We start from the raw sequence: 57671 nt of genomic DNA, 5'->3' as shown, positions 1-57671 counted from the left end.
GGATTCTACACTAGGCCTGGTTACCAAACTGGCAGAATATCCGACTGCTAAACAAACAATTAACGCTAATATAATTTTGACTGTCTTATTCATTTTATAAATTTTGTATTCAAAAATAAGCAAAAGAAAATTTTAAACCATATAAGTCATATAAGTTCATTAATTAATTCTGCTTATAAATTTCTTATGTGACTTATATGGCGAAAAAGTTATCTTTGCCAAAATTTTAAATTCATGTTAACAGCAGCCGATTTTATTCCTCAAAAATATACTTCAACAATCGAAAACGGAAACTTTGAGTGGAGCGCTCCAAGTAATATCGCATTAGTAAAATATTGGGGTAAAAAAGACAATCAGATTCCGGCAAATCCTTCGGTAAGTTTTACATTAAATAATTGCAAAACGATTACAAAATTGGGTTTTGAAAAGAGAGAAAACCAAAATGCTTTTTCTTTTGATTTACTTTTTGAAGGAAAACCCAAAGAAGATTTTAAGCCTAAAATTCAGAAATTTTTGGAACGAATTGAGGTTTATCTGCCGTTTTTGAAAGAATATCATTTTACTATTGATACTCAAAATACTTTTCCGCACAGTTCAGGAATTGCTTCTTCGGCATCAGGAATGGCAGCTTTGGCTATGAACTTTATGAGTTTAGAGAAAAAGCTAAATCCAGAAATGACGGATGAATACTTCTTTCAAAAAGCTTCATTTCTGGCTCGTTTAGGTTCCGGAAGTGCCTGCAGAAGTGTAAAAGGAAATGTTGTTGTGTGGGGAAATCAGGCAAATATTGAAGGAAGTTCTGATTTATTTGGAGTTGAATTTCCACATAAAATTCACGAAAATTTCAAGAATTATCAGGATACCATTTTGTTGGTTGATAAAGGCGAAAAACAAGTTTCGAGCACAGTTGGTCATGATTTAATGCACAATCATCCGTATGCTGAAAGACGCTTTGCTCAGGCACACGAAAACCTGGATTTATTAATTTCGATTTTTGAAAACGGAAATATAGAAGAATTTATCAAAGTGGTAGAAAGTGAAGCATTGACTTTGCATGCTATGATGATGACTTCAATGCCTTATTATATTTTGATGAAGCCAAATACGCTTCAGATCATCAATTCTATCTGGAAATTCAGAACCGAAACCCAGATTCCTGTTTGTTTTACACTTGATGCCGGCGCCAATGTACATGTCCTTTATCCTGAAAATGTTAAGGAAAAAGTGCTTGAATTTATTCAGGCGGATTTAGTTGCATTTTGTCAGAATAGTCAATACATTTGCGACGAAATTGGAAACGGTGCAATTGCATTGTAATTTTGCGTATCTTTAGGTAAAATTTTCAGACTATGGATATTCAGTTGAAAAAACTCGAGTTGATTAAAAAAATAGCGGAAACAGAAGATCCAGCTATCATTCAATCAATACAGAACATTTTTTCTGTAAAGAAAAAAGATTGGTGGGATGATTTAACTGAGCAACAGAAAGCTGATATAGCTCAAAGTGAATTGGAATTTGAAAGAGGTGAATTTATCAGTTACGAAGATTTGATGAAAAAATACAGATAGTGAATCTAAAAGTAAATTTCTCAAAGACAGCTGAGAAAAATTTAAATGATGTTCTGGATTTTATTGAAGCAAGATGGTCTGAAAAATCCAAAAAAATGTTTATCATGAAATTTGAAAAAGCAATTTCAATAATAATTATGAACCCTGAGATTTTTCCAAAATCATCCATCAATAAAAAATATCGCAAATGCGTAATAACAAAACAATCAAGCTTGTTGTACACTTTTAGTTCAAATGAGATTAGAATTCATACCATTTTCGACACGAGGCAAGACCCTAATAAAATAAAAAAAGACATAAAATAAAAAATGAAAGGACCATTATTTTACTCAAAAATATTACTCTTTGGAGAATACGGAATCATTCGCGACTCTAAAGGACTTTCTATTCCTTATAATTTTTACAACGGTGCATTAAAGAAATCCGAAGAACCTTCGGCAGAAGCGATTGCATCAAATTCAAGTTTAAGACGTTATGTAATTTACCTTGAAAATCTACAAACAGAACAACCGGAATTGGTTACGTTTGATATTACTTCTCTAAAAAATGATGTAGAAACCGGAATGTATTTTGATTCCAGTATTCCGCAAGGATATGGAGTTGGAAGCAGCGGTGCACTTGTTGCTGCTATTTATGATAAATATGCAACACATAAAATCACTGTTTTAGAGAATCTTACCCGTGAAAAACTGTTACAGCTTAAAAATATATTTTCTCAAATGGAGAGCTTTTTCCACGGAAAAAGTTCTGGTTTAGACCCATTAAATAGTTATTTGAGCATTCCGATTTTAATTAATTCTAAAGATAATATAGAAGCAACAGGCATTCCGACACAGAGTTTTGACGGGAAAGGCGCTGTCTTTTTATTAGATTCGGGAATTGTTGGCGAAACGGCTCCAATGGTTAATATCTTTATGGAAAATCTCAAAGACAAAGGTTTCCGCGCGATGCTTAAAAACCATTTTGTAAAATATACCGATGCCTGTGTAGAAAACTTTCTTCAGGGAGATATGAAAGCTTTGTTTACCAACACAAAAAAACTTTCTAAAATTGTTCTCAACAACTTTAAACCTATGATTCCAGAGCAATTTCACGGAATCTGGCAAAACGGAATTGACACCAATGATTATTACCTAAAACTTTGCGGTTCTGGCGGTGGTGGTTATATTCTTGGTTTTACCGAAGATTTAGAACGTGCAAAAGCTTCTTTAAAAGATTATAAACTGGAAGTAGTTTATCAGTTTTAAGCAGTTTAGATATTGACTCTGCTCTTTCTAATTTTCGAAGTTAGATTGCGGCTGATCTAATGCAGGAATTCCCCCTTACGCCGTATAAAAATTTCTGTAAACTTTTGTTTATTCTGAAATCATTTCCTGAATCATTTGACTTGTCGTTATTTGTGGATTGCCAATTGGGCAAGACGGCTTAATCACATTCTATTGTTGACAAAAGCAGGTTGATTCTAAAGAATTGTTAAAAAACGGAGTTTGAATTCTGGAATAGAAAAATAACATTTAACTTCCCTATAATTTAAATCCAACCACAATTTATGTTAAGCAGACAGCAAAAACTTTTAATAATGAAAATTGTTAGTCTGTTCTCTGTGGTTCGGGGTTACAATATTCCGATTATTGTATTGGCGCAATATCTGTCTGCCATTTTTATTCTGGCTCCAGAAATTAGAGCGCTGGATATTCTACTGGATTTTTACTTATTCCTCATTGTATTTGCTTCGGCCATTACCATAGCTTCCGGTTATATTATCAATAATTTCTACGACAGTCAGAAAGACTTAATAAACCGTCCCAATAAATCAATGCTGGATCGTTTGGTGAGTCAGAAAACAAAATTAACGGTTTATTTCAGCTTGAATTTTCTGGCTGTTTTAATGGCTTCCATCGTGTCCTGGAGAGCTTTTCTGTTCTTCTCAGTCTACATCTTTATGATATGGTTTTATTCACATAAAATAAAAAAATATGCAATAATTGGTAATCTCATGTCGGCTTTGCTGGCTGTAACCCCGTTTTTTGCCATCTTACTTTATTTTTATAATAAAATTTCTTTCGAAGAAATTGAAAATCACATGAGTCATTTCGTTGTGATATCTGCACATGCCGTTTTCTTATTTTTACTTTTGCTGATTCGTGAGATGATTAAAGATCTTGAAAATCTAAAAGGTGATTTGGTTAACGACTACAGAACAATTCCGGTACTTTATGGCGAAAAAGTCTCTAAACAAGCTATTACTGCACTCACGATTTTGACGATCTTACCTGTCTATGTTCTGGTTAACATTTACGATGTAGGGTATATGGACATTTACTTTTATATCTGTTTTGGCGTTATGCTTTTCTTTCTTCTTTACTTATGGAAATCAGATTCTAAGGAGCAATATCTCAAGCTTCATAATGTTCTTAAATTCCTTATTGTTTCAGGGGTTTGCTGTATAGTTTTGATCAATCCGAGTGTTTTGTGGCACGGCAAAGCTTTGCTATCGAACTTTTAAATTAATCAACGCAGACTTTTATTGATTTTAGACAAAATGTTTAAAAAATGCCCATTGTCTGAACCTAGCCCCAATGGCCCAGAAGTTTCCGGAGGAAAATCCTTTTGTTTTTTTTTCATAAATAAAAGATTGGAATGAGAGCGGGCACCATGTTTAAATAAATGCCTTTTGTGATGCTCCTGACCATCAAAATGTTAACCGTATTAATCTAAGAACAATGAACTTAAGATTATTAGCAGGAAAAAACTATCTTTGCACAAATTAATGATTTTATGAACAACAAGGAAGGCAATAATAAAAGAGGCGGTTCAAGACCAAATAGTTCGCGACCAAGCTCTAACAAGCCAAAACCTCCTATGGCGAAGCGCGCCCAGGGCCCCAAGAAAGTAAACCCTGCAGTGAAGGCGGCGGAAGAAGAAAAAGCGGCAAAATTAAAAAAACAGAAGCAGGCTCCGAAGAGACAAAAAGCTTCAGATGAGATTCGTCTGAACAAATACATCTCCAATTCTGGTGTGTGCTCCCGTCGTGATGCTGACATTTATATTCAGTCTGGAAACGTTAAGGTTAACGGTGTTCCGGTTACTGAAATGGGTTATCTGGTTAAATTAAATGATGTAGTAAACTTTGACGGCGTAACTTTAACTCCTGAAAAGAAAGAATATATTTTATTGAATAAACCTAAAAACTTTACGACTGCACTTGATGAAGGTCAGGAGTTTCGTAACGTTCTGGAACTTGTTCGCGGTTCTACAACAGCTAAAATTGCGGCTATTGGAAGAATGGACAAAAATACTACCGGATTATTGCTGTTTACAAACGACACAGATATGATTCGTAAGTTTACTTTGCCTAACCAGAAATCATCTAAAATTTATCAGGTTTCTTTGGATAAGAATTTGAAATTTGAAGATTTGGAAAAAATCAGCAAAGGTTTGGTTCTGGACGGACACCGTGTTTCTGTAGAAGAAGTAAGTTATATTGATAATGAGCCAAAAAGTGAAGTTGGACTTAAATTACGTACTTCAAATGTAAAAGTAGTACGTTCTATTTTCGAATCTTTAGAGTATAATGTATTGCGTATTGACCGCGTATCCTTTGCCGGTTTAACCAAGAAAAATCTTCCGCGAGGAAATTGGCGTCATTTGACAGATCAAGAGGTTATCAACCTGAAAAATGTTTAAACATTTTCAGGTTTTATTTATATCAAATCCCGTTTTCTCGTAAAATGGGATTTTTTTTTATTTAAAAACTGAAAAAATTATGTCCGAAAAGAGTAAATATGGACCTTCCGATAGATTGGTTTTTATCTTCTACCGTTTCATGACATGAAAAACCAAGAATGATTTTAATTCCGGGAGGAATGCTGTTTAAGATATCTCTTTTTTGGTCTTCTAAGAGAAGTTTAAGACCTTCTATTAATTGTACATTATATCGTAAATATGAAACAACTAAGAGAGCTGAAAAGTTAAGTATTTCTCTGGCGGTTTCACTTTTTATACCGACTTCGTTTGAAATCATCTCTGAAATCCTGCCTTTTTTGTTGGAGAAAAGTTCTTTAAGTAAATCGTTTCCTTCTAAGCGGTAACAGTCATCTACTGCTAAAATTCGTCCGGCATTAAAATCAATTTCCTGAAAAAAAGTGGAATCCTCCCGAACCATTGATACTATTTCGGAGTAAAAATCCGATTCTTCTGCCTGGTTGTAGAGTCCTATCAAAATTGTACCGATCGAGACATCAATTCCCTTTATTAAAAGTGCATCATTTTCAAAATAAAACTTGTTTAACTTGGAGACAACATTAGAAGAAATAAAACGTCTAAGTTCAATTTGTAGGTTTGGGGTCATACGCTTAACTTATTTAAGAAACATTATTTAAACTTGTTCAAAATAACCGACAAAATGAGGCTTTTCATCGTTTATTGTGATAAAAATATAAAAAATTTTAACATTTCCAAAAATTAAGTTAAAAATCAAACTGTAAATTAAACACTTATAAAATATAAAAAAGCTCTCATGTCAGTAAAGACAACACTTTCATTCTCAAATTAGAAGAAAATTAATTTCATAAAATTTTTGTAATTTTATGAAAAGCGAAGAAAAAGCTTAAAAAAATGTTACATAATTAAAATAAAATGTTTCGATATTCCCATACGAGATGCAAAAAGATGCCCAAATAGACAACCGAAAACATAAAGTTGATAAAACTTGATGCTAAGAATCCGAGTAATGATCCGGTAGCTGCTTTTAAGGCTCTTTTATGATTTTTTGAATCAAATAATAATTCTCCAATTAATGCCCCCACAAAAGGACCAATAATTACACCAAAAGGTATCGGAGCCAGAATGCCAATTATTAATCCAATGTTTGTTCCCCAGACTCCGAACGAGCTGCCACCAAACTTTTTTGTGCCTTTTGACGGAATGATGTAATCTAGTATAGTAATAATGAGCATTACAATGAAAGTAATCCCTAATACCCAGTAATTATTCTCTACCGCTTTGGTTAAATAAAGGAGCAATAAGCCGACCCAGCATGCCGACAAACCGGGCAGAATAGGCAGAAAACTACCAAAGACACCAACAATTACGCAGATAAAACCCAGAATAAGAAGTAGTAAATCCATTTTATTTTTGATAAATTTGTTCTTACAAATTACTCTTTTATTTTTTGATGTACAAGTCTTAAAAATTGCGTTGAAAACCGTAAGATCCCAAGGCTTCTCCAAAAAATAATCGTATTTTTATACCATAATATGTTTATTTCAATTCAAAACTAAAACTTTGAGGCAGTTTTTCCCATTCTTTATTTGTATACTTTTCAGTTCTTGTCAATATTTTGAGAAGCAGGTTCCGTCTGAAAAAGAACTACTGCAGAAAGAATTAAAATCCATCAACTGGAAAGAGGTAGACGAATATCCGTCTGTATCGAACTGCGATAAAATTGCCGATAAGAAACTTCGCCAACAATGTTTTTTTGAAGTAATGTCAAATTTAATTCAGGAAAAATTAAATGTTGACACTTTATCCATTATGTATCCTGAACTGGACACAATCGAAGTAAAAGTGACGGTTTTTCCAAACGCAACAATGAAATTTGAACCGCAATTTCCTAAAGATTCTGTAGCGTACGATACTATAAAAATTGACAGCATTCTCCATGCCCGACTTGTAGATTTTCCTAAAATTAATCCGGCTATAAAACGCGGCGTTCCTGTAAAAACACAATTTATTCTTCCGGTAATTCTAAAAGAAAAAAACGAAAAATAATTCACTCAATTATTTTTATAAGTTCATTTTCAATTATTTATTAAATCGTCGCTCTTTCCATTCATAAGAGCCGAACAAACTGTACAAAGCCACACCGGAACTAAAAAACGGGTAAAGTAAACTACTCAATAAAAGACTTTTAATTTTAGATTTCGCTAAAAATTTATTGGTTACCGAAAGTAGAACGTAGTCAGTAAAAAATTTAGAAAAAGCTAAGAAGACAAAAATAGAATAAGATAAAATTCCAAAGAGGACAAATAAAAATCCGATTACAAAACTCATATTTCCAAAGAAAACAATTAGTCCTAAAACCTTTCCATAATTACTTTTATAGGAACTGGTTTTTGCTGCCCAACGGACTCTCTGATAAAACAAAGCTCGCCAGTTTTCAGTTGGCTTTGTGATAACAATTGCTTCCTCTGCTTTTAGATAATGTACTTCATGAGGAAATTTTTCTACCGCTTTCTGCAGCAAAAAAACATCATCGCCGCTTGCAATTTTATCATTTCCTTCAAAACCATTCAGACTTTCAAATAAAGATTTTTTGTAAGCAAAATTAGCCCCGTTGCACATAAAGCCGCGATTAAGACCAAAACTCCCGATCGTTGCACCTTGCAAACTAGTAAAATCTAATTGCTGAAAATGATGCAAAAATGAATTATTGCATTTATAAGTCACAGGACCAGCCAGCATAGCAACTTCATTTTCCTGAATATAATGATCAAATGTCAAAAGCCAATTTTCAGGAACAAGGCAATCTGCATCGGTTGTAATAACCCAGTCGGTTTTTACGTGTTTTATGGCAGTTGTGATGGCGTCTTTTTTTGGAGAATCCGAAAGACGTATGCTGTCTATTATTGAAACCTCAAAATCAAAACCTGAAACCTGAAACTTTTCTGCTGAATTATCATCGACCAAAATTACTCTGAACAGCTCTTTCGGATAATTTAAATTTGAAAATTCCTCTAAAAGTATTGGAAGATTTTCTTTTTCGTTACGGAACGGAACTACAATTGTAAAACTTGTTTTGGACTGAAAATTTTTATTCTGAAAAGTTTTTATTTTGAAAAAACCATAAATCAGCAAAGTAATGCTAATAATGTAAATGGCGAGTATGAGAAAAAATCCAAAAATCATTCTCTTGTTTTTGCTTTAAAATTTAGCACAAAATAGCTTCCCAAGACTACTGGCAGGACCACATTCAAAAACCACATTAATGTCGAAATAAACACGACAATCCATTCGTTTACGCCTAAAATTCCGAAGAAATAAATAGCCACACTTCCTTTTACTGCAAAATCTAAAAACTGAAAAGTTGGCAGGGAAGAAGCCAGAAAATATACTGAAGTGATAGCTGCCATTAAAGTTAAATAAGGCAAATCCACATCAAAACCGAGGAATAAAAAGTAATACTGATGTGAAAAAACGATGTAACGGCAAATTCCTAAAAAGATGTTTTTTTTATGAGTAGATTTGGGAATCTGATTAATCTTATGAATCAGTTTTTCAATCGAATACCCTTTAATTTTTATTTTTTTTACGGAGAAAAGAAGAACTAAAATCAGAAGAAATCCGCCAAATAAAATCATTACCGTCTGAGTTGTGATAACGTTGAATTTGGCATTGAAATATAAAAGTCCGAAAATACCAAAAATGATTGTTAGAATCATTTGGATTCCATTGCAGATTAAGTTGAGAAATACCACTCTTTTGGCTTCCGATTTTGGATAATACAATGCTTTTCCGGCATACTCTCCTACTCCGTTTGGTGTGAAAATTCCGGCCGTTAAAGCTGCTAAAACCTGTTTTGTAGCTTCGAAAACGGAGATTTTCTGAATCACACCAGCCAGGTTCTGCCATTTTAAAATCTCAAAACATCGATTTAAAACGCTTAGAAGCAGAATAAACCCAACTCCTAAAACCGACTGGTTTTTTTGGAACAAAACAAGAAACTTCTGCCAGTCCAATTTATCATTGTTTGCCAGCTGATTGTAAATAAAATAAAATGCACCGCCAACAATTAAAAGTTTGAGCAGAAGAACAAGGAATTGCTTAGCTTTGTGAGGAATTGAAATCATGCCGCAAAAGTAGTCAATTTGAGAATGAGACAATGAGATAATGTGGCAATTAGAAAATGATTATTTGAGGTTCAGAATAACCTGAAACTTGAAACAAAAAAACCTGAAACAAAAAAACCTCTTGACAAAAGAAAGCATCATATTAGGCATTGACCCAGGAACCACAATTATGGGTTTTGGATTGATTAAAGTTACCAATAAAAAAATGGAATTCCTGCAATTGAATGAATTGCAGCTTTCCAAATACGATAATCATTACCAGAAACTAAAAATAATCTTTGAGAGAACGATAGAGTTAATCGAGACACATTGTCCTGATGAAATCGCAATTGAAGCGCCTTTCTTTGGCAAAAACGTTCAGTCGATGTTAAAATTGGGTCGTGCACAGGGCGTCGCCATGGCAGCGGGACTTTCAAGAGGAATTCCGATTACAGAATACGAACCTAAAAAAATCAAAATGGCGATAACCGGAAACGGAAACGCCAGCAAAGAACAGGTTGCAAAAATGCTGCAGCAGCTTTTAGGCTTAAAAGAATTACCCAAAAATCTCGATTCAACAGATGGTCTGGCGGCTGCCGTTTGTCACCACTTTAATTCCGGAAAAGTAGTCGCCGGAAAAAGTTATTCAGGCTGGGATGCTTTTGTGAAACAAAATGAGGAACGAGTAAAGAAATGAGTCAATGTGTCAATTTGATAATTAGATAATTCTATTGACACCAAAATAAATTATCTAATTGACCAATTATCTAATTATCTAATTTAAAATGTCGGGCATCTACATTCACATACCTTTTTGCAAGCAGGCTTGTCATTACTGCGATTTTCATTTTTCAACTTCGATGAAGAAAAAGGATGAAATGGTTTTAGCTTTGGCAAAAGAAATTGTCATGCGCAAAAATGAGTGTGACGATGAAGTTGAAACCATCTATTTTGGTGGCGGAACTCCTTCCGTTTTGTCTTCTTCTGAAATCAATTTTCTAATTGAAGAAGTTTACAAAAATTATAAGGTTGCCAAAAATCCTGAAATAACATTGGAAGCAAATCCCGATGACTTGTCTTCTGAAAGAATTTTAGAATTATCAAAAAGTCCAATAAATCGTCTCAGCATCGGAATTCAGTCTTTTTATGAAGAGGATTTAAAGATGATGAACCGCGCCCATAATTCGGCGGAAGCCAGGAAATCTTTAGCGAAAGCGACAAAATATTTCGACAATATTTCTATTGATCTTATTTATGGAATTCCGGGTTTGAGCGATGAAATGTGGAAACAGAATATTCAGACTGCTTTAGATTTCGGTATTCCGCATATTTCGAGTTATGCTTTGACGGTTGAACCGAAAACAGCTTTAAGTAAATTAATTCAAACAGGGAAAATCGCTGAACCTCAGGATGAAGCGGCTTCAAACCATTTTATGATTTTGGTTGAAATGCTTCAGAACAATGGCTTTATACATTACGAATTATCGAATTTCGGAAAAGAAAATTATTTCTCTAAAAACAATTCGGCGTATTGGCTGGGAAAAAAATATATTGGAATCGGACCGTCCGCACATAGTTATGATGGGAAAAAACGTGGTTGGAATATTGCTAACAATTCGCTTTACTTAAAAGCAATTCAAAATAATGAACTTCCGATAGAAAAAGAAATCTTAACCATTTCCGATCGTTATAACGAATACATTATGACGGGATTACGAACAATTTGGGGCGTTTCTTTACTAAGAATTGAAAACGAATTTGGATTGGAATATCTTAATTATCTTCAAAAGCAAAGTCAGAAATTTTTAAATGATGATTTGCTTTCGATTGAAAATAATATTCTGAAACCTACTTTAAAAGGAAAATTTTTGACGGATGGAATTGCGAGTGATTTGTTTTTTCTAAATTTGGAAGAATAAAGAATTAGTCGCAAAGACGCTAAGTCACAAAGTTTAAATTGTGTCTTTGAGCCTTTGTGGCGTAAAAATCAAAACTTTGCTAGCTAAAATCAATAACTTCGAAATAGACTTATCAAAACCCATTGACATCTCAATTCCTTTAACCAATACAGATGAAAATCCGATTGCGTGGTACATTGAAAAACCGGTAATTGAGCCAGTAGTTTTTGGCGATTGGATTGGAAAAGTTTCTGAAGGAAAATCATCAACCAATTTCAACAATATTTTCTTTAATCCGCATGGGCATGGAACACACACCGAATGTCTGGGACATATTACACGGGAATTTTACAGCATAAATCAATCTTTGAAACAGTTTTTCTTTATTGCAAAACTAATTACAGTTGAACCTGAAAAACAAGATGATGATTTTGTCATCACAAAAGAGTTGATTGAAAATGCGTTGCGTAATTCTCCCGACACTTCGGGATCGCTCTGTGTGACAAACGAGGCTTTAATTATTAGAACACTTCCAAATCAGCAAGACAAAAAATCAAGAAAATATTCAAACACAAATCCGCCTTATTTGTCTGAAGATGCTGCGATTTTCATCCGCGAAAGCGAAATACAGCATTTACTGATCGATTTACCAAGTGTAGACAAAGAACATGATGAAGGAAAATTATTGGCGCATAAAGCTTTTTGGAATGTAAAAAACACAGATGTTTTAAATGAAGATGCGCGGTTAAACGCCACAATCACCGAAATGATTTACGTTCCGGACGAAATTCCAGATGGAGATTATATTCTCAATCTTCAAATCGCTTCGTTTGAAAATGATGCGAGTCCCTCAAAACCTATACTGTACAGAATTTAAAGTTAACCACAAATTACACAAATTTCTTTTCTATTTTGCTACTCCGATAACTATCGGGATAAAATATTTTTCAGATTTAATCATTTTCAAATTTTAATCTCTAAAAAATAATTTGTGTAATTTGTGCCAAAATATAAACGCTGATGATAACCGTTTCAACCGATAAAACAAAACTCGACGTTCCGTTCATTCAAAATTTCTTAAAAGATATTTATTGGGCTGCAGGAAGAACTATGGAAGAAGTTCAACGCACTATTGATGCTTCGTTTTGTTTTGGAATTTACCTTGACGGAAAGCAAATTGGCTTTGCAAGAGTTGTAACCGATTATGTCGTTTTCGCTTATTTAATGGATGTTTTTATAACAGAAGAACATCGGGGAAAGGGCTATTCTTCAATTTTAATTGAAACTATGATGAAGGAACCACAGCTTCAGGAAATAAAAATCTGGAGACTGGCAACAACTGATGCCCATTTTTTATACGAGAAATTCGGATTTAAGAAACTGGCGCATCCCGAAAAAATGATGGAAAAAGTAATCCAATGAAAACAATCCTGAAACTCGAAGAAGCCGCTTTATTTATTCTCGGAATATTTCTTTTTAACCGTTTAAATTATGAATGGTGGTGGTTTTTGGCCTTAATTTTAGCCCCCGATTTATCGATGATTGGCTATGCATTTGGAAACCAAACCGGAGCATTACTTTATAATTTCTTTCATCATAAAGGAATTGCACTTTTAATTTTTGCTTTGGGAAATTATTTGAGTATAGAAGTTGCGCAGTTAGCCGGAATTATTTTATTTTCACATTCTGCAATGGATCGTATTTTTGGTTATGGCCTTAAATATGAAAAAGGTTTTAAATACACACATTTAGGTGAAATTGGTAAATAGATAATCATGAATTTAGAAACGTTTTATGAATATTGTCTTTCAAAAAAAGGCTGCAGTGAGCATTTTCCTTTTGATGAAGATACGCTTGTATTTAAGGTTGGCGGCAAAATGTTTGCGCTGTCTTCGCTTTCTCAATGGGAAAAAAATGAGCAGTCAGTTAATTTAAAATGTGACCCCGATCGCGCAGAAGAACTCAGAGCAGAATATGACGAAATACAACCCGGATTTCACATGAGCAAAGTACACTGGAACACTATTGCTTTAAATGGTAACCTGCCTGTAAAATTCGTTAAAGAACTAATTGATCATTCGTATGAATTGGTTTTCAAAAGCTTAACAAAGAAAATCCAGAACGAAATTATTGACGCGAGGTAAATTTTTACCAAACAGGCGGAGCAATTAGAAAATTAGGCATTACATTTGTAACGTCAGTAAAAAAACTTAGCCGCTCAGCAGCCTAGAAACTTAGCAACTTATAAGAAATGAAAGAACAATTTAAAAAGTTTTTAAACGAAGAACAAGATCCTAAAGCGATTGAAAAAATCACTTCAAAACTTACCGATTTATTGATGAAAGGCGAAGAAGTTGGATATATCGCAGTACAAAAAAAACCTGCAATAACCGTTTTTCCTGATAGTATTGTATTAACAAACAAACGAATCATTATCTGTAAGCCTAAAAATTTAGGGCTTTCTATGGATTTTACAGATTACACCTGGGATGATATTGCAAGTACTTTTGTAAAAGAAAATATATTAGGTTCTGAATTTTCTTTTGGAACAAAAACAGATTTAGCCGTTTCTATCGATTATATTCCGAAAATTCAGGCGAGAAAAATTTACACTTACGCTAAAGAGCAATTGGATATTTTAAAAAATCCTGTTCAGACTGCAACTCCTATAATTGAGGACACTCAGGAAGAAGTTGAAGAAGTAGAACAATATGAAGACGAAATTGAAGAAGTGGAAACGGAAGAAGTAACCAGTTTTGCTGAGATTTTACCGGCAGCTCCTGTTTACGAAACTTATGAGCAAATTCCACCTCAACAGCCAGCTCCAACCGGAGACCGTAAATTAAGTGACTTGTCTAAAGAAGAGCTGTTTGACAAACTTCAGAATTATAAAAAACTTCTGGACAACGGTTTAATCATGCAGGGAGAATATGACGCTTATAAGAAAGAGATTTTGAGCTACATGTAATGTTAGTCATAAAGTCGAAAGTCAAAAGTCTGTAAGTTTTTGAATTTGTCTAAAATAAAAAAGCCAGAAATAGATTTATTTCTGGCTTTATCTTTTTATGTCTCTATTGGACTTTCAAACTTGGACTTAACGTCATAAAATCAAAAGTCTGAAAGTTTTTGACTTTGTCTACATAAAAAAGCCAGGAATAGATTTATTTCTGGCTTTATCTTTTTATGTCTCTATTGGACTTTCAAACTTTGGACTTTATGACTTTTGACTAAAGTGTAGCTTTCTGCTTTTCTACAAAACTGTGCGATTGCAGTTCCAATAATTCTTTTGCATTTTTACGTTGCAGATCGTAGAGACTTTTATCTTCTGCGATGTCAGCGTACACTCTGTCGTGCATTTCTGCGCTTGTCTTTTTCAGTAATTCGCGTTGGTATTTATTTTGTTCCAAAGTCGCTTTCATGGCGGTTTCGGCTTCTTCCTGTTTAAAATCGAACTCCCCTTTTGGTGCCAATAATTTAGCGATAATCGGTGAAGTTTCAATAGCCAGGAATAACAACATTATAAAAAATGAAGGTAACCAAGGCAATTTATTTAATGCATTGATACGCGCCATTAATCCGTCGAAGCCTTCTATGATAGGTTGAGTTTGTGATACTTTTTTATCTAAATCGGCTTGGAGTTGTACTCCTGCTTTTTCTTTTTCGGCAATTTTAGCTTCGTTTGTTGTTTTTAAGGTTTCAAACTCTTTTAAAGAAGCATCGTGTTTTTCACGTTTTTCTTTATAAACCGGACCTTTACCAAGCTTCTTTGTCCCAGTCGTTCCCTCAGCTTCTGTAATATAAGTAGAGTACAAAGCGTTTACTTCTTTTTCCTTTTTGACAATATCTGATTTTAACGCTGCGATTTCTGCTTTGTTCTTATCTAAATCCGTTTTGAAATAAGTGCCAATTTGTTTTTTATTGGCCAATTCCATCTCGTTTTTTTCTTTTAATAATACGGTATTGATTTCTTTTTCGAAAATTTTAATTTCTAAGGGCTTTGAGATTACAATCGCAATAATAATAGCCAAAGCAATACGCGGAGTTGCCTGCAGGAATTCATCCATAAAGCGATCTCTCTTTTTAATAGTAGAAACTATAAACCGGTCCAGATTAAAAATTAGTAAACTCCATACAAAACCGAAAATTAGAGCGGGATAAATAGAATCGAAAACTGTAAAAAGCGCGTATGCGCTAGCCAGAAAAGCCATAACTGCGGTAAAAAAAACAGTGGCGCCAATACCAACGTATTTGGTTTGTTCGCCTTCTGAGCATCCTTCTAGGAGATCTCTGTCTGCACCTGAACACAGGATAAAAAATTGTTTTAACATGATTGATGATTTTGATTTTGATTGATAAGGCAAATTTAACGCCAAATTTTCAAATACGATCAAAATTAAGTTTCTTTTTAATTGTGAATCAATCATTTGATGGTTTGATGTTATTTAAAGATTAATAAATCTAACTGTTCAACGCCCAATCATAACACTATGTTAATTTTTTTTCAAGGGTTTAGTAATACTTGGGTTTTAGCTTCGCAACCGAAATCAAACTAAACACACACAATGAAAAAATTTTATTTCCTAACCGCATTCTTTCTATTAGCCTTTACAGGTTTTGCTCAGAAAGCTATTATATCCGGAAAGATATTAGATGCCGATGACAAATTGCCACTTCCTGGAGCTATGGTTCAAATTGTTGGCGAGAAAAAATATACTGTTTCAGATTATAATGGTCGTTTTGAATTATTAAACATCAATGAAGGAACTTATAAGGTTGAAGTAAAATATATTGGGTACACTGCTTTAACTCAGGAAATAAAAGTAGAACAAGGAAAAAATAACGTTATCGACTTCTCTCTTAAAACTTCTGGAACTGAATTAAACGAAGTTGTGGTTGGGGACATTTTAAAAGGTCAGGCGAAAGCTTTAAATCAACAAAAAAACAACAAAAATATAGGAAACGTAATTTCTTCAGATCAAATGGGACGTTTCCCGGATGCCAATGTTGGAGACGCTTTAAAACGTGTTCCGGGTATCACCATGCAGAATGATCAGGGCGAGGCGCGTAACATTATCATCAGAGGTCTGGCTCCGTCATTGAACTCTGTAACTTTAAACGGAGACAGGATTCCATCTGCAGAAGGAGATAACAGAAATGTACAAATGGATTTGATCCCGTCTGATATGATTTCTACAATCGAAGTTAATAAAACACTAACTTCAGATATGGATGCAGATGCGATTGGAGGATCTGTAAACCTAATTACCAGAGCAACTCCAAACGGCGAAAGAATTTCTGCTACTCTTGCAGGAGGTTATTTGCCAATTCGCGATCATGCTTCTTACACAGCCGGTTTTGTTTATGGTAATCGTTTTATTGATAATAAATTGGGAGTTGTGGTCAGCGGTTCTTATAATAATGTGGATTACGGTTCTGATAATATCGAAAACGAATGGGTAAAAGATGATTTTGGAAATGAATATTTGCAGGCTTCTGAAATTAGAAAATATGATGTTCAGCGTATTCGCCGCAGCGGATCTGTTGCTTTAGATTATAAATTCGACGAGAACAATACCATTTTTGCCAATGCCATTTACAACTGGAGAGATGACAGAGAAAACCGTTTCAGAACTACTATTGATGATATTGAACCTATTTATAATGGTGAAGAAATCATCGGTTTTGAAGGTCGTGTAAAACGCCAGACAAAAGGCGGCGTGGATAATAACAGAAACAAAAACAGAAGATTAGAAGATCAGAGAGTTCAGAACTATTCACTTCGCGGAGAGCACCTGATTAACTCAACTCTGGATTTGGACTGGTCGGCAAACTATGCAAAAGCAAGAGAATATCGTCCGGGCGAACGTTATATCGAATACCGTCAAAAAGGTCTTGATGTTTTTGAAAACCTAACAGATCAAAGATTTCCATTAGTTACAACTGCCGGAGAAGCTTTAGATCAATTTGAATTTGATTCGGTAACTGAAAATACAGATGAAACAAGCGAAAGCGAATTTGGCGCAAAAGTAAACATCCGTTTTCCGTTCTCTGTAATTGCAGGTGAAAAAGGAAGATTGAGAACGGGATTAAGACTTCGTTTAAAAGAAAAAGAAAGAAATAATATGTTCTATTCCTATTCTCCCCTTACTGACGGAATGGAATTATTATCTGAAGTTCCTGTAAGCTATTATGACGGGAAAGATTTTAATCCGGGAAGTAAATATGTGCCGGGAACTTTTGCTTCTGCCAATTTCCTTGGAAGTTTAGATTTAAACAATTCGGCTTTATTTGAAAAAGAATCAGATCCGGCAGAATATCTGGCGGTAAACTATAATGCAAAAGAAAGAATTTCTGCTGCTTATGTAAGATGGGATCAGGATTTTAACGATAAACTTTCTATGGTTTTAGGTTTCCGTGTTGAGAATACGCACATCGATTATACAGGAAACAGAGTTTTGGATGAAGAAGAATTAGAAAGCAAAATCAATACGACCAATTCATACACGAATTTATTGCCAAGTATCTCTTTTCAATACAACGCCACAAAGGATTTGATTTTAAGAGCTGCTGCAACAACAGCGCTGGCGAGACCAAACTATTACGCATTGGCACCTTATGTAAATAATATTGCCGCTGATAAAGAAATTACAGCCGGTAATCCAGATCTTGATGCTACTTATTCATACAATTATGATTTTATGGCAGAGAACTATTTCAAATCTGTTGGTTTGATTTCCGGAGGTGTTTTTTACAAGAGATTAAATGATTTTATTTACAATTACAGCGACAATCAATATACAGACGCGAAATTTGCTGCAGATTTTCCTAATCAGATTAATCCAATTCCAGCGGGCGAAAACTGGTCATTTTTACAATCAAGAAATGGTAATACGGTTGATGTATACGGGTTTGAAGTTGCTTTTCAGCGTCAGTTGGATTTCCTTCCGGGTAAATTCTTAAAAGGTTTTGGTATTTACTTAAACTATACTTATACGCAATCTAAAGCAAAAGGAATTGCTGATGAAGACGGAAACGAAAGAAACGACATTAGTCTTCCGGGAACTACACCGCATATGTTTAACGGATCTCTTTCCTGGGAAAACAAACGTTTTTCTGCCAGAGTTTCTACAAACTTCACCTCCGATTATTTGGATGAGTTAGGTTCTGAATCTTATAAAGACAGTTATTACGACAAGCAATTTTTCTTAGATGCTAATGCTTCTTATAAAATCACCAAACAACTTCGCGTTTTTGCAGAAGCGAATAACTTAACCAATCAACCGTTACGTTATTATCAGGGTGTCGAAGCTCACACGAAACAAGCAGAATATTATCAGGCCAAATTCAATCTTGGATTGAAACTGGATTTATAATCTTCAATTTTTAAAATTCTTACATTAGACAGCGTTTTACCACTCTGTCTAATGGCATTAAAATATACAAACCGAATGAAAAATAATTCTATAGTTGCTCTTTTACTATCATCTGCTTTATTTACAGCCTGTAAAGACGATAAGTTATCACCTCTACAGCCCAATGCGGTAAAACCAACAGCAGTTACAGAAGCATTGCCTCACGATACAGACGATCCTGCGATATGGATTCACCCGACAAATCCCTCAGAAAGTATAATTGTTGGAACAGATAAAGATACAGACGGCGGCTTATATGCTTTTGATCTGAATGGAAAAATACTAAAAAAATCAGTTTCGTTAAAAAGGCCAAATAATGTGGATATCGCTTACGGATTGCTTATTGACGGAAAAAAAGTAGACGTTGCCGTTACAACAGAACGAGAAGAAAATAAAATCAGAATTTTTAGTTTACCTGATTTAAAACCAATTGATAATGGCGGAATTCCGGTTTTTGAAGGCGAAGCACTACGCGATCCTATGGGAATCTCCTTGTATACGCGTCCGGCTGATGGAAAGATTTTTGCTATTGTAGGAAGAAAAACTGGTCCGTCAGGAAGTTATTTATGGCAATATGAACTTTCCGGAAAAGGAAAATTCGCTGTTGCAAAAGTAGTCCGCAAATTCGGGTCTTACAGCGGTAAAAAAGAAATAGAAGCCATTGCGGTTGACAATGAATTGGGAACCATTTTTTATTGCGATGAACAATTCGGAATCAGAAAATACAAAGCAGATCCCGCTTTAAATGACAATAAAGAATTAGCTCTTTTTGGTCAGAAAGATTTCAAAGCAGATCATGAAGGAATCGCGATTTACAAAAAAACAGATTCTACAGGATATATTTTAGTTTCTAACCAACAGGCAAATTCATTTATGGTATATCCAAGAGAAGGTGCCAAAGGAAATCCCGACAATTATCCTTTATTGGCAGAAATTCCAACTTCTACAATTGAATGTGATGGTGCCGATGTTACCAGCATTAATTTAGGGCCAAAATACAAAAACGGACTTTTTGTAGCGATGAGCAACGGAATGACTTTTCACTATTACACTTGGGATTTAATACAAAAACGTATAGACGAAACAAAGAAATAATGATTCAGTGTTGATTTGAAATCGCAGTTCTTTGGCTCCTTTCCTTTAAACTGTAGTTGAAAGCTGCGATTCAATAACCCTTTTAAAGATTTTATCGCAAAGAAACACAAAGTAAAAAATACAGAGGTTCGCAAAGTTTAATAATAAAGCTTTGCGAACCTTTGTTTTTAAAATCTTATTTAATTTGCATTAGGCTGAAGGAAGATTGTCAGGCTGAACAAGTTTTGTCAGGCTGAGCGAAGGTTGTCAGGTTGAGCGAAGTCGAAACCCCCGTCCCAATTAGAGTGCCCTTCTCCCGAAGTTTCGGGACGCTCAGGGTGACATACGAACCAAACCAGACACAATAAAAACAAAAAAAGCTGTTCAAAACGAACAGCTTTTTTATTTTGAATCAATAATTCCTTTTATTCTGTAACCGGTGCGCCCGCCAAAATTTCGGCATTGGCAAACTCTTCAAATTTGGCAAAATTAGCTTTGAATTTCTGAGCTAATTCTAACGCTTTTCTATCGTATAAATCTCTGTCTTCCCAAGTGTTTCTCGGATTTAGAATTTCTTCCGGAACGTTTGGACAAGATTGTGGTTTTGCAATTCCGAACACAGAGTGATTTTCAAATTCTACATGATCTAACTCTCCTTTTAACGCCGCAGTAATCATAGCACGGGTATATTTTAGCTTCATACGGCTTCCTGTTCCGTAAGGTCCGCCAGTCCATCCTGTATTGATTAACCAAACTTTTACGCCGGCATCCTTCATTTTTTTGCTCAGCATTTCAGCATAGCGTGTTGGATGTAAAGGCATAAATGGCGCTCCAAAACAAGCTGAGAAATTAGGCTGCGGTTCTGTGATACCTGCTTCTGTTCCTGCTACTTTTGCTGTATAACCCGAAATAAAGTGATATGCAGCCTGACCCGGAGTTAATTTTGAGATTGGAGGCAGGATCCCGAAAGAATCTGCCGTAAGGAAAAATATATTTTTAGGATTATGTCCCACCAAACCTGGCTGCACATTATCAATATGTGTAATCGGGTAACTCACACGGGTGTTTTGTGTGATCGAAATATCATCGTAATCTACCTCATTTGTTCCGGCTTTGAAAACTACATTTTCTAATAGTGCCCCTTTTTTGATGGCTCTGAAAATGTCCGGTTCATTCTCTTCTGTTAAGTTGATTACTTTAGCATAACAACCGCCTTCGAAGTTAAAAACAGTATTTTCGTTTGTCCAGCCATGCTCATCGTCTCCGATTAATTTACGTTCCGGATCTGCCGATAAAGTTGTTTTTCCAGTTCCTGACAATCCGAAGAAAATCGCTGTATCATTATCTTCCCCTACATTGGCGCTGCAATGCATTGGAAGTGTATTTTTGAAAACTGGCAGGATAAAATTCAGAGCAGAAAAAATTCCTTTTTTCATTTCACCTGTATAACCTGTTCCGCCGATGAGGGCGATTTTTCTGGTAAAATCCAAAATAGCAAAATTCGACTGTCGTGTTCCGTCCACAGCAGGATCTGCCATAAAACTTGGAGCGCAGACTACCGTCCATTCTGGTGTAAAATTGGCCAATTCAGATTCTTCAGGACGAAGAAACATATTGTAACAGAATAAATTGGACCATGCCGTCTCTGTCACCACACGCACATTTAATCTGTAATTAGGATCTGAACAAACGTAGGAATCACGAACAAAAACTTCTTTGTTAGATAAAAACGCTGTTACTTTATTATAAAGCTTTTCAAAAGCCTGAGGTTCAAACGGAATATTAACATTTCCCCACCAAACCTGATCTTTGGTAATATCGTCTTTTACGATAAAACGATCTTGTGGAGAACGGCCTGTAAATTCACCTGTATTAATTGCCAATGCACCAGTAGAATTCTCAACACCTTGTCCTGACTCCAAAGTAATCGCATGTAATTCGTCTGCAGATAGTTGATAATGAACCTTTGCATTTTCAATTCCTAATTCTTTCAGCGAAATCGATTGCGAGAAAACTGTGTTAGTGTCCATAAATTTTAAGTTGTGTGTGATATTTATTTCAGAAGCAAAATTACAGATTAATTCTTATTTGTTTTAAATTACTTAAATTTCACTTTGATTAATATCAAAAAAGAGAAATCTCACTTTAAAATTAATAAAAAGAAAAAATAACAGCTTCTAATTTACTTTATTACAACCTTATAAATGAATTTGTTATATAATTTTTGATTTTCAATCTAAATTACAAAAAATTCACATAAATAAAGTTATATGTTATTTATGAGACAAAATTAAAGATTAATTTTTACACAGAATTTTTTTTTCGGGATTTTATGATTTTCTCTTCAAAATCGTAAAGAATAATAGCGCCCAACCAATAATTAATAGAAAACCACCGATAGGAGTTGCGAATACGATAATTTTAGAATAAAACAATGTGTAGTCTTTTGTTGCCACTAAATAAATCGAACCGCTAAAAAGTACAACACCGGCAACAACAAAATTATAAATAGTTTTTAGGGTTTTTTCTGCGATATCTTTTTGTGTCGATAAAAAGAAAAGAAACAATGCATGATACATTTGATAACGAACTCCAACTTCAAAAGTATTTAATTGATCAACCGAAAGATATTTTTTCAATAAATGAGCGCCAAAAGCTCCCAGAATAATGGCAAGCATTCCTATAAAAGCACCAGTTAAAACGATTCTTCTTTTCATAATCTATATCTTTTCAAATTGGATACAAAAATACTTCAAACGATTCGAAAAAACACTTTTATTTAAAACAAATTCCGATCGCTTTTGTTCTTGAAACCCAAAAATAAATTTAACTTTATGCAATTAAAATTGTTATATTTGTAACAATTAAATATATTTGTGTTAAATATTTAAAACATGAGAAACGTTTTAATAATTGGAGCAGGAAGATCTGCATCTTCTTTAATTCGATATTTATTAGCAAAAGCTAATGAAGAAAACCTGCATATTACTGTGGCCGATCTTTCTTTGGAACTGGCACAGAAAAAAACACAAAACAACCCAAATGCAACTCCAATTGCTTTAGATATTTTTAATACTGTAGAAAGAAAAACAGCTATTCTACAAGCTTCCATTGTTATATCGATGCTTCCGGCACATTTGCACCTCGAAATCGCAAAAGACTGCCTCGAATTTAAGAAACATCTCGTTACAGCATCTTATATAAGTGATGCCATGCAGGCACTAGACGAAGAAGCCAAAAATAACAATCTTATTTTTATGAATGAGGTCGGCCTTGATCCGGGTATCGACCACATGAGTGCGATGAAGGTAATTGATGAAATTAGAGATAAAGGCGGGAACATGCTTTTATTCGAATCTTTTTGCGGCGGGCTTGTAGCACCGGAATCTGATAACAATTTGTGGAATTATAAATTTACCTGGGCGCCCAGAAACGTGGTTTTGGCCGGTCAGGGCGGTGCAGCAAAATTTATCCAGGAAGGAACTTATAAATATATTCCGTACAGCGCATTATTTAGAAGAACCGAATTTCTGGAAGTCGAAGGCTACGGAAAATTTGAAGCGTATTCTAACCGTGATTCTTTAAAATACAGATCGGTTTACGGTTTAGACGATGTGCTGACATTGTACCGCGGAACCATTAGAAGAGTCGGATTTTCCAGAGCTTGGAATATGTTTGTACAACTGGGCATGACCGATGACAGTTATATTATGGAAGATTCTGAAAACATGAGTTATCGCCAGTTTGTAAATTCGTTTCTGCCGTACCACCCAACCGATTCTGTTGAGATTAAAACACGCCTGCTTTTAAAAATCGATCAGGACGATATTATGTGGGACAAACTTCTGGAGCTCGATTTATTTAATCCTAATAAAAAAGTCAATCTACCAAATGCAACTCCCGCACAGATTCTGCAAAAGATTTTGTCTGACAGCTGGAGTCTGGAACCAGATGACAAAGACATGATTGTAATGTACCATAAATTTGGTTACGAAATAAACGGCATCAAACAACAAATTGATTCTAAAATGGTCTGCATTGGCGATGACCAAACCTATACGGCAATGGCCAAAACAGTTGGATTGCCCGTTGCAATCGCTACATTGTTGATTTTAAATAAAAAAATCACAACTCCGGGTGTCCAGCTTCCTATAAAGAGAGAAGTTTACGAACCCATTTTAAAAGAATTAGAAGATTACGGAGTGGTTTTTAACGAACAAACGGTTCCGTATTTTGGTTATAATCCCGACTTATTTTAGTAAGGATCACATTTTTTTTTAGAATTTTTTTTTTAAATTAGTTTTTTATTTTTAATCCGCTTTCAAAAATTTTGGAAGCGGATTTTTTTATATACACACAACTTTTTAGTAGCACAAAATTATTTCTCAGGCTCCACCTTGATTGGTAAACTATACAGCACACGAACAGCTTTTCCATCTTTTGTAGCTGCAATCCATTTTGGAGAAAGTTTCAGGACCCGCGTCGCCTCATCTCCTATTCCATAGCCTACATCGGTCAATACCATTATATTAGACAAACTTCCGTCTTTTTCAATTACAAACTTCATATAAGTTTTACCTTCTATTTTATTTTTCCCGACCTCGGCGGGAATTTTAAAATTCATGCCTACAAATTTATAAAACTCTTCAATTCCTCCAGGAAATTCTGGTAATTTGTCTACTGACTCTATCCTGTAAAGGTTTCCAGTTTTATTATCAGAATTTACATTTACTTCCTGGGCAACTGCTTCGCTGCTAAAAATAAAAAGAGATACGACAAAAACTATTCCTACGCCAAATACTTTTAGTGATACTGTAATCGGAGATTCTTTTTTAGTCATCATAACAAAACGTTTTTTAGTGATTAGATAATTAATAGTACTCGCCAAAGCGACTGTAGTTTTATCTAAAGCGATATCAAGCAACATTTTCTGATAATTGGAAATTTCTTCAAATTGCCTATTTACCGCTTCATCTGCCAGAAATTCATGATTCAGTTTTATCGCTTTTTCAAATAAAAAAAGGAGCGGATTAAACCAAAATACAATCTTTAAAACGGCAACAAAAAGAATATCCAGGGAATGCTTCTGTATTAAATGCGCTTTTTCATGTGCGATTAATTCGGTTGAAATTTTACCATTTTCAAAATCCAATTTATTGATAAAAATGGTATTCCAAAAAGAATGTGGCAAAATGGTTTCTTGTAGCAAAACGATTTTTTGATTTTCAATGATATGATATTCATTATTTAGCGAAGTTTTATAAAGCGCATATAAATTCTTAAAAAACCGAACTCCCAAAATGAAAATTACCATACTATAGACAAACCATAAAGCTAACCCAAAAAGCTGACTGTAATTTATTGAAGCTGAAACTCTTTTACTGGCCTGGATCACGATTCCATCAAGCTGAATTGTAGAAACCACATCTGAAAATAACGGTTGAACAGAAAATAACTGCAGCGGAATTATAAAACTAAAAATCAAACTTCCCAGAAGATACACACGATTAAAACGAAACATTTTTTCATTTTGAAGCAATAACTTATATACTGCATAAAAAACCAAAAGCAGCATTCCTGATTTTAAAAGATAGTTTATCATTTTTTCTTTTTTTGAATTTGCGAATCAATAATCTTTTTGAGTTCTTCCAATTCCGATTCCGACAAATTGGTTTCGGTGGTAAAAAAAGAAGCAAATTGCGAAGCCGAATTATTAAAGAAATTACTAATAAGGCCTTTTACATGTTTCGAGAAATAATCTGTTTTTTTGACTAACGGATAATATTCTCTCGAATTTCCGAATTCGTTGTAAGCAACAAACTTTTTGTCAATCATTCGTTTTAGCAAAGTCGCGACTGTTGTTGTTGCAGGTTTTGGTTCCGGAAATGCTTCCAGTAAATCTTTCATAAAAGCTTTTTCCAGCTTCCATAAATGTTCCATCAATTGTTCTTCGGCGTTTGTTAATTGCATTTTTTTTAAGGTGTTAATCCCGAAGTCTCGGGACTGAGGCGCTAAGATCCTAAGGTTTCTATACTTTGTTATTCCTGAGTCTTAACCTCTTTATTCTTTATTCTTTATTCTTTATTCTTTATTCTTTATTCTTTATTCTCTATTCTAGTTTATTTTTTGTTCGGAAACGAATTCACCTTTATTATATGTTTTAATCGAAATCAGTTTTCCTTTATCGGAATAAAATTTCCAGTCGCCGAAATAAAACCAATGTGTCTGAACAGAATCGCTTTCCAGTTTTGTTTTACCAACAGATTCTAATTTTCCGTTTTCGTAATAGGTTTTAGAAATACAGATGCCGTATTTGTATTTTTCTGTTTTGTAAATTTTTCCGCCAATGTAGGTTTTCCATTTTTTTACCGGAATATCATTTTTATAATATTCAACAGATTTATACTGAATGTTATCCTGAGTATAATCATCTACCCATTTTCCTTCTTTTTTTCTGTCAATTTTCTGATTGACCTCAGCAGTTTTACAGCCCAGAAAAGAAAAAAGTATTAAAATTAAAAGTCCGTTTTTAATCATGTGCTCTACATTTATAGATTCTGTTCTACAAATGTAGAATTAAATTTTAAATACACAAATTTTCCGACAAAATATTTTTAAATATATTGATATAAAGTTATTTAACTTCTGAAAATTAAATTTCTCGCTAGCACGGATGCGTTAGGGATAGCAGTTGCATCCTTTTTGTTTTTTCTTTAAAAACAAAAAGATATAGCGTATAGCCCGTAGGCAACGCCCAAATTATAATTGAAATTCCCGAAAATCTTGAACGTCTGAATCTCTTATGCAGGGAGTAAATCGAGCGTTCTTTCGACTTCTTCAAAATCTATGATGAAATTTTCGCCTTTCGGGGTTCCAACTACAAAGCTGTAATTGATGTTTTGCATATCTGTCGTAATTTTGAGAACACCGCAAAAACGATTTGGTGGCTGCAAAGTTAAAATGGAAGTTCCGGGTTCTAAAACCACTAGACCATGCATAAGATGACTTCCTTCTATACCGATAAGAATTTTGGCTCCAACACAGGCTTCCAAAATTTCTGATACAGTGTTTTGTGTCACATCTACAATTTTGAAACCGTATTTTTCTCGCAGTTGCTCTGCGATTTCAATTTCGTTTAATAAAATGCGCGTTTTTCCGGATCCTCTTCGTAAAATAAATACTCCCGGATGTGAAATCCCGTTAAAATGGGAGAGCAACTTTCTTTTATTTGCAGTAAACAATTCTTTTTTCCTGTCGTTGTTGCCCCAATCATCATCAAAAAATACTGCATTTTTTAAGTACGCAGCATTTGTGCGAAACGGATTCATCTCAAGAAGGGATTCATACTCCAACATGTGCGGACTTGCAAAAACATTTGTACTTACAGGAGTTCCCTCTTCTTCTGCCAATCTGTAATTGGTGCAGTCATCTGTTAACCAAAGACCAAAAAATTCATTTCCGTCGTAAGAACTGTAGATTGAAGCATTTTCTATTTCACTATTGATTTTTACCGGCGGAAAATAATTCATCTTCTTCGTTAGTTTTGAACGATGATGAAATAAAAAATTATTAAGTCCTTTATAAACAGACCCATTAATCATCCAGAGATTTCGGAGTTTATACGCGTAAGTGGGTTCGTGTGTAATTACAGTGCCGCCCTGCATTATTGCTTTAGGATCGTCTGTGTATGCAGTGCCTGTAATTCGATCAAGCTGTCCTTCGAGAAAGTAAGCTTTTGATGAAATAGTGGTATTTCCAGGTGATATCAGCCATGTTTTTTCGGCAAGATTTTGCAATACTGCACCCTGACGAAACATCGGATTCATTTTTTTTATTCCCTTAAGATATTGTGTATAAGCTATTAGCGTAAATCTAGTCTTTGCATTTGAGCTCATTTAGAATATTAAAATTAGATTAAAACAACATTAGAAAATACAACAAAACTAAATTATCAATAATAAAAATATGGTAATATTAATAAAAAATATAAAAATAAGTTAATTCATTTAATAAATATGAAGTGATACATTAAAATTTAATAATTAATTGAATATACATTAAGCAAAAAAAATCCGCTCATTTCTGAACGGATTTGTATTTAAAATCAAGTTTGACAAAGTGAGAAACTAAAAATCTTTGCGCCTTAGCGTCTTAGTGGCAAAACCTTACTTAGAAAGTTCTACAAAATACTTGTAAAACAACGGAATCGTCTCAATACCTTTCAGGTAATTAAAGATTCCGAAATGCTCATTTGGAGAGTGAATTGCATCGCTGTCTAAACCGAATCCCATTAAGATGGTTTTGCTTTTCAGTTCCTTTTCAAACAAAGCCACAATTGGAATACTTCCTCCGGAACGAACCGGAATTGCAGGAACTCCAAACGTTTCTGTATACGCTTTATTTGCTGCCTGATATCCAATGCTGTCAATTGGCGTAACGTATCCTTGTCCGCCGTGGTGAGGCGTTACTTTTACCGTAACTCCCGCCGGAGCAATGCTGGTGAAATGTTTCGTGAACAATTCTGTAATCTCTTCCCATTCCTGATTGGGAACCAAACGCATCGAGATTTTAGCAAACGCTTTACTCGCAATAACCGTTTTGGCACCTTCTCCGGTGTAACCGCCCCAGATTCCGTTTACGTCCAATGTCGGACGAATGGAGTTTCTTTCGTTGGTTACATATCCTTTTTCGCCGTAAACATCAGCAATGTTTAAGGCATTTTTATATTTTTCTAAACTGAAAGGCGCTTTTGCCATTTCGGCTCTTTCGTCTGCAGATAATTCCTGTACTTTATCGTAGAATCCAGGAATTGTAATATGATTGTTTTCGTCGTGAAGTGAAGCAATCATTTTTGCCAGAACATTAATTGGGTTCGCTACTGCACCGCCGTATAAACCAGAATGTAAATCACGGTTCGGACCTGTAACTTCTACCTCAACATAACTTAAACCACGTAAACCTGTCGTAATAGAAGGTTGTTGGTTGGAGATCATTCCGGTATCTGAAATCAGGATGACATCGTTTTTTAGTTTTTCCTGATTACGCTCAACGAACCAGGCCAAACTTGCAGAACCTACTTCTTCTTCTCCCTCGATCATGAATTTTACGTTGCACGGAAGTTCATTATTCTGCACCATATATTCCAGTGCTTTTACATGCATGTACATCTGACCTTTGTCGTCACATGCGCCACGTGCGAAGATGGCACCATCAGGGTGAATGTCTGTTTTTTTGATAACCGGTTCAAATGGTGGTGAAGTCCATAATTCTAAAGGATCCGGCGGTTGAACATCGTAGTGTCCGTAAACTAAAACGGTTGGAAGATTCGGGTCTATTATTTTCTCTCCGTAGATAATTGGATAACCCGGAGTATCACAAATTTCTACTAAATCGCAGCCTGCTTTTGATAAACTTTCTTTTACAGCTTCTGCGGTGTCAATAACATCTTGAGAGTATGCGGTGTCGGCACTTACCGAAGGAATTTTTAATAATTCGATCAACTCATTGATAAAGCGATCTTTATGTTGTTGAACGTACGACTTAATGTTTTCCATTTAAATTATTTTTATAGAAAACCAAAAGTACAAAAAAGAGAATTAAAAAAAATTTTCAAAAAATGCTTTGATAATTCAAAAGTATGCCTATCTTTGCACCCACAATTCCGCGGATATGGTGAAATTGGTAGACATGCCAGACTTAGGATCTGGTGCCGCAAGGCGTGTAGGTTCGAGTCCTATTATCCGCACCAAAAAAAGCTTCTGAATATTTTTTCAGAAGCTTTTTTGTTTTTACATATATTTGATTTACACATCCTAATCACATACTCACAATGAAAATCAAATACTTAAAATAGATTATTATTCAGGTTTTTTAAGTGAGCCGGAAATCAGATTTTACGCTAATCCTAAAAACATCCCTTTTTGAAGAGACATTCAAAAAAAAAAAAATCCGGATGGAACTTCACGTGAATATCAACAAAAGCAAGGCGAAAATGGGATTTATTTTTCCAGTTTATGGGATGGATATTTTTATTTTTAGGAGATCAATTAAATAAACATATAAATTCCAACTACCCAACGTCCATTAAAGAGTATAATGAATGCAATGGCTGGAGATGGGACAATGTTCCAACAATAATCGATTTAAACATAAACAAAGAAGAAATTACAAAAGAAAAAATTGGTTGTTGGAGTGCATTTCTGATTTAATTGTTTTTTTTAAAATTTATAGAAGAAAAACAAATTGGAACTTAGAATTTCTTATGAGTGAGCTTAGCCTCATTAAAATCACACAATATTTAGCCGCAATCTTGTCATTTCGAGGAACGAGAAATCTTCGCAAGTAGCTCTACAACGAGAATCCAATCTTTGCCGAGTTTCTCGCGAAGATTTCTCGTTCCTCGAAATGACAAACTTTGAGTTGACTTTATCTATTTTAAACAACTATTTCTCAAACATAGCCCGTGGTTTCAACCACGTGAACACATACAAAATCCATAATCAATGCATTCCAATGGTTAAAACCATTGGCTATATTTTTTTAAACTGAAAATCAATATTCTCTTTTTCATTCACCTTGACAAAGCGAAGAAACCGCATTCCAACAAGTTTGTACACATGAAAAAAATTGCGGAAATCACTCTTAATTTTTGTCGGTTTGCTTTTGGTTTCTCCTTTCGTCGAAATGACTAATATTGAGAGAAATCTATTCTTTCTCAATCCCATTCCTTACAATCTCCAAAACCTCCTCTTTCGTCATAAACGAATTCATGAAATCTTCAAGGTTTCCTTCGTTGGTTACTTCTCTGAAAAAGACTTCGTGATCGGTGCCAAATAAAGTTGGGTTTTCAGGATTTGGATCAGATAAGGCGATGTAGAAATTATCCGGGAAACCGTAGCTTGTTGCTAGCAAAATTAAATCCGGCGTTGTATCGTTTGTTACTTTTATGATTTCGCTTAAATCTGTTTCTTCTTCGTCTGTAAAATCAGAATTCCATTCTTTGTAATCTTCCGTGCCTTCTTTGAAAGGTGTAAATGGAGTAACTTCCCAAAACATTTGTCCAAATCCTTCGGTGGTTTTGCGGAAATATTTCTGAATCAGTTTGTCGTAAAAAGCTTCTTTGTGAGCTCTAAAAAGCGCTTCATTTTCGTCTACGAAACCGCCAATTCCGTAAATAGGTTCTTGCTGTTCGGCAGAAGCCCACGGCGTATCTTCGCGTCTTGGGTACAAAACGGTATCAAAAGTTATAGACTGTAAATCTTCCTGCATAGAATTGCCTTTTACATTGTCGATATTTCCGCCGAGTCTTTTTATCTGCTCCAGAATTTCCTTTTTCATCATGTTTTGCTTTAAAGTGATTTAAAAATAGGAATTTTCGGTTTATTAGAAAAGTGTTGAAGCGAATTTAACCGCAAACTGCGTAAGTTGTTGAACTTAAATGATGCCACTTTACTCAGCCTCAAAATAAGGATCTAAAACTTCGGCCATTTCATTTATCCAATAAAAGAAATTCTCCATGTTTATTTTTCCTAAAGTATCTCGTTCTCTTATTACACTTAGCGTTAAAAGATAATTTGCCTGGCGAATTGCTTTTGCCATATCTTTTGGATCAACAACATCTGCTAAAAAATGATTTAATCGGTTTTCAACTTCTTTCGAAAGATTATTTGCACTCATGATTTTTGATTTAAAATAATTGCAAAAGTCATCTGAACTTTATTTCATTTAAATACATATATGCATTCAATTTTAATTATTTTTTTCATATAGAAACCAATTTCCGCTAAAGCCATTTCCTTTCAAACCATAAAAAAACCTCCAGCTAAAGCAGGAGGCAATTGAAAAAGTTCGAGTTTAAATGAACTTAAATTATTTTATAGAATTTAATTCAAATCAAACCTACAAGGTTTTGAAAACCTTGCAGGAAAGCTAAAATAAACTTATATCACTTATATGGTTTAAAAATTAACCTTTCAATAATTCCAAAATCTTCTTCACATTCACTTCGCTGTAATCATTGATATAAAAATCGCAAGGCGGAAGCTGTTCTTTTGTATGCGTGCTTAAAACGCCAACAACTTTCATTCCTGCATTTAATCCCGCTGTAACACCCGAAAAAGAATCTTCGAAAACCACACAATCCGATGGAGAAACGCCAACACGTTCTGCTGATTTTAGATATACTTCCGGATTAGGTTTGTGCATTGTTACGTCTTCACTGGACATCATCGAATCCATTTTTTGGTCGAGTTTCAGGAAATTGACAATCAAATCTAAATTTGCCCGCGGTGCAGAAGTGGCAACGGCGGTTTTAAATCCGTGGAATTTTAGTTCATCCAGAAATCTCAAATAATTCGGAATCGTTTCGACTTTGTCTTTATAAATCTCACGGAACATTCCTTCTTTTTCGTTTTCTAACGCAATCAGTTCTTCTCCCTCGATCGGACGCTTGAAGAAATGCGTCATGATATAACTATTGTGTTTTCCGTACATATGTTCTTCAAATTCTTCATTGGTATACGGAACTTTATATTTATCGAAAAATTGTTCGAAAGCGACGACATGATGCGGATTGGTGTGGCAGATTACGCCGTCCATATCAAAGATGACACATTTTTGGCTCATAATTTTATTGTTGTTTTTAAAGGTTGCAAGGTAACTGTTTTTACGCAGAGATTCGTAGAGGTTTCTCGCAGAGATGCGCTAAGAGTTTTTTTTACTCTCGCATTTTTGACCAAAGCAACCATAAAGTTTGTCATCCTGACGGAGGAAGGATCTCCGCAAGAAGCTCGACAAAGATTAAACGCACTTTGCGGAGTTGCTTGCGGAGATCCTTCGTGCCTCACGATGACAAAAAATGAGAATAAAAACTTTGCGCCTCTGCTTCCGATAACTATCGGAATTGCGAGATAAAACATTTTTGCGTGAAACAACTTAAAACCTGAAACCTGAAACAAAATTTTATCCAATCCAAATTTTACTTTTCACCAAAGTCATTGTTTGTCTCAAATGCTGGTTTATAGCAATCAGAATAATTAAAACTACAAGTCCGTAACCTACAATCGTATAAATTTCCATATCGGCCAGCAAAGTCGATTGTTTGGTAATGGTTCCGAAAATTTTTTTTAACGCCAAAGTATTCGATTCGTCAAGCGAATATCCTTTTGCCATAAAGCCTTGCGCTGTTTTGGAGATCGTTTCCTGCGCTTCGGGATTTTCGCCCGTTAAAAACTGACTTAATTTTAAAAAGTGTTTTTTATTGAGAAATACCATAGCATTCTGCATCACACAAAAACCAATTGTGGATCCCCAAAAACGCCCTGAAACCCCAACAATTCCAGAAGAAACTGCCATGTTTGACGGAACCGAAGAGGTTGTAAACAGGATTAAAGGAACGAACAAAAACCCGACGCCAACGCCCTGCAAAATATAGGGAATTATAATATCGCTCAGCGCAACATCGGGAACAAATAAAAACGTAAACCAAAAATGAAAAATCGCAATCAGCGTAAAACCAATCATGAAAATAATCTTGGTCGAAACAGATTTCATCAGGAAAAAAGCGGCTAAAATAAGTCCGATCACATTTCCTAATCCGTTAATATATTGTACGCCGGCGACACGTGACGGATCCCAGTTCCAAATTGAATACATCGCCGAATGACACAAACTTAATGTCGCCCGGCTGATGTAAAACAAGAAAAACAATAAAAATCCAATTCTGAGATTGGCATATTTTAAAACTTCAAAATTAAAACTTGGCCGCTTTACCAAACGTTCTTTAAAGATGAATAATCCACCGGTTATCAGCGAAATCATCAGCATTAAAACCATTTCTGAAGATTGAAACCCATATTTCTTTTCAGCATAAACAAAAAAGTAGGCACCACAAAGAATAGAAATTAAAACCAAAAAATAACTCATCCAGTCGATTTGATACAACGGAATTTTCTTTGTAATTCGGTGCCCACGAAAAGTAACCAGGATTAAAAAAACATTTAAAAACTGAAGTCCACCCGAAACATACAACATATATTTCCAGTCGTAATGATCGAGAAACCAAACGGCAATATTCATAATAAACGGCGTTGACAACAGCAGCGATCCGTAATAAAATGAAAACCCAATAATAATCGCATTTTTAGAATTGAACTGCTCAATCAACAATTGCCTTATTGTAATTACCGGAAGCGCCATAAGGATTCCTTCGGCTACTCTCATCAATAAAAAAACCGAAAAGCTGGTAATATAGGCCGAGGAAATAATCGTAATTCCGATAAGGGAATAAACGGCAATCAGGTAATTTTTGGCTGGGAAAAAGCTCGAAAATCGGCTTTCTATTAAAATCGTTGCGAGTAAGGTTCCGTACGTTACACACATTGCAAATTGCAGATCTTCGGGTTCAATGTCCAGAAAACTTGCCGCATAAGTCACGTTCGAAGTGTAAACTCCCAATAAAATCATGGAATGCAGCAGACAAACGAACAAAATAATAATGATCGCCCATCGCGGAACCCAGGATTTAAATATACTTTTATCTTCCATTTTATTTGTGTGCAGCCACAACCGTAATGTTCATTCCTGCTCTTAAAAAATCGGTTTGCTGGCCTTTGTCTTTTAGCTGAATCCGAACTGGAATTCTTTGTTCAATTTTCACGAAATTCCCTGTTGCATTATCCGGAGGAAGCAATGAAAATCTCGCACCACTCGCAGGCGATAATGAAGCAATTGTTCCCAAAAAAGTCTTATCATTTATGGCATCGGCTTTAATTTCAACTTCCTGCCCGACTGTTAAATATTGCAATTGTGTTTCTTTAAAATTGGCTGTAATCCATTTTTCTTTACTCACTATAGAAAGCAAAGATTGTCCTTCTTTTACCATTTGACCGGGCTGTAAAGTTCGTTTTCCCACCCAGCCGTCATAAGGCGCGGTGATTATCGTATACGAAAGAAATAAAGCTGCATTATCGGCAGCCGCTTGTTTGGAGGCAATATTTGTTTGTGTTGTCGGAACATTGGCTTCGGCAACAGAAGTACTCAGAGAGGAGGAGTGAATTCTGCTTTTCATTTCCTGAAAATGCGCCTGAGCCGATTCGTAATCTGCTTTTACTTTTTCCAGTTGCTGCGAAGTTGCTGCTTCTTCTTTAACCAAAGCTTTGTAACGCTCAAATTCTAATTTGGTTTTCCAAAGATTCGATTTTGCTCCATCCAGCTGCGCTTCGTTAATTGCCGTTGCACTTGCGGTATTAATAGCATTTTTCTCGGCGACCACGCTGTTTTGTTTCGCATTTTGAACATCGGCCAAAGCCACATTTAATTTCGACTGATATTCTCTGTTATCAATCACGACCAAAGTATCGCCTTTGTGCACAAACTGATTTTCGTTAAAACGAACTTCTTGCACATAACCTGTAATTCTCGACATAATCGGCGTAACGTACTGTTCTACCTGAGCATCATTGGTTTCTTCATGGTTTCGGTTAAAAACGTAAAACCAAATCCCCAAAATGACTCCGCTGATTACCAAAACACTGGCAATAATTGTTATTATAATATGAAACGTTTTGTTACTCTGAGTTTCATTCTTAATCTTAACCATAAACTTTATATCTTTTAATCTATTTTTCACTAAATAATCCGAAGTTTTGGGATGGCGCTACAATATGAATCGTTCCTCCGAAACTGAGAAACTATACTTTTAATCTTTCCTCTTGCTTCTTTCTTCTATCAAATCTTTTCCCTTGCTTCTCGCTCCTACTAAATTCAATAACTAGCTCTGCGATAGCATTCCCGCTGTATGCAGCAATTCATAATGTTTTAAAACCGCATCTAATCGCGTAGAAATTTTATTGTATTTCGCCTGAAGCAAAGCATTATCAGCATCGACCATTTCGGTAATTAAAACCAGTTGATTTAGGTATTTCAGCTTTACGATTCGGTAGTTTTCTTCGGCTAAATCGAGCGCTTTATCAACAACCACAAATTTTTCAAGGATTTCCTGATATTGGGTATGATTTTTATAAAGCTTGTCCTGAACTTCGTCTTTCACAATTTCAGACTGCATTTGCTGCCATTCAATTTTAGTATTGGCCTGCGCCATTTTTGTTTTGTTTTTGTACAAAGCCGAAAGATCAAAACGCGCCTCGATTCCCACCTGACCCAAAGTATACAAATACGGATTGGGAGGAAAGAATTTGTAGTTGGGATAATAAAATCCGTAATTCCCGAAGAAACCAACACTGGGCAGATAATTCCCTTTTACCAATTGCAACTCTGTTTTACTAACCTGCAATTCCTGACTCGCGATTCGCATTTCTTCATTTTGCAACGCCTTATTCAGATAAAAATCATACGGATCTAAACCGGTCATTTCGTCTAAATGGGATGTTGTGTCGATAGCAATTTCTTCGTTTTCCGAAATTTGAATCAACGTCTTCAGATTGTGAAGTGCGATTTTAATGTTTTTGGAGTTTGTAAGCGCATTCAATTCACGATCTGAGAGTTGTAATTCGGCACGAATGACTTCATTTTTGGTCACCGTTCCGTGCTTTTGAAGCGATTGTACTTCTTTCAGCCGGCTTTTTTCTTCTTTGATGTTTTCTTCAAATATCTTCTGAAGTTCCATCATTTTATAAATCGACAGATAGGTGGCTACCACTTCCAGCTCAATATCATTTTCTGTTTTTTCCGATTTTATTCTGGCAATTTCATTTTCTTCATTTGCAATCTTAATGGCGTTGTTGATTTTATTCCCTTCATAAATTGGCATTTTAAAGGTCGAATTCACTTCGTAAATTTCCGGAATTGCTTTGGTGACTTCTTTTCCGTTAAGAAAACCGTTTCCTTTAAATTCGGTAATGTTGGTAATTCTGGAATACATGCCATTGAGTTGCACGTCTGGTAATCGGAGTTCTTTTCTTTCTTTGATGTTTTGCTCTGAGAGCGCAATCTCCAGTTGAGATCTTAGGACTTTCCTGTTGTTTTCTTTTGCCAGTTTCATCGCTTCCTGTAAAGAAACCGTATGAATTTCCTGTGCTTGTATATTACTGAAAGCTAAAATTAGTAGCAAAATCAGTAAGCTTTTAAGAAAACAATCTTCTTTATAATTTGTTGTTTTAAGGAACATGAATACATTAATATTTGATGCTGCAAAGTTCCTCCATTTTTTTGGTGACTGATAATTCTAAAAAGCCAAGAACATATTCATTTCAGCCAAATGTTAAAATGTTGTTTTTCGAAAACGTTTTATTGGAATATTGAGAAACAAATAATTGAATTTGCTTTAGTTGGAGAGATGTTCACGCTGCTTTAAAACGATTTAGACAGATTAGAACAGCTCTCTATCTCTCTCTTTCTATCTTTTAATCAGTAGAGACCAAAATAAAAATCTGCTTAAATCTGCCTAATCTGCGGGAAACAAAAACTATTTACTCTGTTCTAAAATCTCTTCTCTATTAAAGTAATCAGAAGGACGCTGACCCAGAATTTTAAAAAAGGTATTACTAAATGTCGGGACACTGTTGTAACCGACTTCTTGAGCCACTTCTTTTACCGAAAGTTTTTTTTCTAATAGAAGTTCGATGGCTTTCAAAATTCTTCGAATAGTATAATATTGAATAAAAGACATTTTTAGGTCTTTTTGAAATAAACGCGCCAACGATCTTTCGCTATAACCAAATTCGTGGGCTACGTCTGAAAATAAAATGGTTTCACCCAGATTATTCTCCACATGACGCAGAATTTTACCCAAACGTTTGTCTTTGGGCTGTGGTAATTCTAATGGAAGATTGGTAGGGCAAATCTGTGGTAAAATGGCTTTTATGGCTTTCGCAATAGTAAAATTAGGCGTTCCTTCTTCAAGATGTCCGTTCCAGCGATTGGTAAAAAGCATCATTTGAAGCAACAAATTATTTACCGGATAAATCCCTTCTTTTTCATAAAATTCATCTTCATCATTTTCAACCGGAAAATACAGATTTCGCATTATCACATGCTCCGACTTTGGTTCGATGCTGTGTTCTAGTCCGGCAGGAATCCAAATAAAATGCCTTGCAGGTAAAAAGTACGATTTCGTTTTGGTTGTCACAAAAACTACATCGCCTTCTGCATAGAGCATTTGTGCTTTTTCGTGTTTATGTGTGGGCACAAACAATTCTCCCATCAAATCGTGATGGCAGTAAATGCTCTTTTTATCGGCATCTACTTTATTTATGTAGTACTTATCTAATTTCTGACCGGAATATTCCATATTGTTTTTTAACCGCAAAGAGCGATAAGGTTTTACACAAAGTTCGCTATAAATCTTTATTAGAAAGAAAAAATAATCTCGCAAAGTCGCTAAGACGCCAAGTTTTGTGTTTAGCTACAGATTATTATAAGGATTAAAGGATTTTTCACGCAGATTTAAAAAAGATTTAAGCAAATCCTAGCAGATAATTTTATAAAAATTAAATCTGCAAAATCTGCGTGAAATAAAAACTTAGCGACTTGGCGAGATTATTTCATAAAACTTAGATCAAAAAAAAAGTCTTCCTGAACGGAAAGACTTTATAATTTTAAGTCTCGTTCCTGAAACGAGAGGACTCGAACCCGTCTCGTCCGAAAAGACGAGATGACAGGCATGTATTATAACCAACTTAGACAATCTCTTTATTACTTCTTGATAATTAATGTTTCTAATGATTTTCTATTTAGTTATTTTAATCTCAACTATTCAATTAATGCTTCTTTCTTAGTTTCAAATCCTTTGGAATATACTACTTCCCAAGGTCCTTTATTTGAAGTATATCTGCTTTTATTATCATTATGATACATAATCTCTGAGAAATATTCTCACTAAAACCTTTGTAATAAACATCAAAAGTTTTTGAATAAATAATATACACGTAGAACATACTTAGACCTAATTATAAAACAAAAAAAATACCTTTCCGTTAAGAAAGGTATTTTAAAAAATTTAAGTCTCGTTCCTGAAACAAGAGGACTCGAACCCGTCTCGTCCGAAAAGACGAGATGACAGGCATGTATTATAACCAACTTATACAATCTCTTTATTAATTAATGCTTCTAATGATTTTCTATTTAGTTTTTTTAATCTCAACTCTTCAATTAATGCTTCTTTCTTAGTTTCAAATGCTTTGGAATATACTAATTCCCAAGGTCCTTTATTTGAAGTATACCTGCTGTTATTATCATTATGATACAATAATCTCTGAGAAATATTCTCACTAAAACCTTTGTAATAAACATCAAAAGTTTTTGAATAAATAATATACACGTAGAACATACTTAGACCTAATTATAAAACAAAAAAAAATACCTTTCCGTTAAGAAAGGTATTTTAAAAATTTAAGTCTCGTTCCTGAAACGAGAGGACTCGAACCCGTCTCGTCCGAAAAGACGAGATGACAGGCATGTATTATAACCAACTTAGACAATCTCTTTATTTATTAATGTTTCTAATGATTTTCTATTTAATTTTTTTAATCTCAACTCTTCAATTAATGCTTCTTTCTTAGTTTCAAATGCTTTGGAATATACTAATTCCCAAGGTCCTTTATTTGAAGTATACCTGCTGTTATTATCATTATGATACAATAATCTCTGAGAAATATTCTCACTAAAACCCTTGTAATAAACATCAAAAGTTTTTGAATAAATAATATACACGTAGAACATACTTAGACCTAATTATAAAACAAAAAAAATACCTTTCCGTTAAGAAAGGTATTTTAAAAAATTTAAGTCTCGTTCCTGAAACAAGAGGACTCGAACCCGTCTCGTCCGAAAAGACGAGATGACAGGCATGTATTATAACCAATTTAGACAATCTCTTTATTAATTAATGCTTCTAATGATTTTCTATTTAGTTTTTTTAATCTCAACTCTTCAATTAATGCTTCTTTCTTAGTTTCAAATGCTTTGGAATATACTAATTCCCAAGGTCCTTTATTTGAAGTATACCTGCTTTTATTATCATTATGATACAATAATCTCTGAGAAATATTCTCACTAAAACCCTTGTAATAAACATCAAAAGTTTTTGAATAAATAATATACACGTAGAACATAGTTAAGTCTAATTAAACAAAAAAAAATACCTTTCCGTTAAGAAAGGTATTTTAAAAAATTTAAGTCTCGTTCCTGAAACAAGAGGACTCGAACCCGTCTCGTCCGAAAAGACGAGATGACAGGCATGTATTATAACCAATTTAGACAATCTCTTTATTAATTAATGCTTCTAATGATTTTCTATTTAGTTTTTTTAATCTCAACTCTTCAATTAATGCTTCTTTCTTAGTTTCAAATCCTTTGGAATATACTAATTCCCAAGGTCCTTTATTTGAAGTATACCTGCTTTTATTATCATTATTATACAATAATCTCTGAGAAATATTCTCACTAAAACCTTTGTAATAAACATCCAAAGTTTTTAAATAAATAATATACACGTAGAACATAAAAAAACGTTAGGATATAAACAAAAAAAAATACCTTTCCGTTAAGAAAGGTATTTTAAAAAAACTAAGCGGTCTGGACGGGACTCGAACCCGCGACCCCATGCGTGACAGGCATGTATTCTAACCAACTGAACTACCAAACCCACTGCTTATTGTGAGTGCAAAAATACAATAGAAGTTTGATTTTGCAAGGGTTTTAGCGAATAAAAATCAATAAAATTTTAATGAGCTATATTCCAATATTTTAAAATTCTGCGTTTCAATCAAAAAACAAGAATTTTCTGTTTTTTTTAACCGCACGGCACGCAAAGTTAAAAAAACAAAGGTTCGCAAAGTCATATAAAAACTTTGCGAACCTTTGTGTAAATCTTTGTGTGCTTTGCGGTAAAAATATTTGCTTTCAGGAAAAACCAAATAGTCTTAAATCAAAAAAGCCATCCACAAAGTGGAAAGCTTTTCATTGGTCTAACTACTAAACCGAGCTGAGAGTTACAAATTCTCAGCAAAACAACACAACTAATCTTAGATACCGTATTTGGGCAAAAAAGCCTTTCTGTTAAGAAAGGCTTTTCCCAATATTGCGGTCTGGACGGGACTCGAACCCGCGACCCCATGCGTGACAGGCATGTATTCTAACCAACTGAACTACCAAACCTCTGCGTTATTGCGGTTGCAAAGATAGTACAGAATTTCATTTCTGCAAGTGTTTTTATAAAAAAAAATATTTTTTTCTAAAAATAATTATCCAAAGTTTTGTTTTTCAACCAGATAAGTAGTTAATATTTTTTCAAAATTGTCGCCCACATTTACCGGAACGTACTTAATTTGGTTCTTTGCACAGGTCAGCGCAAGGTTTTTAAAGTACTCCTCCACCCTATTTTCATAAGCTGTTTTTACATTGTCTGCAAAAATCGAAACTTCTTCTCCCGACTCCAGGTCTATAAATTTCCTTGGCGTATTGTCAAAGTCAAATTTCATTTCGGTTTGATGGTCCACTACATGAAACAAAACCACTTTATGTTTGTTGTGTTTTAAATGCTGTAAAGCGTTAAACAGCTTTTCATCGTCTTCCGTCTGAAACATATCGGTAAACAAAATTATCATAGACCGACGATGCATTTTCTCTGCAATCTGATGCAGGTACGTAATCGTATCGGTAGTTTTTTTAACTTTTGGCTGTTCTAATAATTGTTCCAGTTTATTCAGAAGCATTCTGTGGTGGCGATCACTTCCTTTTTCAGGCGAATAATATTCGTAGGTATCCGAGAAAACACTTAATCCAACGGCATCGCGCTGTTTCTTTAAGATATTCATTAAAACCGCCGAAGCCAAAACCGAAAAACCTATTTTCTTTTCGTAAAATGGCTGACCCGATCTGAGTTCAGGATAATGCATAGACGACGAATTGTCTACAATTAGGTGGCAGCGCAAATTGGTTTCTTCTTCAAAACGTTTCGTATACAAACGATCGGTTTTTGCAAATAATTTCCAGTCGATATGCTTGGTGCTTTCGCCTGCATTATACACTTTATGTTCGGCAAATTCGGCCGAAAATCCATGAAACGGACTTTTGTGCATGCCCGATATAAAACCTTCCACAACCTGATTCGCCAGCATTTCAAGATGCTGAAAACTCGAGACTTTCTCTATTTCCGACTCAATTTTCATTCGGTTTCTTTTTTAATATTTTGTGCTTTATAAAGCAAATCGGTTGCCTGAAACAATTTACGTTTCAGGATTGGACTAAAATTAGGGTTTTCTTTTAAGAAACGCTGTACTTCATCAAAAGCATATTTCGACGAATATTTTCCAATTGTATTGTCCAGCCAGTCTTTCGGAAAGAAAATATCTCCCGTTCGCTGGATTTCTTCTGTCAAATCTAGTGAAAATCTAATATATTTCTGCGCACTTTCCTGACGAAGCGGATGATGAATATTTGAAAGCGCCGCAGAGACCCAGGATTCTTTTTCGCGATTCGCATCGTCTTTTAAAGATTCCATAAACGCATTTCGTACCGATTTGTCTTTAGATAACGACGGAAGCAGAAACTCAAAACGTTTTACTTTATCGGGATTTGTAATTGCATTTTTAGCTTTAATCAAAATTTCATCTGCTTTTGCATGTTTAAAAATTGCGAGATTCATTGCCATATTCGTATAATCGTCTTCGTTCAGTTTCAAATTCGGAATCACAATTTCTTTATTCCAAACTTGATATAACTTGTTTTTTCCCGAACCTGAATAAGCAATTGAACTGAATAAACCAAATAACGTCTTTTTAATATTGGCAGATAAATTGGCCTGTAAACGACTATAGAGAATCTCTTGAAGCTGGTTCTGAAATTTATTTTGTTGGTTCTCTGTGAAAAATCTCCAATAAATTGTGTTCAGATTATTCGATGCAATTCGTAAAACCAGTTCGTTTTCTTCCGTCTGGACTCCTTTAATAAAACAATTAAAAGCGTTCTCCGGCGAAATATTTCCAATCAACGTATTTTCATATAGATTGCTGTATGCAGAAGCCCTTGCCACCTCATCTTTTAAACTGGCGATATAATTTAAATTAGTACCGTCAAGCGGAAAGACACCGTATCCAAAACCATTATAATTGTAAACTACAGCGAGTGGTTTTTCAAGTCCTTCAGCTTCTTTTAAAAATAGATTTTTAGCGGTAAAATTAACGTTTAAGGTTTTTACTTGATTTGCGTAGACCAAACCAATCTCAAACACCTGAGGCCAGATGTTTTCTGAACCATCCTCTGCTTTTTGCTGAATCTCAAACTTTTTGATTTTATTTTGAGAATCATATTTTATCTGATCTGTAAAAATGGCTCTCCCCGATTTATTCACCCAGACTTCGCTCCATTTCTTCATATCGAGCGGCGTTTCGGCATCGAGAATTTCTACCAGATTATTCCAGTCGGCATTGTCGTTGGCGTATTTCTTAATGTACTTTTCAATTCCTTTCTGAAAAGCCTCTTTTCCCATAGACGCTTCTAACTGCCGCATCATTATCGGCGCTTTATTGTAAATGATAGCACCATAAAGCGAACCCGCATCTTTTAAATTGTCAAGATTTTGTTTTATCGGATGTGTTCCCAAAGACCGGTCTTCCGCGTAAGCGCTGCCATAATGCGCCGTAAAAAATTGCAGATTATGATTGACTTTCGGGAAAATCGGATTCATAATTTTATCTGCCATAAAATTGGCAAAAACCTCTTTCATCCACACATCATCAAACCATTTCATGGTTACAAAATCGCCAAACCACATGTGGGAGGTTTCGTGCGCGATGAGTTTTGCTCTGTTTAATTTTTCGCTGTCTGTGGCGCTGTTATCTAAAAACAAAGAAGATTCTCTGTATTGAATTGCGCCAACATGTTCCATTCCGCCATATTGAAAAACGGGAATGGAAGCGAAATCCAATTTCTGAAAAGGAAATTTATAATGGGTATATTTTTCTAAAAAATCCAGTGATTGCTGATGCAAATTGAAAATTGTATCGGTACTTGCTTTTATTTTCTCAGGATTATTTTCGCGATACAACATCGTCATATCTCCCGAAGTCCCGGGACCAGGTTTTTGCGTAACACTTTTGAATTTTCCCGCTGCAAACGAAAACAAATACGTGCTCATTTTATCGGTTTCTCCAAAATTATAAGACGTAAAATCACCTTTTTCTGTTTTATTTTTGACTTCGGCTCCAGCCAAAACTGCCCATTCTTTTGGCACAGAAAGACTTAGTTTATAAGTTGCTTTTATATTCGGCTGATCAAAACAAGGAAATAAAGTACTCGCACGATCCGGCACTAATAAAGTGTAGAGAAAATCATCGTTTCTGTTTAAAGATAAATTTCCGGCAATAAAGGAAATTTCAATTTTGTTTTTGCCTGAAATCAGCTCTTTTGAAGCAATAACAATATGACCTTTTTCATGTACAATGGCGATCTTTTTTCCGTTGGCAGAGATCGATTGCAAATTGGCAGACTTCTCTTTAAAATCCAGATATAAAGGCTGTTTTAAATCGGTTAAAACCAAATTTAAAACTAGTTGAGAATGAATATTTTCATTTTTGTGATTCGGAATTTCAAATGAAAGCTCATAATTTACAGCAGAAATTTGATGCTTTCTATAAAGCGCCATTTGTTGCGAAACACCTTCCGTAAGAAGATTTTCTTTTGACTGAGAAAATCCGATGGGAATGAGGACAAAAAATAAAAGAAAGCTGTAGAACATTTTCATTGGGAGAATATAAGATGTGCTAAAATAGCAAAACGGTTGATTTTCTGCAAACAATTACTGCAACAGCATTGCATTTAAAAATAAGATTTCTATATTTGCAACAACATTGCATTAGCGTGTCTAAAAATGTACAGAAGAAGTAACTTCACGAATGAAAAAGAAATTTAAAATTTTAAATCTTTTAATGCCATTAATTGTATTGTTTGCAATACTTTTTCCGGCTGTGCATTCGTACGAGCATATTTTAGACACTAAGCTTTGTAAGGAGAAAACAGAATTTTCGATTTCAGAAAAACCGCAATTTAAGGCTAAACTGCATTCTTTTCATAAATGCTCTATCTGCGATTTTAAATTTAGTGCAGTGGGAACATTCGATTTTCCCGTTTTTCAATTATTTAAAAACATTGCAGCTGTAAAACATATTTTATTTTACAGCAAACAATATTTTGTACTTTTTAAAGGCTCTCTTTTTTCACTTCGGGCCCCACCTTTTACCCTATAATATTTTTTTTGTGTCCCAGAATGAGTCCTGTTCTGATGAATTTTAATTTACAGTATTGATAGGTCTGTATCATTGAAATTCCTCTATTGATATAGCTATCATAAGTGTATTTAAATCAAAATACTGTTTTCAGTTTAGGCCTTTAATTCAAAAAGAAGCTGTTGTTCTTGTATAAGATCCAACATTTGGCTTCTGCTTCTCATTCACAAAAAATTCATATTCCAATTCTATTTTTTGCATTTCAGCTAAACTCTTTAACGTGTTTTAGCCGAAAACAGGCTGCTTTTTTCTGTCGCACAGATTTTAAACGGCCTGTAAAAATCTCGTTCGTAATCTTAAAAATTCCTTATAAAAATGATTCAAATCAAATCAGAAAAAATGAAAACAACTCAACTAATTCTGGCTTCTGTTTTTGCCGCACTTGCATTCTCCAGCTGCAGCAACGACGATAACGACTCTGCTCTGTGGAAGGCTGTTCCCACAATTGATAAGGTCGAGCTGGGCCTTGGCAATAATGAAACCGCAACAATTGGACAGGATTTCCATTTTAATGCAGAAGTAACTGCAGGAGACAAAATCGAAAATGTACAGGTAAAAATTGTTCAAAAAAGCAGTGAAACTTATTCTAAAGTCTGGTCGCACGAAGTTACATGGACGCAATATGCAGATGCAAAAAATGCAACAGTTCATAAACATTTTGACATTCCGGAAGATGCTGCCGAAGGAAAATATGATTTTATCATTATTGTAAACGACAAAAACGGAACAAAACTCGAGGTAAAGAAAAACCTAACGATTTACAAACTTGAAAATCTTCCTGTAAAACCGATTGTCTCGATATTGACTGTTTTTTTAAATGATAATTTTCTATACAGAAAAGGTCAATTTTCTGATCCTGATGCAAAATTCAAAAACAATGACCGTTTCAGTTCACAGGTAACTATGGACGGAATAAAAGGTGACGGAATTATGTATGTGCTGTTAATCAATAAAAATGCAAAACACAATCCTGAAAGTGTAGACCAGATTGATTTTAGCAAAGTAATCGTGTACGATGTGTTAGAACATAAAAACATAGCACAAACCGGCGGATTCTCAAATGTAGAGTGGAATGGCACGACTGTTACAAGAGACTTCCCGATAATGACTATTGGTGCTGCAAAAGACAATAATGTACCTGTTGCACAGGATTTAATTGCAAATAAGGCATGGGCAACCGGTAATTACACCTACCTGATTTTATATAAAAACACCACTTACAACATCAATTTTTCGCAGGCCGTGGAGCTTCCTTTTGCTCTTTAATAAAAATCATAAAAAATGAAAAATATAAAGTTTCTATTGGGCATTTTTGCTTTTGCCCTTTTTTCTTCCTGTTCAGGTGACGACGCAGAAATCGACATTGAATATCCTGTTATTGATATTTCCAGTACGAATGCATTTCCAATCCAATGCTCTACATTGACGCGCGGGCAAACGATCACTTTCAAAGCCGTGTTTACAGATAATGTGGCTCTGGGGTCTTACAGTTTAGACATTCACCACAATTTTGACCATCATACGCACAGTACAGAAGTGGTAAGCTGTGAAATGGAGGCGGTTAAAAAACCAGTAAAGCCACTCCTTTTCATTAACAATTATACTATTCCTGAGAATGTAAAAAGTTACGAAGCAACAGCTCAAATCACTATTCCTGCAGATGTGGATCCGGGAGATTATCATTTCATGATCCGTCTAACCGACAAGGAAGGCTGGCAAACACTTAAAGGTTTAAGTATTAAAATTTTATAAAACAGATTAATGAAGAATGCCCCAATCCTTTTTTGGAAATATTGCTTTTTACCAATTGTTTTTTTGCTGATTTCGACGATCTCTTTTTCTCAGACAAAACTATCGGGAAGCGTTTTTACTCCTCAAAACCAACCATTAGAAGGTGCTGTTGTGACTTTGTACCCCTCCAATAAAACAGTTTTGACGGATAAAAATGGCTCCTTTTTCTGGAATGAAATTCCTTTGGGCACAAATCGCTTAAGGGTCAGCTTTTCAGGTTTTGCTTCGGAAGAAAGAGAACTTAGAGATTTTTCGAAACCGCTTATCCTCATTTTAAAACCTGAAATAAAAGAACTTAATGAAGTTCTGGTCAGTGGCAACTATATTGATAAACTGAAAAAAGAAGAATCGCTGAATATTGAAATTGTGAATAGCAATTTTATACAGCGCAACCTTGGCGGAAGTTTTATGCAATCTTTGCAGCGACTGCCGGGTATTAAGACTATTTCAATTGGTTCCGGAGGTTCAAAACCACTTATTCGGGGTTTGAGCTTTAATCAGGTTATTGTGGTCGAAAATGGTTTAAAGCACGAGGGCCAGCAATGGGGCGCCGATCATGGTTTAGAAATTGATCAATACGCGGTTAATCGCGTCGAAATTATAAAAGGGCCTTCTTCATTTATCTACGGATCTGATGCCGTGGGTGGCGCGATCAACATTAAACCGCTTGCTCTTCCTTCAAAAAATACTTTTGGCGGAAGCGTGGATCTTGTCGGAAAAAACAATAACGCACAGTTTGGAAGTTCTCTTAATTTGTTCGGAAGAAATGAAAACTGGTTCTTTGATACCCGCGTGACAATGATGGATTATGGGGATTATCGTGTTCCAGCAGATATGGTTTATGTCTACAGTTATGCAGTGCCTTTATACAAAAATCATTTACGAAACACGGCCGGACGTGAACTGGATTTTCATTTCAGCACAGGATATTCAGGCGAAAATTTAAAGTCGGTTTTCTATTTCAGCAATGTGTATTCTAAAAGCGGATTTTTTGCAAATGCACACGGACTTGAACCCAGAAATGTAAATATGGAATTACACGACAAGTCGAGTCGTGATATTTTAATGCCATACCAACAGGTTAATCATTTAAAGGTTAGCAATACGACTTCTTTTCGGCTAAGAAATCATTCTTTTGAAACGCAGATCGGATTTCAGAAGAACTTTCGTAGAGAATGGAGTCATTACGTTAATCACGGTTACATGCCTGCTATTTATCCGGAGGACATGTATGCGCCGCAAGATCTGGAACGTCAATATGATAAAGACGTCTGGTCGTTTTCTGTTAAGGATGAATTTGCGATTAATCGTCATCAAATTACAGTTGGAACCAACGTCGCTGCGCAGGAAAATACGATTGGAGGATGGAGTTTTCTGATTCCTTCTTTTTCGCAGTTTAATGCCGGCGTATTTGTTTACGACAAATATGAACTGAATGACGAGTGGTTTGTAAATGGGGCACTGCGCTATGATTTTGGAAAAATTAAAATGAAATCTTATTACGACTGGTTCGAAAGTCCGGTTGCTGACAACGATTCTGCACAAACGGATTTTTTACAGCGTTCCCTGGACCTGACCAAAACTTTTGACAGTTTTACCTGGTCGGCCGGCGTCAATTACAATCCCGGAAAACTTTCGCTTAAAGCGAATTTAGGATCGAGTTTTAGAATGCCTATCGCGAAAGAACTGGCTTCAAACGGAGTAAATTATCATTATTTCAGATTTGAAAAAGGAAATCCGAATCTGGATGCAGAACGTTCTTATCAATTGGATTTGGGAATGGAATGGCAACAGCAAAACTGGACTTTTCAATTGACACCGTTTGTAAATTATTTTCCCAATTTTATTTATCTCAATCCGACTTCTGGCCATGATATGTATTACGGTGCAGGAAATCAGGTTTTTGAATACGAGCAAAGCAAGGTCTTGCGTTATGGTGCAGAATTACAAACGAGATATTATTTTATAAAATCTTTAAGCGCAGAAATTGCAGCAGAATATCTTTACTCGGAACAAAAATCAGGAAATAAAAAAGGATATACACTTCCGTTTTCGCCACCGCCTTCTGTTTTGCTTGGACTGAATTACGAACCTCAGATTCCATTTTTAAAAGACGCCTATTTTTCTGTTGATTATCGCCTTACAGGAAAACAAAATTATATTGTTCCGCCGGAAAAGAAAACCGACGAAAGTCATGTTTTTAATCTCGCTTTGGGAACAAAACTTAAAACCGGGAAACAAGACATCAGCATAAGCGTTCAGGTTCAAAATTTATTCAATACAAAATACTTAAATCATACGAGCTTTTACCGTTTAATCGAACTTCCGGAAGCCGGCCGGAACATTATTGTATCGATGAAGTTTCCGTTTTCGGTTTCACGATAATTACCACAATCAAATCGAATTATTTACACATTTTAAAACCATTACTACAATGAAAAACAATTTTTACAAACTGCTTTTTTTATTTACAATTTCCGTTTTTGCTGTTTCTTGCAGCAACGACGACGACAATCATGACGATCATGATCACGACGAAACGTCAGAAGAACACACTTACGTGAGAATTTTACTTTCTGATGAAAAAACAACAGAACTGACTCTTTTTAATCCGCATGAAGACAAGATTAGTTCTTTTACAGCCAAATTCCCGAAATCGTCTTTGTACACTACAGAATCGGGACGTTTTGCAGGAATTATTCACAGAGATAATAATTTTACAGAAACATTTGACAGCGGACTCGAAATGCACGGCGATCACGTGGATGTGGATGACGTACCAAAATTTGGTCTTTTGGCAGGAAGTTCTTTAAAACCAACGCATTTTAAAAGTAAAATTGGCGAAATCCTGACTTTTAATGACGGAGACGGAACGCTTTCTGTTGGAAAAGAAGGAGATGTAAACAAGGCTGGTGCTACTTTTAAAACTATAAATGCTGGTTTATTGGCACACCATGGTGCAATGGCAACTTTTACAAATGGTACTTATGCTATTACCGTAAAGGACAATTCGGTTACAGGAACGCTGCCTGAAAAAGTAAAAATTATCGACAACTCCGGTAAAACTCTTTTTGATGCTAAAATTGCAACAACAGGAATTCACGGAAATGCTTCTGACGGAGTTTACGCAGTTTTTGGTTCTGCAAGCGGTATTTTGGTTGTAGAAAGCAATGGAAACCAAAAATTAATCGCGCATCCTGAAGATTTTGGAACTGCATGGTTTGGCAGCATTTTAGAAACTGCTTCTGCAGGAAAATTTATTGGATACACAGCTGCAAAAGGCGCTTATCTAATTGATGTTGTAAACAGTACGGTTAAACCAATTGTTCAGAGTACAGCAATTATGCAATGTAAAGTAAGTTACGATCATAAGAAACTGGCTGTGCTTTTACATTCGGGAGAATTTAAACTTTACAATTTAGGCAGTTTGCAGGTAGAAAAAGAAGTTAAAGCTACAACAGAAACTGCAACAGATGCCACTCTAAAACCACAAATGGCAGTTACAGACCGATTTGCTTATATCACTTCTCCAACGACCGGAGAATTATTGCAGGTAAATCTTTCATCACTGGCAATTAAGAAAACAAAGGTTTCTGCTACGCCTTACATGATTACAGTTGTTGGTCATGAAAACAGCGATAGCCATAATCATTAATTTATTTTAATGTTTAATTTAAAAAGCAGAACTCTCATAAAAAAGGGTTCTGCTTTTTTTTAAAACTAAATTGTTATTTTCCGGGAGGTACATTTACCTGTGTTACCTGCATACTGGTAATTTCCCATTTATTCTTGTTGCTTTTTTCAAAAATTGCAGTTATAAATTTAGTGCTCACCGTACCTTTCTTCACCATTCCGCCGGGAACGGCATAATCTTCTTTAGCAGTTAGTGTTTCTTTTATATGTGCAAAAGCAGCATTTTTAGAAAGCATTTTAGAATCTAAAAATTCAAATTTCACCATAGTCGGCTTAATACAGCACTCGTTTATATGAGAGAATTCGGTAATGATATTTTCTCTTCCCTTCCAGTACATTCCTAAGAAGTTTATAAGTGTCGCGTCATCGCTGAATACACTTGAAAATGCTTTCATATCATTTTTATTCCAGTCTGTTTCCTGCTGTTGAATGATCTCTTTTAAATCCTGCCCGGGATCTTGCGCAAAACTCCCTATTGAATTGCATATCATGATAATTAATAAATATAATACTTTCATAACTAATATTTTAAGTGGTTTTACTATTATTTCAAATATACTCCAATGCTTGTACTGTATTCTGAGATAAAAAAGTTTGGAACAAAAAAGGCCTGACGATTGTCAAACCTTTTTCTTTACTAATTCAAAGCTATCCAAAAAAAAGAATTATTCTGTTTGTTGAAAATCGAAGCTTAAGTCTCCTGCATTATAGCTGGAAGAAACAGTAGTTGGGAAAGTTTGTGCGGTACCACCAATCCATCTGTATTCATTGAAAGTAATATTTCCAGCCACAATTGGGTATACAGCGTTTGATTTATCGACCTTGTTCTTGTTGTACCAGTCATTAGAATTCATGGTAATCATGTACTTTTTGTCCTTGTCAAGCGCCAGTTCGTTTATTTCTTTAGTGACTACGGCATCTGCTGCTACCACGTTTACTGTTTCTGAACGTAATACCGCTTTACTGGCATAATCCCAGATTGTTACACGAACCGCAGGGTTTACAGCTGGCAGTTTGAGTGTAATGGCTTTTATTTTTCCTTTTACGGTTGGTGTAAAAACCAGACCAAACTCATAATCGCCGGAATTGATGAAATTTGTAGAAGTATTGAAACCTGTTGCTGTATAATAAGCCTCGAGCGGATTTTCTGTTTTAAATTTTGGGGCATCATCTTTATCGCTGCTGCATGAAATGGCTAAAGCGGCAGTTATTAAAAGGGTAAAAATGGTTTTCAAAGTTTTCATGATATTAATTTTTGATTTAGTTATTTTAAATTGAATTGTGATGGTTTAGAAATTAAGGTTTGATATTAAAACGGGCACAAACTTCTTCGTAACTCATTTTAGAATAATCCGGCTTTGCCGTTTTTGAAGTTGTTGCTGCAACACCGCCAGGAATTAAGATATATCTCCAGTTAAGCGTCGTAGGAAGTCCAACAGTGGTTCCGTCTGCTGCATGTTTAAATCGGAACAGTTTAATTTTCTGTAAAGCTGGAATGGCAGTAATTGTGTTCACAAATCCACCTGCTGTTGAGGTGTAAGGCAATGGATTAGTACCACCGCCAAATGACATATAAACGAGTATAGTTCCTTTTGCTAAAATATCTGCCGACAGTTCCGGAGCATTTATAGACGTTGATAGTCCGGAAGTTCCATCTATAGTTTCTGCCGCTGCAGTAGGAGCTGTCATCCAGGTGCTGTAAATAACATTTGCAGTTCCTGCGGGTCCTTGTGCACCGTCTACTCCGTTTATTCCATCGGTTCCGTCATCGCTGCTGCATGAAATTACAGAAATGGACAGTAAAAAAATTGTAATAATGGTTTTGAAATTTTTCATAATAATTTTAGTTGTAAAAATTTGGTCAAACGCTTCTTTTTTAATTCAATAGCTTTATTTTTGCAACAATCGTCAAGGTTTTTTTTTGCTTGTGATTGAATTACAGGACAAAGTTGCCGTATTAAATTCTGCTAAAAAACCGCTAATAGACGAACAGCATTTTAAATAGACAGACGACTGATTTTTTGTTGTAAAAGCCAATTGGATGATGAAAAAATACTCTTGTATTATTGTTGATGATGACGAAATAGACCGACTTACGGCAGTTTCTTATGCTAAGAAGTTTCCTGTTTTGGAGATTTTAGGCGTTTTTGAATCGGCTGAGGAAGCTGTTCCTTTTTTAGAAAAAGAAAAGATCGACATCTTATTTCTGGATATCGACATGCCGGGTCTTAACGGAATTGACTTTAGGAAAAAAGCGCTCGAAGTTCCGGTTTGCGTCTTTATTACCGCTCATCCCGAACATGCCGTAGAGAGTTTTCAGATTGAAACGCTGGATTTTATTGTAAAACCTTTGAAACTGGAACGCTTTACACAAACCATAAACCGTATTGAAGAATTTATGGAAATCAAAATCAAGGCGTCTCTTTTTGAAGCGAGTATTGGCGGCGATACGATTTATATAAAAGAAGGACACGAACAAACCAAAGTAAAACTGCACGAAATTCTCTATCTCGAAGCACTAAAGGATTATACTCTGGTAATTACAGAAAAGAAAAGACATTGTGTGTTGTCAAGCATTGGGAATTTATTGAAAGAAGAACATTTTCAGTCCTTTGTGCGCGTTCACAGAAGTTATGCCGTACAGAAACAATATATTCAGAAGATTAATTCTAACGAAATTATTTTGAATAATAATGTCATAATTCCCATTGGAAGAAGTTACAAAGAGAATCTAAATCTGATGGCATGAGAAGTATAAAGGTGCTGCTTTTACTTTTTTTTTCGCTGAATGCTTTTTCACAGCAGGAACCTAATTTAGCACGCTATAAAACAAGGGACGAAAAACTAAAAATATGGCTCCGGTATACAAATGCACTTTTAGAAAAAGAAGATTATCCCCAATTAATAATTGCAGCCAGCAAAGGAATTGAGATTGCTCAAAACCACAATGCCTATGTGAGCCGGTTTTACATTCAGAAAGGGCTTGGGTACGAATTCAGCAACAATCAGTATAAAAAAGCGCTGGATAATTATGAAGAAGCGTGGAAATATGCGAGAAAAGCCAATCATCTTAAGAATCTCACCACTACTTTAATGCGTTTAAACTATGTTTATTATTCTGTTCAGGATACGGCAAAAGGTAAGTTTTTAGCGCAGCATATCAAACAAATTTTAGACACTACAAAAAACAATTATACCAAAGCTGTTTTAAACGGAAGTCTCGCAGAATATTATCAGAACAATGCAGAGTACGAAACCTTCATTCAGTATCAGTTAAAGGCGATTTCGTATAAAAAGCTTCTTAAAAAAACCAAAGTAAACGAAGAAAACATAGGCATTTCTTACCTTCAGATTGGCAGCGCTTACACCAAAATGAAACAATACGATAAAGCTATTGAATATTTTAATCAGGCCAAACCGTATGTAAAAAATTCGCCATACGTAAGCGCTTTTATATGCAACTATTACCTGCACAGCTATGTTGCGCTGAAGGAAAAAGACAGCGTTCAAAAATATTACAACTTAGTTTATACTTATCCTACCGCAAAAGATTCTCTTTTTATCAACTTAAGTTTTGCAAACCGAAGCATGGCAGAACATTGCACTAATCTGGGCAAATTGGATAAGGCGTATCACTATGCAAAAAAATCGGTTTTGTTTGCGCAGAAATCGAATGACGAAGATATTATAATGGAAGCCAATACCATTTTGGGAAAGGTTCTGAACGAAAAAGGAGATCATAAAAAAGCAATAGAAATACTTAAAAAAGCTTCAGAAAAAGCACTGAAATTTGACAAGGAATCGTTTATCACCATTAATAAAAAGCTGTCTGAAAGTTATGCCGCGCTCGGACAATGGAAAGAAGCTTTTTATTATAACGAAATCTACAGCAAAAACAACGACGAAATGATGGCGCAGTCTGCCAGGAAAAGTATTGCCAATGCCGAAGCCAGATTTCAGAACAAAACCAAAGCGCAGGAAATCAAGACTCTTTCGACAGAAAATGAAATGCAGAATATTCAGATTGAAGATGCGAGAAGACAACGCCTTTTATTAACCGGCGGAATTATTCTGGTTTTCATTATCGGATTGTTGTTACTAAGACAAAGTCAGATTAGAAAAAAGACGAATTTAAAACTTCAGGCCCTGAATCAGGAATTGGATGAGGCCAATAAAATTAAAGCGAGGTTTTTTAGTATTCTGAATCATGATTTGAGAAGTCCAGTTTCGAATCTGATTCATTTTCTGCATCTTCAGAAAGAAAATCCGGAATTAATAGATGAAGAAACGGCCCTCCGGATGCAAACCAAAATTACAACCGGAGCCGAAAATTTACTGGATTCTATGGAAGACATTCTCCTTTGGAGCAAAGGACAAATGGAAAACTTTAAACCTCATCTGAAAAAAACGGCTGTTTCAACCATATTCGAAGAAACCCAAAAACATTTTGCCAGTGCAGAAAACATCGAGATGATCTTTGAAAATCCCAATAATCTCATTTTACAAACAGATAAAAATTATTTGAAAACCATTACCCGAAACCTGACAGGAAACGCAATAAAAGCTTTAGACAAAACTCCAAATGCCCAAATTATCTGGAAAGCCTGGCAGGAAAACGGTAAAAATTTTCTCTCTATAACCGACAATGGCCCGGGCGGAACTCAGGAAAAATTCAAAGCCTTATATGATGAATCTGAGGTAATCGGAATCAAATCTGGTCTGGGTCTGCATTTAATCCGCGATCTGGCAAATGCCATAAATTGTAAAATAGAGGTCTGCTCCAAACCCAATGCGGGCGCCACTTTTACTCTGATATTTTAAATGAAGTTTGCCACTAATTTAATTCGAAACAGAAAATTCGTGAAATTGAAATTATTAATAAAGAAATTGGTGCCAATTTGTGAATTCGTGGCAAAAAACTTTTAATCTGTGGCAAATAAGACAAATAAAAAAGGCCTGACTTTCGTCAAACCTTTTTTATATCAATTGCAATCGAGGTCGATTACAACAAAGCGTCTAAGCTGTCAGCGTAAGCTTGTTTCGGAGCAACTCCTACTTGTTTACCTACTACTTCACCATTTTGGAAAACCAAAACAGTTGGTATGTTACGCACACCGTATTTTGCAGCAAATTCCTGGTTAGCATCTACATCTACTTTACCAACAACTACTTTACCAGCGTACTCTTCGCTTAATTGGTCAATGATTGGACCAACCATTCTACAAGGACCACACCATGCTGCCCAAAAATCTACCATTACAGGTTTATCTGATTTTAAAACTACTTCATCAAAAGTAGCATCTGTTATTGCTAATGCCATAATATATTAAGATTAAATTATGTCTGAATGTCTTAATTTTCAAACTACAGTACAAATTTAAAAATTTAAAACCAATCAGACACCATTACTAAATTAGTTTTCATTATAAATGTATTGTCATTAATTATATACTGTCAGAATACATTTTGTCTGTTTCATAAAGTTCGTATTAATTTGAATATCAAAAATTTAAATTAAAGTTAAATTTTTACACTATCTTTAATGTATCAAATTTAACCCGTTATGCAGCAAACTTTACACCAATTAAAGGTCTTTTTTCGATCTGAGCGTTTTAAAAAATATGCCAGACGTTTTGGATTTTTTATTGTCGGTGTCTGCTGTTTATTACTTTTTGCCTACGGTGCTTTGTCGGTTTATTTCAATCAAAATAAAACAGAAATAATTGCAAAAGTCAATCATAAAATCAATGAGGGCATTAACGGAAAATTTCATGTAAAAGATTTTCATTATAAGTTTCTAACCGGTTTTCCTAATTTCACTTTAGCCCTGAGCGATGTCGAACTCAAAGACAATCAATGGAATTCGCACAAACATACCTTACTGAAAGCTACAGAAATTGAGGTACGATTGAATATCTGGAGCTTAATACAAAAGGAAGTAAGCATTCATAAAATTGTAATAAGCGATGCGGCTATTAACATCTACAAAGCAGCAAACGGATATTCTAACACCAATATTTTTAAACCTAAAAAGAAAAAAACCGCCACCGATAAAGAAAAGCCTGAAACTACAATTGACGAAGTACTTCTGGAAAATGTGCATGTTACGATCGATAACCAGCTTGGACATAAATTGTTTGATTTTGCTGTAGAAAGTTTAAAATCGAAAGTCGATTATGAAGACGAAAACTGGCAAACCAATTTGTTTCTGAAAACTAAAATAAACAGTCTGGCTTTTAATACCGTTCACGGAAGTTTTGCCAAAGCGAAAGTGTTACAGGGAAATTTTGCTATTTCTTATAACTCCGACAAAGAAAAAATTGACATTGAAACCAAACATCTTAAAATTGGAGATGATGCTTTCGATATTGTAGCCTTTTTTAATATTGGCAAAAAAAATTCCCTTTTCGGAATCAATATCGCAACCGACATTTTATGGCAGAATGCATCCAATTTATTATCGTCTAATATCAGTTCCAAGCTTAATCAGTTTGGTTTAAAAAAGCCTATAAAAGTAAATTGTGATATAAGAGGCGATTTAAATGTAGAAGGAGATCCTAAAATTGTGGTTCAGGCAGACATTAGAAATAACGAATTAACGATTCCCGACGGATTATTTACCAATTGTACTTTTAAAGGTATTTTTACCAATAACTTCAAAACCCCCGACGGATTTAGCGATGCCAATTCGGCGGTAATTCTAACCAATTTTAAAGCTGATTATGAAAATATTCCGCTGGAAATTCCGCAGGCTGCTATTAATAATCTTGAAAAACCGATTGCAACCGGAATTTTAAATTCGGATTTTGATGTCTCGAAACTCAACGGGATGACCAACGAGAAAATTCTTCATTTTGAAAGTGGTCATGCCAAAGCCAATTTAAAATTTCAGTTTGATATTGTGGACTTATACATCAATAAACCGCATTTTATTGGTGAAGTCGATGTCGATAAAACTACTTTTGAGTATCTGCCGAAAAATATCCGCGCAGAAAATACCGATGTAAAACTTTCTTTTACAGAACAGGCGCTTTATATAAAAAAGATTGCCTACAAACACAAAAACAACATCATTCGCATTGATGGAAAAATTGATAATTTCCTGAATCTCTATTACGACGCGCCCGAAAAAATGGTTGTTAACTGGAATATTTATTGTCCAAAT

57 protein-coding genes and 3 tRNA genes (2 of these 60 running past the window's edge) are annotated in these 57671 nt (G+C 35.0%); 28 read left to right on the top strand and 32 right to left on the bottom strand.

Annotated features, from left to right (window positions below; translation table 11 throughout):
* Positions 1-93: the start of a TspO/MBR family protein gene (locus tag ABEB31_RS04735; protein ID WP_347050196.1), read on the bottom strand. 384 nt of this gene lie to the left of the window's left edge; 93 of the gene's 477 nt are visible here — the first part of the coding sequence; the start codon lies at positions 91-93; its stop codon lies off the left edge, out of view.
* 141 nt (positions 94-234) lie between these two features.
* Between ABEB31_RS04735 and ABEB31_RS04730 the strand changes: the two genes are divergently transcribed.
* The 6 genes from ABEB31_RS04730 to ABEB31_RS04705 all read left to right on the top strand — a co-directional run bounded on the left by ABEB31_RS04730 (position 235) and on the right by ABEB31_RS04705 (position 5255).
* On the top strand, positions 235-1317 hold the full coding sequence (locus ABEB31_RS04730; RefSeq protein WP_347050195.1) for a diphosphomevalonate decarboxylase: 1083 nt from the start codon (positions 235-237) through the stop codon (positions 1315-1317).
* Between the two features lie 32 nt (positions 1318-1349).
* Positions 1350-1568, top strand: coding sequence for a hypothetical protein (locus ABEB31_RS04725; RefSeq protein WP_347050194.1), 219 nt, complete (start codon positions 1350-1352; stop codon positions 1566-1568).
* Positions 1568-1873 (top strand): type II toxin-antitoxin system RelE/ParE family toxin, encoded by a 306-nt coding sequence (locus ABEB31_RS04720; RefSeq protein WP_347050193.1) that lies wholly within the window; start codon positions 1568-1570, stop codon positions 1871-1873. The genes ABEB31_RS04725 and ABEB31_RS04720 overlap by 1 nt, the downstream gene beginning before the upstream one ends.
* A gap of 3 nt (positions 1874-1876) precedes the next feature.
* Positions 1877-2815 (top strand): mevalonate kinase family protein, encoded by a 939-nt coding sequence (locus ABEB31_RS04715; RefSeq protein WP_347050192.1) that lies wholly within the window; start codon positions 1877-1879, stop codon positions 2813-2815.
* Between the two features lie 302 nt (positions 2816-3117).
* A complete protein-coding gene (locus tag ABEB31_RS04710; RefSeq protein WP_347050191.1) occupies positions 3118-4074 on the top strand; it encodes a geranylgeranylglycerol-phosphate geranylgeranyltransferase in 957 nt (318 codons plus the stop codon).
* Between the two features lie 272 nt (positions 4075-4346).
* The gene (locus ABEB31_RS04705; protein ID WP_347050190.1) at positions 4347-5255 is read left to right on the top strand and encodes a pseudouridine synthase; all 909 of its coding nucleotides are present in this window, start codon (positions 4347-4349) and stop codon (positions 5253-5255) included.
* 61 nt (positions 5256-5316) lie between these two features.
* Here ABEB31_RS04705 and ABEB31_RS04700 read toward each other — a convergent pair whose 3' ends face one another.
* Positions 5317-5919: a DUF937 domain-containing protein gene (locus ABEB31_RS04700; protein WP_347050189.1), complete on the bottom strand. Its 603-nt coding sequence runs from the start codon at positions 5917-5919 to the stop codon at positions 5317-5319.
* 277 nt (positions 5920-6196) lie between these two features.
* Positions 6197-6697: a DUF456 domain-containing protein gene (locus ABEB31_RS04695; RefSeq protein WP_347050188.1), complete on the bottom strand. Its 501-nt coding sequence runs from the start codon at positions 6695-6697 to the stop codon at positions 6197-6199.
* A gap of 157 nt (positions 6698-6854) precedes the next feature.
* On the opposite strand from ABEB31_RS04695, the gene ABEB31_RS04690 reads away from it, so the two are divergent.
* On the top strand, positions 6855-7340 hold the full coding sequence (locus tag ABEB31_RS04690) for a hypothetical protein (protein WP_347050187.1): 486 nt from the start codon (positions 6855-6857) through the stop codon (positions 7338-7340).
* A gap of 33 nt (positions 7341-7373) precedes the next feature.
* Here the strand turns inward: ABEB31_RS04690 and ABEB31_RS04685 are convergent, their stop codons facing one another.
* A complete protein-coding gene (locus ABEB31_RS04685; protein WP_347050186.1) occupies positions 7374-8477 on the bottom strand; it encodes a glycosyltransferase family 2 protein in 1104 nt (367 codons plus the stop codon).
* Positions 8474-9418: a hypothetical protein gene (locus ABEB31_RS04680; protein ID WP_347050185.1), complete on the bottom strand. Its 945-nt coding sequence runs from the start codon at positions 9416-9418 to the stop codon at positions 8474-8476. Before ABEB31_RS04680 ends, ABEB31_RS04685 begins: the two co-directional genes overlap by 4 nt.
* Positions 9419-9539: 121 nt before the next feature.
* Between ABEB31_RS04680 and ruvC the strand changes: the two genes are divergently transcribed.
* The 7 genes from ruvC to ABEB31_RS04645 all read left to right on the top strand — a co-directional run bounded on the left by ruvC (position 9540) and on the right by ABEB31_RS04645 (position 14263).
* Complete coding sequence (ruvC, locus tag ABEB31_RS04675) at positions 9540-10094, top strand: crossover junction endodeoxyribonuclease RuvC (protein WP_347050184.1); 555 nt, start codon at positions 9540-9542, stop codon at positions 10092-10094.
* Between the two features lie 88 nt (positions 10095-10182).
* Positions 10183-11316, top strand: coding sequence for a radical SAM family heme chaperone HemW (hemW, locus tag ABEB31_RS04670; protein WP_347050183.1), 1134 nt, complete (start codon positions 10183-10185; stop codon positions 11314-11316).
* Between the two features lie 76 nt (positions 11317-11392).
* Entirely contained in the window at positions 11393-12172 is a 780-nt protein-coding gene (locus ABEB31_RS04665; RefSeq protein WP_347050182.1) for a cyclase family protein, read from the top strand.
* A 143-nt stretch (positions 12173-12315) separates the two neighbouring features.
* Positions 12316-12717 carry a GNAT family N-acetyltransferase gene (locus ABEB31_RS04660; RefSeq protein WP_347050181.1) on the top strand — a complete coding sequence of 134 codons (402 nt, stop codon included), beginning with the start codon at positions 12316-12318 and terminating at the stop codon, positions 12715-12717.
* A complete protein-coding gene (locus ABEB31_RS04655; RefSeq protein ID WP_347050180.1) occupies positions 12714-13064 on the top strand; it encodes a DUF4260 domain-containing protein in 351 nt (116 codons plus the stop codon). The genes ABEB31_RS04660 and ABEB31_RS04655 overlap by 4 nt, the downstream gene beginning before the upstream one ends.
* A 6-nt stretch (positions 13065-13070) precedes the next feature.
* On the top strand, positions 13071-13439 hold the full coding sequence (locus ABEB31_RS04650) for an MmcQ/YjbR family DNA-binding protein (protein ID WP_347050179.1): 369 nt from the start codon (positions 13071-13073) through the stop codon (positions 13437-13439).
* A 107-nt stretch (positions 13440-13546) separates the two neighbouring features.
* Positions 13547-14263, top strand: a complete 717-nt coding sequence (locus ABEB31_RS04645) for a PH domain-containing protein (RefSeq protein WP_347050178.1) — start codon at positions 13547-13549, stop codon at positions 14261-14263.
* A gap of 259 nt (positions 14264-14522) precedes the next feature.
* Here ABEB31_RS04645 and ABEB31_RS04640 read toward each other — a convergent pair whose 3' ends face one another.
* On the bottom strand, positions 14523-15623 hold the full coding sequence (locus ABEB31_RS04640) for a DUF4407 domain-containing protein (RefSeq protein ID WP_347050177.1): 1101 nt from the start codon (positions 15621-15623) through the stop codon (positions 14523-14525).
* 234 nt (positions 15624-15857) lie between these two features.
* Here ABEB31_RS04640 and ABEB31_RS04635 point away from each other — a divergent pair, with 234 nt between their 5' ends.
* Both ABEB31_RS04635 and ABEB31_RS04630 read left to right on the top strand, forming a co-directional pair.
* The gene (locus ABEB31_RS04635) at positions 15858-18668 is read left to right on the top strand and encodes a TonB-dependent receptor (protein WP_347050176.1); all 2811 of its coding nucleotides are present in this window, start codon (positions 15858-15860) and stop codon (positions 18666-18668) included.
* A 75-nt stretch (positions 18669-18743) separates the two neighbouring features.
* Positions 18744-19802: a phytase gene (locus ABEB31_RS04630; RefSeq protein WP_347050175.1), complete on the top strand. Its 1059-nt coding sequence runs from the start codon at positions 18744-18746 to the stop codon at positions 19800-19802.
* A gap of 404 nt (positions 19803-20206) precedes the next feature.
* Here the strand turns inward: ABEB31_RS04630 and pckA are convergent, their stop codons facing one another.
* Both pckA and ABEB31_RS04620 read right to left on the bottom strand, forming a co-directional pair.
* Entirely contained in the window at positions 20207-21811 is a 1605-nt protein-coding gene (gene pckA, locus ABEB31_RS04625) for a phosphoenolpyruvate carboxykinase (ATP) (RefSeq protein ID WP_347050174.1), read from the bottom strand.
* Between the two features lie 300 nt (positions 21812-22111).
* Positions 22112-22498, bottom strand: a complete 387-nt coding sequence (locus ABEB31_RS04620; protein ID WP_347050173.1) for a DUF423 domain-containing protein — start codon at positions 22496-22498, stop codon at positions 22112-22114.
* Positions 22499-22675: 177 nt separating this feature from the next.
* Between ABEB31_RS04620 and ABEB31_RS04615 the strand changes: the two genes are divergently transcribed.
* Positions 22676-24040, top strand: coding sequence for a saccharopine dehydrogenase family protein (locus ABEB31_RS04615; protein ID WP_347050172.1), 1365 nt, complete (start codon positions 22676-22678; stop codon positions 24038-24040).
* Positions 24041-24159: 119 nt separating this feature from the next.
* Here the strand turns inward: ABEB31_RS04615 and ABEB31_RS04610 are convergent, their stop codons facing one another.
* The 5 genes from ABEB31_RS04610 to ABEB31_RS04590 all read right to left on the bottom strand — a co-directional run bounded on the left by ABEB31_RS04610 (position 24160) and on the right by ABEB31_RS04590 (position 29335).
* Positions 24160-25383: a M56 family metallopeptidase gene (locus tag ABEB31_RS04610; protein WP_347050171.1), complete on the bottom strand. Its 1224-nt coding sequence runs from the start codon at positions 25381-25383 to the stop codon at positions 24160-24162.
* Positions 25380-25751, bottom strand: coding sequence for a BlaI/MecI/CopY family transcriptional regulator (locus tag ABEB31_RS04605; protein WP_347050170.1), 372 nt, complete (start codon positions 25749-25751; stop codon positions 25380-25382). The genes ABEB31_RS04610 and ABEB31_RS04605 overlap by 4 nt, the downstream gene beginning before the upstream one ends.
* A gap of 144 nt (positions 25752-25895) precedes the next feature.
* Positions 25896-26318 (bottom strand): hypothetical protein, encoded by a 423-nt coding sequence (locus ABEB31_RS04600; protein ID WP_347050169.1) that lies wholly within the window; start codon positions 26316-26318, stop codon positions 25896-25898.
* A 263-nt stretch (positions 26319-26581) separates the two neighbouring features.
* Positions 26582-27607: a glycosyltransferase 61 family protein gene (locus ABEB31_RS04595; protein WP_347050168.1), complete on the bottom strand. Its 1026-nt coding sequence runs from the start codon at positions 27605-27607 to the stop codon at positions 26582-26584.
* A gap of 339 nt (positions 27608-27946) precedes the next feature.
* On the bottom strand, positions 27947-29335 hold the full coding sequence (locus tag ABEB31_RS04590; RefSeq protein ID WP_347050167.1) for a dipeptidase: 1389 nt from the start codon (positions 29333-29335) through the stop codon (positions 27947-27949).
* Between the two features lie 109 nt (positions 29336-29444).
* Between ABEB31_RS04590 and ABEB31_RS04585 the strand changes: the two genes are divergently transcribed.
* Positions 29445-29529: transfer RNA gene (locus ABEB31_RS04585), tRNA-Leu, on the top strand.
* Positions 29530-29794: 265 nt separating this feature from the next.
* Positions 29795-29989, top strand: a complete 195-nt coding sequence (locus ABEB31_RS04580) for a hypothetical protein (RefSeq protein WP_347050166.1) — start codon at positions 29795-29797, stop codon at positions 29987-29989.
* 496 nt (positions 29990-30485) lie between these two features.
* On the opposite strand, the gene ABEB31_RS04575 is transcribed toward ABEB31_RS04580, so the two are convergent.
* From ABEB31_RS04575 to ABEB31_RS04565, 3 genes are all read right to left on the bottom strand, one after another.
* Complete coding sequence (locus ABEB31_RS04575) at positions 30486-31118, bottom strand: hypothetical protein (protein ID WP_347050165.1); 633 nt, start codon at positions 31116-31118, stop codon at positions 30486-30488.
* 111 nt (positions 31119-31229) lie between these two features.
* Positions 31230-31457, bottom strand: coding sequence for a hypothetical protein (locus ABEB31_RS04570; RefSeq protein ID WP_347050164.1), 228 nt, complete (start codon positions 31455-31457; stop codon positions 31230-31232).
* A gap of 288 nt (positions 31458-31745) precedes the next feature.
* Positions 31746-32405 (bottom strand): HAD family hydrolase, encoded by a 660-nt coding sequence (locus ABEB31_RS04565; protein WP_347050163.1) that lies wholly within the window; start codon positions 32403-32405, stop codon positions 31746-31748.
* Here ABEB31_RS04565 and ABEB31_RS04560 point away from each other — a divergent pair.
* Entirely contained in the window at positions 32397-32693 is a 297-nt protein-coding gene (locus ABEB31_RS04560; RefSeq protein WP_347050162.1) for a hypothetical protein, read from the top strand. The genes ABEB31_RS04565 and ABEB31_RS04560 overlap by 9 nt on opposite strands.
* Positions 32694-32741: 48 nt before the next feature.
* On the opposite strand, the gene ABEB31_RS04555 is transcribed toward ABEB31_RS04560, so the two are convergent.
* From ABEB31_RS04555 to ABEB31_RS04500, 12 genes are all read right to left on the bottom strand, one after another.
* Complete coding sequence (locus ABEB31_RS04555) at positions 32742-34325, bottom strand: MFS transporter (RefSeq protein ID WP_347050161.1); 1584 nt, start codon at positions 34323-34325, stop codon at positions 32742-32744.
* 1 nt (position 34326) lies between these two features.
* Positions 34327-35379 carry an HlyD family secretion protein gene (locus ABEB31_RS04550; RefSeq protein WP_347050160.1) on the bottom strand — a complete coding sequence of 351 codons (1053 nt, stop codon included), beginning with the start codon at positions 35377-35379 and terminating at the stop codon, positions 34327-34329.
* Positions 35380-35550: 171 nt separating this feature from the next.
* Positions 35551-36849 (bottom strand): TolC family protein, encoded by a 1299-nt coding sequence (locus ABEB31_RS04545; RefSeq protein ID WP_347050159.1) that lies wholly within the window; start codon positions 36847-36849, stop codon positions 35551-35553.
* A gap of 354 nt (positions 36850-37203) precedes the next feature.
* A complete protein-coding gene (locus tag ABEB31_RS04540) occupies positions 37204-38028 on the bottom strand; it encodes a helix-turn-helix domain-containing protein (RefSeq protein ID WP_347050158.1) in 825 nt (274 codons plus the stop codon).
* A 789-nt stretch (positions 38029-38817) separates the two neighbouring features.
* Positions 38818-39066: a GIY-YIG nuclease family protein gene (locus ABEB31_RS04535; RefSeq protein ID WP_347050157.1), complete on the bottom strand. Its 249-nt coding sequence runs from the start codon at positions 39064-39066 to the stop codon at positions 38818-38820.
* A 143-nt stretch (positions 39067-39209) separates the two neighbouring features.
* Positions 39210-39458, bottom strand: a complete 249-nt coding sequence (locus ABEB31_RS04530) for a GIY-YIG nuclease family protein (protein WP_347050156.1) — start codon at positions 39456-39458, stop codon at positions 39210-39212.
* Positions 39459-39601: 143 nt separating this feature from the next.
* On the bottom strand, positions 39602-39850 hold the full coding sequence (locus ABEB31_RS04525) for a GIY-YIG nuclease family protein (protein ID WP_347050155.1): 249 nt from the start codon (positions 39848-39850) through the stop codon (positions 39602-39604).
* Between the two features lie 141 nt (positions 39851-39991).
* Positions 39992-40240, bottom strand: a complete 249-nt coding sequence (locus tag ABEB31_RS04520) for a GIY-YIG nuclease family protein (protein WP_347050154.1) — start codon at positions 40238-40240, stop codon at positions 39992-39994.
* A gap of 69 nt (positions 40241-40309) precedes the next feature.
* Positions 40310-40383, bottom strand: a tRNA-Asp gene (locus tag ABEB31_RS04515).
* Between the two features lie 438 nt (positions 40384-40821).
* Positions 40822-40895 (bottom strand) — tRNA-Asp (locus ABEB31_RS04510).
* A gap of 86 nt (positions 40896-40981) precedes the next feature.
* Positions 40982-41908, bottom strand: a complete 927-nt coding sequence (locus ABEB31_RS04505) for a DUF58 domain-containing protein (protein ID WP_347050153.1) — start codon at positions 41906-41908, stop codon at positions 40982-40984.
* Positions 41905-44481, bottom strand: coding sequence for a M1 family aminopeptidase (locus tag ABEB31_RS04500; protein WP_347050152.1), 2577 nt, complete (start codon positions 44479-44481; stop codon positions 41905-41907). The genes ABEB31_RS04505 and ABEB31_RS04500 overlap by 4 nt, the downstream gene beginning before the upstream one ends.
* Positions 44482-44665: 184 nt before the next feature.
* Between ABEB31_RS04500 and ABEB31_RS04495 the strand changes: the two genes are divergently transcribed.
* The 5 genes from ABEB31_RS04495 to ABEB31_RS04475 all read left to right on the top strand — a co-directional run bounded on the left by ABEB31_RS04495 (position 44666) and on the right by ABEB31_RS04475 (position 50468).
* Entirely contained in the window at positions 44666-44983 is a 318-nt protein-coding gene (locus tag ABEB31_RS04495; protein ID WP_347050151.1) for a hypothetical protein, read from the top strand.
* A 378-nt stretch (positions 44984-45361) separates the two neighbouring features.
* Complete coding sequence (locus tag ABEB31_RS04490; protein WP_347050150.1) at positions 45362-46288, top strand: DUF4625 domain-containing protein; 927 nt, start codon at positions 45362-45364, stop codon at positions 46286-46288.
* 15 nt (positions 46289-46303) lie between these two features.
* Entirely contained in the window at positions 46304-46774 is a 471-nt protein-coding gene (locus ABEB31_RS04485) for a DUF4625 domain-containing protein (protein WP_347050149.1), read from the top strand.
* A gap of 9 nt (positions 46775-46783) precedes the next feature.
* Complete coding sequence (locus ABEB31_RS04480; RefSeq protein WP_347050148.1) at positions 46784-49198, top strand: TonB-dependent receptor; 2415 nt, start codon at positions 46784-46786, stop codon at positions 49196-49198.
* A gap of 49 nt (positions 49199-49247) precedes the next feature.
* Positions 49248-50468 carry a hypothetical protein gene (locus tag ABEB31_RS04475; RefSeq protein ID WP_347050147.1) on the top strand — a complete coding sequence of 407 codons (1221 nt, stop codon included), beginning with the start codon at positions 49248-49250 and terminating at the stop codon, positions 50466-50468.
* 73 nt (positions 50469-50541) lie between these two features.
* On the opposite strand, the gene ABEB31_RS04470 is transcribed toward ABEB31_RS04475, so the two are convergent.
* The 3 genes from ABEB31_RS04470 to ABEB31_RS04460 form a co-directional block, all read right to left on the bottom strand.
* Positions 50542-51024 (bottom strand): YybH family protein, encoded by a 483-nt coding sequence (locus ABEB31_RS04470; protein WP_347050146.1) that lies wholly within the window; start codon positions 51022-51024, stop codon positions 50542-50544.
* A 147-nt stretch (positions 51025-51171) separates the two neighbouring features.
* Positions 51172-51750 (bottom strand): hypothetical protein, encoded by a 579-nt coding sequence (locus ABEB31_RS04465; protein ID WP_347050144.1) that lies wholly within the window; start codon positions 51748-51750, stop codon positions 51172-51174.
* Between the two features lie 52 nt (positions 51751-51802).
* A complete protein-coding gene (locus ABEB31_RS04460) occupies positions 51803-52342 on the bottom strand; it encodes a hypothetical protein (RefSeq protein ID WP_347050143.1) in 540 nt (179 codons plus the stop codon).
* A gap of 205 nt (positions 52343-52547) precedes the next feature.
* On the opposite strand from ABEB31_RS04460, the gene ABEB31_RS04455 reads away from it, so the two are divergent.
* Both ABEB31_RS04455 and ABEB31_RS04450 read left to right on the top strand, forming a co-directional pair.
* Complete coding sequence (locus ABEB31_RS04455; protein WP_347050142.1) at positions 52548-53255, top strand: LytR/AlgR family response regulator transcription factor; 708 nt, start codon at positions 52548-52550, stop codon at positions 53253-53255.
* Positions 53252-55327: an ATP-binding protein gene (locus tag ABEB31_RS04450; protein WP_347050141.1), complete on the top strand. Its 2076-nt coding sequence runs from the start codon at positions 53252-53254 to the stop codon at positions 55325-55327. The genes ABEB31_RS04455 and ABEB31_RS04450 overlap by 4 nt, the downstream gene beginning before the upstream one ends.
* Positions 55328-55508: 181 nt before the next feature.
* Here ABEB31_RS04450 and trxA read toward each other — a convergent pair whose 3' ends face one another.
* Positions 55509-55826: a thioredoxin gene (gene trxA, locus ABEB31_RS04445; RefSeq protein WP_008466289.1), complete on the bottom strand. Its 318-nt coding sequence runs from the start codon at positions 55824-55826 to the stop codon at positions 55509-55511.
* Positions 55827-56069: 243 nt separating this feature from the next.
* On the opposite strand from trxA, the gene ABEB31_RS04440 reads away from it, so the two are divergent.
* On the top strand, positions 56070-57671 hold the 5' portion of the coding sequence (locus tag ABEB31_RS04440) for an AsmA family protein (RefSeq protein WP_347050140.1). It continues 864 nt past the right edge of the window; only the first 1602 of its 2466 coding nucleotides appear in the window; its start codon is at positions 56070-56072; its stop codon lies off the right edge, out of view.

The organism is Flavobacterium olei (assembly GCF_039749035.1).
In the GTDB taxonomy this organism is placed as follows: Bacteria; Bacteroidota; Bacteroidia; order Flavobacteriales; family Flavobacteriaceae; genus Flavobacterium; species Flavobacterium olei.
Note: the sequence above shows the minus strand (reverse complement) of the source record. Positions and strands in the feature narration are given on the sequence as shown.

Coding starts and splice junctions, on each gene's coding strand:
- ABEB31_RS04730 (WP_347050195.1), top strand. CDS start 235: ATGTTAACAGCAGCCGATTTTATTCCTCAAAAATATACTTCAACAATC.
- ABEB31_RS04725 (WP_347050194.1), top strand. CDS start 1,350: ATGGATATTCAGTTGAAAAAACTCGAGTTGATTAAAAAAATAGCGGAA.
- ABEB31_RS04715 (WP_347050192.1), top strand. CDS start 1,877: ATGAAAGGACCATTATTTTACTCAAAAATATTACTCTTTGGAGAATAC.
- ABEB31_RS04710 (WP_347050191.1), top strand. CDS start 3,118: ATGTTAAGCAGACAGCAAAAACTTTTAATAATGAAAATTGTTAGTCTG.
- ABEB31_RS04705 (WP_347050190.1), top strand. CDS start 4,347: ATGAACAACAAGGAAGGCAATAATAAAAGAGGCGGTTCAAGACCAAAT.
- ABEB31_RS04700 (WP_347050189.1), bottom strand. CDS start 5,919: ATGACCCCAAACCTACAAATTGAACTTAGACGTTTTATTTCTTCTAAT.
- ABEB31_RS04695 (WP_347050188.1), bottom strand. CDS start 6,697: ATGGATTTACTACTTCTTATTCTGGGTTTTATCTGCGTAATTGTTGGT.
- ABEB31_RS04685 (WP_347050186.1), bottom strand. CDS start 8,477: ATGATTTTTGGATTTTTTCTCATACTCGCCATTTACATTATTAGCATT.
- ABEB31_RS04680 (WP_347050185.1), bottom strand. CDS start 9,418: ATGATTTCAATTCCTCACAAAGCTAAGCAATTCCTTGTTCTTCTGCTC.
- hemW (WP_347050183.1), top strand. CDS start 10,183: ATGTCGGGCATCTACATTCACATACCTTTTTGCAAGCAGGCTTGTCAT.
- ABEB31_RS04660 (WP_347050181.1), top strand. CDS start 12,316: ATGATAACCGTTTCAACCGATAAAACAAAACTCGACGTTCCGTTCATT.
- ABEB31_RS04655 (WP_347050180.1), top strand. CDS start 12,714: ATGAAAACAATCCTGAAACTCGAAGAAGCCGCTTTATTTATTCTCGGA.
- ABEB31_RS04650 (WP_347050179.1), top strand. CDS start 13,071: ATGAATTTAGAAACGTTTTATGAATATTGTCTTTCAAAAAAAGGCTGC.
- ABEB31_RS04645 (WP_347050178.1), top strand. CDS start 13,547: ATGAAAGAACAATTTAAAAAGTTTTTAAACGAAGAACAAGATCCTAAA.
- ABEB31_RS04640 (WP_347050177.1), bottom strand. CDS start 15,623: ATGTTAAAACAATTTTTTATCCTGTGTTCAGGTGCAGACAGAGATCTC.
- ABEB31_RS04635 (WP_347050176.1), top strand. CDS start 15,858: ATGAAAAAATTTTATTTCCTAACCGCATTCTTTCTATTAGCCTTTACA.
- ABEB31_RS04630 (WP_347050175.1), top strand. CDS start 18,744: ATGAAAAATAATTCTATAGTTGCTCTTTTACTATCATCTGCTTTATTT.
- pckA (WP_347050174.1), bottom strand. CDS start 21,811: ATGGACACTAACACAGTTTTCTCGCAATCGATTTCGCTGAAAGAATTA.
- ABEB31_RS04620 (WP_347050173.1), bottom strand. CDS start 22,498: ATGAAAAGAAGAATCGTTTTAACTGGTGCTTTTATAGGAATGCTTGCC.
- ABEB31_RS04615 (WP_347050172.1), top strand. CDS start 22,676: ATGAGAAACGTTTTAATAATTGGAGCAGGAAGATCTGCATCTTCTTTA.
- ABEB31_RS04610 (WP_347050171.1), bottom strand. CDS start 25,383: ATGATAAACTATCTTTTAAAATCAGGAATGCTGCTTTTGGTTTTTTAT.
- ABEB31_RS04605 (WP_347050170.1), bottom strand. CDS start 25,751: ATGCAATTAACAAACGCCGAAGAACAATTGATGGAACATTTATGGAAG.
- ABEB31_RS04600 (WP_347050169.1), bottom strand. CDS start 26,318: ATGATTAAAAACGGACTTTTAATTTTAATACTTTTTTCTTTTCTGGGC.
- ABEB31_RS04595 (WP_347050168.1), bottom strand. CDS start 27,607: ATGAATCCGATGTTTCGTCAGGGTGCAGTATTGCAAAATCTTGCCGAA.
- ABEB31_RS04590 (WP_347050167.1), bottom strand. CDS start 29,335: ATGGAAAACATTAAGTCGTACGTTCAACAACATAAAGATCGCTTTATC.
- ABEB31_RS04580 (WP_347050166.1), top strand. CDS start 29,795: ATGGGATGGATATTTTTATTTTTAGGAGATCAATTAAATAAACATATA.
- ABEB31_RS04575 (WP_347050165.1), bottom strand. CDS start 31,118: ATGAAAAAGGAAATTCTGGAGCAGATAAAAAGACTCGGCGGAAATATC.
- ABEB31_RS04570 (WP_347050164.1), bottom strand. CDS start 31,457: ATGAGTGCAAATAATCTTTCGAAAGAAGTTGAAAACCGATTAAATCAT.
- ABEB31_RS04565 (WP_347050163.1), bottom strand. CDS start 32,405: ATGAGCCAAAAATGTGTCATCTTTGATATGGACGGCGTAATCTGCCAC.
- ABEB31_RS04555 (WP_347050161.1), bottom strand. CDS start 34,325: ATGGAAGATAAAAGTATATTTAAATCCTGGGTTCCGCGATGGGCGATC.
- ABEB31_RS04550 (WP_347050160.1), bottom strand. CDS start 35,379: ATGGTTAAGATTAAGAATGAAACTCAGAGTAACAAAACGTTTCATATT.
- ABEB31_RS04540 (WP_347050158.1), bottom strand. CDS start 38,028: ATGGAATATTCCGGTCAGAAATTAGATAAGTACTACATAAATAAAGTA.
- ABEB31_RS04535 (WP_347050157.1), bottom strand. CDS start 39,066: ATGTTCTACGTGTATATTATTTATTCAAAAACTTTTGATGTTTATTAC.
- ABEB31_RS04530 (WP_347050156.1), bottom strand. CDS start 39,458: ATGTTCTACGTGTATATTATTTATTCAAAAACTTTTGATGTTTATTAC.
- ABEB31_RS04525 (WP_347050155.1), bottom strand. CDS start 39,850: ATGTTCTACGTGTATATTATTTATTCAAAAACTTTTGATGTTTATTAC.
- ABEB31_RS04520 (WP_347050154.1), bottom strand. CDS start 40,240: ATGTTCTACGTGTATATTATTTATTTAAAAACTTTGGATGTTTATTAC.
- ABEB31_RS04505 (WP_347050153.1), bottom strand. CDS start 41,908: ATGAAAATTGAGTCGGAAATAGAGAAAGTCTCGAGTTTTCAGCATCTT.
- ABEB31_RS04500 (WP_347050152.1), bottom strand. CDS start 44,481: ATGAAAATGTTCTACAGCTTTCTTTTATTTTTTGTCCTCATTCCCATC.
- ABEB31_RS04495 (WP_347050151.1), top strand. CDS start 44,666: ATGCCATTAATTGTATTGTTTGCAATACTTTTTCCGGCTGTGCATTCG.
- ABEB31_RS04490 (WP_347050150.1), top strand. CDS start 45,362: ATGAAAACAACTCAACTAATTCTGGCTTCTGTTTTTGCCGCACTTGCA.
- ABEB31_RS04485 (WP_347050149.1), top strand. CDS start 46,304: ATGAAAAATATAAAGTTTCTATTGGGCATTTTTGCTTTTGCCCTTTTT.
- ABEB31_RS04480 (WP_347050148.1), top strand. CDS start 46,784: ATGAAGAATGCCCCAATCCTTTTTTGGAAATATTGCTTTTTACCAATT.
- ABEB31_RS04475 (WP_347050147.1), top strand. CDS start 49,248: ATGAAAAACAATTTTTACAAACTGCTTTTTTTATTTACAATTTCCGTT.
- ABEB31_RS04470 (WP_347050146.1), bottom strand. CDS start 51,024: ATGAAAGTATTATATTTATTAATTATCATGATATGCAATTCAATAGGG.
- ABEB31_RS04465 (WP_347050144.1), bottom strand. CDS start 51,750: ATGAAAACTTTGAAAACCATTTTTACCCTTTTAATAACTGCCGCTTTA.
- ABEB31_RS04460 (WP_347050143.1), bottom strand. CDS start 52,342: ATGAAAAATTTCAAAACCATTATTACAATTTTTTTACTGTCCATTTCT.
- ABEB31_RS04455 (WP_347050142.1), top strand. CDS start 52,548: ATGATGAAAAAATACTCTTGTATTATTGTTGATGATGACGAAATAGAC.
- ABEB31_RS04450 (WP_347050141.1), top strand. CDS start 53,252: ATGAGAAGTATAAAGGTGCTGCTTTTACTTTTTTTTTCGCTGAATGCT.
- trxA (WP_008466289.1), bottom strand. CDS start 55,826: ATGGCATTAGCAATAACAGATGCTACTTTTGATGAAGTAGTTTTAAAA.